Genomic DNA, 57,671 nt, shown 5'->3' with positions numbered 1-57,671 from the left:
AATCTTGGAATTAACATCCCTGGAGAAATAGTCTGACATTGCCCCTCTTCACATAACTGTGTTATTAATTTGTCATAATTGGTAGTTACGACTCTAAATGACTGCTCTTTAAAAAATTTTTCTATATTTTCATATTGACCAGAAAGTTTTAAAGGTTCTATGATTTTTTTTATTTCCTCATAAATATCCAAACCTTTTTCACTTAACTTTAAAGCTACTATTTCTGCTATTTCATCTAAAGGCAACGAAGGACGTTTAACAGAAAACTCGTATTCTTCCTTGCATTCTGGACACTTCCCCTTGGAAACACTATGAAATAACTTGTGTTCAAGCTCTTCATGATCATTGCATTTTTTACATAATTCTTTTAATAAATCTTCCCAAGTTGGAGCTTTTTGATCAGTAATCGCTTTTGTAAAGCCTGCTCCTGTAATAAAACACAATCTATTATTAACCGCAGCAAATGCAATATCAAAATAATGACTCATTTTTTTCTCAAATAAAAAACCCCACATAAATGTAGGGTCTTTTTACAATAATCTCAAATACTTTCAGTTTAATTCATTAAACCAAATTCCCTTCCAAAAAGTCCTGCGCAAAGCGTTGCAACACCCCACCCGCTTCATAAACAGAAACCTCTTCTTCGGTATCCAAACGACACGTTACAGGCACTTCAATCGTTTGATTTTTACCATCCGCCGTTGAGCGCTCAATAACTAAAGTCAAAGTCGAACGAGGTGCAATATTCCCAATCACGCTATACAGCTCTGTACCATCCAAACCTAAAGTTTTACGGTCAGTCCCTGCTTTAAACTCAAGCGGTAACACGCCCATACCGACTAAGTTGGTACGGTGAATACGCTCGAAACCTTCAGCTACAATGGCTTCAACACCTGCAAGGCGTACACCTTTCGCAGCCCAGTCACGGCTTGAACCTTGTCCGTAATCTTTCCCTGCAATAATAATTAAAGGCTGTTTACGGTTCATGTAGGTTTCAATGGCTTCCCACATACGCATCACTTCGCCTTCAGGCTCTACACGCGCTTTTGAACCTTGCTTAATCGTACCGTCCGAACGTACCACCATTTCGTTATACAATTTCGGATTGGCAAAGGTCGCACGTTGTGCCGTTAAATGGTCACCACGGTGCGTTGCGTATGAGTTAAAGTCTTCCTCAGGCACGCCCATTTTATGTAGATATTCACCTGCTGCCGAATCCATCATAATCGCATTCGATGGTGATAAATGGTCTGTGGTGATGTTATCGCCTAAAATCGCAAGCGGACGCATATTGGCTAAAGTACGTGGTGCTGCAAGTGCGCCTTCCCAATATGGCGGACGGCGGATATAAGTACTTTGCGGACGCCAATCATACAATGGGCTTGCAGCTTGAACTTTCTCACCCAAATCAAACATTGGGATATACACTTTCTTAAATTGCTCAGGTTTTACCGCAACTTTTACCAGTGCATCAATTTCTTCATCAGATGGCCAAATGTCTTTGAGGTAAATTGGGTTACCGTCTTTATCGTACCCTAGCGCATCAGTTTCGATGTCAAACCGAATCGTCCCTGCAATCGCATACGCCACAACTAAAGGTGGAGATGCCAAGAATGCTTGTTTTGCATACGGGTGGATACGACCATCGAAGTTACGGTTACCTGATAAAACAGCCGTTGCGTAGAGGTCACGGTCGATAATTTCTTGTTGGATTTTTGGATCTAACGCACCTGACATCCCGTTACATGTGGTACATGCATACGCCACGATACCAAAACCGAGTTTTTCTAAATCACCGAGTACACCTGCTTCTTCTAAATACAATGCTGCGGCTTTAGAACCCGGTGCAAAAGATGATTTCACCCACGGCTTACGCACTAAGCCGAGTTCATTCGCTTTACGAGCAAGCAAGCCAGCTGCAACCGTATTACGTGGGTTAGAGGTATTGGTACAAGAGGTAATCGCAGCGATGATGATTGCACCATCAGGCATTAAGCCTTCTGCTTCCTGAGCACGTGCTGCATCTAAATTACCCGCAATGCCTTTGGCTTTTAAATCACTTGTCGATACACGGGCATGTGGGTTTGATGGCCCTGCAATATTACGAGTCACTGTAGATAGGTCAAAACGAAGTACACGTGGGTACTCAGCTTTGGTCATATCACTTGCCCAAAGACCAATTTCTTTGGCGTAGGTTTCTACAAGCTTCACTTGCTCAGGCTCACGACCTGTCAGCGTTAAATAATCAATGGTGTTTTGGTCGATATAGAACATCGCCGCCGTTGCACCATATTCAGGGGTCATATTCGAGATCGTTGCACGGTCACCAATCGACATGGTGTCCGCACCTTCGCCAAAGAACTCTAAATAAGCACCGACGACTCGCTCTTTACGCAAGAACTCAGTTAAAGCCAATACGATATCAGTTGCGGTAATACCCGGCTTACGCTGACCAATCAGTTCTACGCCGATAATGTCAGGGAGACGCATCCAAGATGCACGGCCAAGCATCACGTTTTCAGCTTCTAAGCCACCGACACCAATTGAAATGACACCTAAAGCATCGGTATGTGGGGTATGTGAATCAGTACCCACACACGTATCAGGGAAAGCTACGCCACCACGGTTTTGAATCACAGGTGACATCTTTTCCAAATTGATTTGGTGCATGATGCCGTTACCCGCAGGGATTACATCTACATTTTCAAATGCTGTTTTTGTCCACTCAATAAAATGGAAACGGTCTTCATTACGGCGATCTTCAATCGCACGGTTTTTCTCAAATGCATCAGGATCAAAACCACCGTACTCGACTGCGAGTGAGTGATCGACAATCAGCTGAGTTGGTACCACTGGATTGACTTTAGATGGGTCTCCACCTTGATCGGCAATCGCATCACGCAAACCTGCAAGGTCCACCAATGCTGTTTGACCTAAAATATCGTGGCAAACCACACGTGCTGGATACCAAGGGAAATCGTGGTCTTGTTTATTAAAGATTAATTCTTTAAGAGACTGCTCTAAAATTGCAGGATCGCAACGGCGTACCAATTGCTCTGCAAGCACTTTAGAAGTATATGGGAGTTTTGCGTATGCGCCTGGCTGAATATCTTCAACGGCTTGACGCACATCATAATATTCGAGCTGGGTACCTTGCAGTGGTTTACGGTAGTTGTTATTCATCGCGTTCCTGCCTTGCCTTGAGCATCTTTTTTCTAAACTTTCTAAACATTTTGTTGTTGATGAGACTTCATCATTTGTGTTGGCATAGTACACTGCTGAAAGTCCATTTCCCAAATCTTATATATTTCATACACTTAGGTATAAAAAACAGGGTTTTTGAAATATTTTGTTTCAAATAACGCAGATAAATAAGCAGTTATGTGCTTTTTTTTGAAAAATAGTGGAAAATTGGGATAATTCTTTAGTATTAGATTCAGATTCGAGCATAGAAAATGAACAATTTATCTTTCTCCTCATTTACGCTTAATGGCGTGGATGCTCAAAAATTTTTACAAGGTCAAGTGACGTTGCATGTTGAACGCCTTGAGGAAAATATCACGCGCTACACAGCAATTTGTGATTTAAAAGGTCGAATTCACTTTGGTTTATGGTTAACAAAGCTGAATCCTGAAAGCTTTGTCATTGTCACCACTCAAGATCAAGCTGAAGAATTTTCCAAACACATTAAAAAATTCGGTGCTTTTTCCAAAATGAAACTTGAAGAAGCTAGTCAGGTCTATCCTACGCTTCAAGGTGACACCACAAAGTTCTCAGCAGAAGTAACAGATATTGCCGCTTGGCAAGTTCAGGCCATTCAACAGGGTCAAGCTTACATTGATCAAGCCATTGAACACGTGTTCCAACCCCAAGAACTTCGTTTACATCAACGTGAAGGCGTTCACTATGACAAGGGTTGTTACTTGGGTCAGGAAGTGATTGCACGTTTATGGTTTAAAGCTAAACCGAAAGCGTGGTTACATTTAATTCAGGGTACAGGTGCTGTACCTGCAGAAGCTGAACAACTCGATAAAAGTGTACAAGTCGTCAATAGTGCGCCATTCGAAAACGGTTATATCGCTTTGGTGGTAGCACGTCCTGAAGCATTAGCAGAGTTAGACGTGACTGTTTTAGATTTGCCTGAGTATTTAAATGGTGATGTGGCTAGACCACAGTAAAATAATCTAAAAAAACCTCCATTTAGGAGGTTTTTTTATTAACTAATAGGCTGAGGATTTGGAACATATTTCCGGTAAATGATCAGGTTTAATATGACCAATACCGCACAACACCAGTACATAAATTCAAAGCTCCATTGTGCAATAACCAATCCCATTACAACTGAACCAACTGCCAGACCAATATCAAAACAAATAAAGAATGTTGATATTGCATGCCCCATCCGATGTTTATCTACGGTTTGAATGGTGAGCGTTTGCAAACAAGGAAATACTGAACCATATCCAATTCCAATAAAAATTGCAGATAACCACAACATCCACTGATTATTGACTAGTGTTACGACCACAAGTCCAATCGCAAAAAATATAAAAGAAGGAACGATAACAGCACGCGGACCTTGACGATCATAAATTTTACCAACCCAAGGTCTTACAATTAACATCGAAACCGCAAACAATATAAAAAATACACTGGTATACGCCAGCAGCTGTTTGCTCTCACTGTAAACCGTAATAAAACTGGTAATACTCGAGTAAGCAAAAGCTGTAAGTAAAGCAACACCACTTACAGCAAAAACTTTAGGCTCAAGAAAATCGTCTAGCTTAAAACCTTTTTTATTCATTTTATTTTGCTGAGGTATCTGATTCGCTGGAATATTTAATAGCCAGCTAAAAATTAGACCTACACTGATGAGCACCGCGAGAGCACCGAATAAAATTTGGAAGCTATAAAATTGAATCATGGTAAGCGCAATTAACGGTCCAAATACCACACCTAGGTTAGTTGACATCACATAATAGCCCATGCCTTCACCTTTACGATGCTCAGGAATAAAGTCATTCGCGACTGGAACAGCCACAGTGGTCAGCACACTAAACCATATCCCATGTAAAAATCGTATAAGCAACAATGACCACATGTTATCAATGAATAAATAAGCAAATGCAAAGACCGCAAAAAACGTGCTCGATCCACGCATAGTGAGTCGCTTACCCATTTTTTGAATGATCATGCCTGAAAATGGTCGTACTGCTATTGATGAGGCGAGAAAAAGCGTTAACGCTAATCCTGCTTCTTCAACTGATCCCGCTAAATCCTTCACAATGTAAATCGGAAGGACAGCCAACATGGCAAAGTAGTAAATAAAAACAAATAAATTATTTAATACACACAAGATAAATGAACGATTCCAAAATCGTTCGGTGGTTACACTCATGAAAATCTACTCTTGTCGCATTAATGTTTAGGCGTGAGGACGTAATGGATCTAAACTCAGTTTGACCAATTGACGGATATAGTGCTCATCAGGCAAATGATTAAAAAAAATAATTTGGTAATGAATAGGACCATACAGTCGATCAAGTACCAAATCATAGTGATCATGTTCAATCAGCTCCTCCGCCTCAATCGCCTGTTGGATCAGTTGATGCAGTTGAACTCGTTTAGGTAATAAATATTGCTTGAAGAATGTTGCAGCCAATTCACGATGATTCGCCATAACCACCAACATCGCTCGTCCCACTGGATGATCTAAAGCCTTAGCCAAACGAAGCAATTGTTGATTAAGATTTTGTTCAAGGTCGAGCTCTGGCTCAAACTCAAAAATTGAGAGTGTGAGCTCTTTAAAGGTGTCCAGAACCAATTCAGATTTATGTGACCACCATCGATAAATAGTCGACTTTCCCACCCCAGCACGTGAAGCAATGTCTTCTACTGTCAGTTGGTGATATTCCACTTCATTCAAAGCCTGTTTGACTGAAGCTAAAATACATGATCGGCGTCGTGCACTTTTGTCTTCGCTTGCCATGAAATCCCCGAAATAAAACGATACGTTTCGTATCGTTTTATAATAAAGAGTTTTTATTGATAAAGATATGAAAATAAGACCAAGGCATTAGATAGAATAGATTTTAACTCTCAATCGATTGAGAGATGACTCATAAAAAAACCTCCTATATCGCTAGGAGGTTTATTCTAAAAGCCATGAAATAGTTTATTCATATCCTTCACCACATAATCTTTAAAATGAAATGCTCTCGCGTGTTTAGCATCAAACTTTACGGTTAAATCACCTTTTTGGAATACATACACTCGATTCTCCTGACTCACCAAATACTGCTCCCCAAGTTTCAATAAGAGCGCATCTATCTTTTGTTCATCTGGGATTGAATCATCTTGAAAAACTTTATCGTAATTACGTTTAATGCCTTTTATAAACATCGTTGACCACCTCATTGCACAATGCGTATTTAAGCAAAAACATCGAAGAACTACTAGTGGATTAAAATTTTGGTTAAATCCATATATTCAAGGCTGAACAACATAAATCCAGTGTCGTTTATATGCTTATACTGCAATACACACACTTTATTCACAAAGCGAAGATAAATTTGAAGGATGTATACATATTCTATATTTACATTCACATAATTCGGACTATGATGAAATGGTATAAAACTCTATTTACATCAAATAAATAGGGTTGCTTTTTAAGATAGGTATAAAACAATTATGAAAAAAATATTATGTGGTGCTTTACTCGCTGTTGCCACCTCATTTAGCTTCGCTGCCGCACCAGTCGATCCTGCATTCAGCAAAGTACAGGAACTGATTCAAGCAAAGAATTACAATGCGGCCTACCAAGAACTTGAACGCTTATCAAAAGCAGGGAATCCTCAAGCGACTTATAACTTGGCATATCTCACTCAAGCTGGTCAAGGAACCAAACAAGACAACAAAAAAGCAGTACAACTCTATGAACAAGCTGGCACTGCAGGCTATCCTTTAGCCAATTATGTATTGGCGCAAAACTATGCCACTGGCGGCTTGGGTCTGACCAAAAATGAAAAAAAATCTCGTGAATACTTAGATAAAGCTGCAGCTCAAGGTTTTGAAGATGCGATTGTTGAATCTGCTGTTCTACTGTTCTCTGAAGGTAAAGAACAATCTGATAAGCTCGCTTTGCAAAAACTTGATCCTTTAATTAAGAAAGGAAGTTATCCAGCCATTCATGCTCGTGCTTTATACGATATTTCATTAGGCTTCAAAACCAAAACTGAAGCGCCTGTGAAAAAAGGTTTAGCGAGCATTCAAGATTTAGGTAAAAAAGGATACATCCCTGCGCTTATGGCCATTGGTAACATGTTCGTAAACGGAAATATCGTTCCGCAAAACCTACCTGAGGCAAAAAAAATATTTAGTGCTTTAGCAGATGAAAATATTCCTCAAGCCAAAGAAAATCTAGCGATCGTGAACAAACTGATTGCTGAGAATGCAAAAAAACCTGCAGCAAATACGAAAGCTAAATCTTAAGCATTAATTTAAATATTAAACCGATGCTCAAATACAAAAACCCTATCGCAAGATAGGGTTTTCTTATATGAAAAGGAGATTTATGATTAAATTCTAAGTTTTATTCAATTACCACCATAAAATAATTAATCCAGCAGTCACAATAAATCCAATGACTGTACTCATCAATAAAGGTGTAATTGCACGATCATTGAGTCCATATGCTTGTCCCAGCATTCCAAATAATGCAGGTGTAGGTAAAGCTGCAATCAATGTCCCTACATACACGATATCCATCGGTGCTTGAGCAATAAATCGTAGAGTCAAATACATGAGTATTGGAAAAATAAAGTTGGATGATAGAACAATATAAAGACTCTGCTGGTTGACATATTTTAAGGTTAAACCTACGACGCTCCCGCCAATCACAAATAACGCCAAAGGAGATGCCGTCTGACCAATCATTAAGAAAACTTGATCTATATAATGCGGCAGTTTAACCTGAAAAACCGCGCACAAAATTCCGATTACCACACCAATAAACAATGGATTTTTACATAAGTTTATAAAGTTATTTTTTAATGTATTGAGTACTGCTTGCTGATTTTGAGCTTGCAACCCCGCAATAAATAAAGCTGCTGGAACAAGAAAAACACTTTCGATAATTACAATTAAAGAAGTAAAAGCAAGCGCAATATGACCAATCAATAGACTTAAAATGGCCGTACCAAGTAGTCCAGTATTAGACATTGACGCTCCAATCGAGAGGATGGCAGCATCACTTAAATTGTTTTTAAAATGCTTTACCAAAATCCCTAAAGCGATTGCAAATACAAAGGCGGTCACCACAATATAACTGTAAAAAAGTTCAGGTTGCCATATTGCACCAAGATCTTTTGATGAAAGCGCTTGTAAAAATAGAGCAGGTAAAGCGACTCGAATGACGAATGTACCAACAATAGAGACTTGTTCCTTGCTAAGTAAATTCAGTTTAACCGAGGCATATCCCGAAAAAAGCAGTAAAAAAATCGGAATAATGACCGATAAAACCATGACTTAGCATCCCTAGCTATTGTATGAGTTAGTCAAATTATCATACAACAGCCGTAATTACCCAGGATGACTTTTTAAGTATACCTTTATGCCTATTTTATCTATCAGCATATGGCTTAAATAATGATTTCACATCATGCGGTTGGCATCGTAAATATTGCGGACTAATTTCAACCTCTGCTTTTAATTGAGCAGCAGCATGCCATGGCCATCTTGGATTAAATAGTATTGCCCTTGCGAGCCCGATTGCATCAGCTTTGCCTTGTTGTAAGACATCTTCCGCCTGTTCAGGTTCAGTGATCAGCCCAACAGCAATCACTGGAATGTCTACGTGTTTCTTGATTGCTTCCGCAAATGGAACTTGGTAATTAGGACCAATCTGAATATTTTGATCGACATGTAATCCACCAGATGATGCATGGATATAAACTGCACCAAGTTTTTCCAATGCCTTTGATAACCCAATTGAGTCATCAATATTCCATCCCTTTTCTTGCTCCATCCAGTCTGTTGCAGACAAACGAACACCGATTGGATAGTTGTCTGGAACAGCATTTTTGATCGCCTGAAAAACCTCTAAAGTTAGACGAATGCGATTCTCAAAACTTCCTCCATATTCATCTGTTCTTCGATTAGATAAAGGGGACATAAATTGATGTAATAGATAACCATGAGCCGCGTGGACTTCGATGAGATCAAAACCTGCATCTACAGATCTGACTGCTGCAGTTGCAAAGTCATCGATAATTTTTTTGATTTCCTCGATACTTAATTCATGAGGAGCCTGATCATCTGGATTAAATGGTAAATCACTTGCAGATACCGTTTGCCAGCCATGTTCATGATTCGATGAGAATTGACCACGTCCCAACCATGGTTTATCAGTTGAAGCTTTACGTCCCGCGTGCGCTAACTGAATGGCGATTGGCGTTGGAGCAATCGATTTTACCTTATCAATCAATGCTTTTAATTGTGCACGTTGTAAATCATTCCATAACCCTAAATCTGCAAAACTGATACGACCTACAGCTTGTACCGCAGTTGCTTCAATAATATATAATCCAGCTCCCGACAATGCATAACTCGCCCATTGTTGTTCATGCCAAAAACTATGCTCCCCTGCTTCATTTGCAGAATACTGACACATGGGAGCAATAATAATTCTATTTTTGAGTGATAAATTTCCGAATTGAATTGGCTCAAATAATTTTGCCACACTGAATCTCCCTGATTTTAAATTGATTTATTTGTAGCAGTGTACAACGCATTTACGTGATAAATCATCTAAGTTCATTTCATCATTGAATGCTTTAAAAAACATTTTAAAACTTAACCATGAAGGCACTAGATGGATTGTGTATCATATTCTGTTCAAGCGTAATATCTTGTAGTTCACTCGATGCTGCTTGCAATATCCTCATTTAACCCAATATTTTTCTACTCGCCCATTTAACAGAGTTTCCATGCCTGAATTACCTGAAGTTGAAACCACGAAAACCAGCTTGCTCCCTTTGCTGAATCAAAAAGTACTTTCTGTTCAAGTCAATAATTCAAGTCTGAGATGGCCTATACCAAATGATGTAAATCAATTGGTCGGTCAACGACTGATAGGGCTAACACGTCGATCCAAATATATTTTGGCACAATTTGAAAATGTGACCATGTTATGGCACTTGGGAATGTCTGGAAGCTTTCGTTTGAGTGATTCACGTGATGCGTTGAGAAAGCATGATCATTTCATCATTCAATTCGATGATATCCAATTACGCTACCACGATCCTCGTCGTTTTGGTTGCATTTTATGGCTGGATGATCATGCTCAATCCAAACTTTTAGATACGCTTGGACCTGAACCTTTAAGTGAATCTTTCAATGCTGACTATCTAGAGCAGAAATTTAAAAATAAGAGTGTTGCAGTCAAAGTTGCAATTATGGATAACCACATTGTTGTGGGTGTTGGAAATATTTACGCAACTGAAAGTCTGTTTAATTTGGGCATTCATCCTGCACAACCCGCCTCTAGTCTTACACGGCCACAAATTGAAAAATTTGTCATTGAAATAAAACGAATCCTTAAACAAGCAATTGATTTAGGCGGATCTACTTTACGTGATTACACCAATGCCATGGGCGAAAATGGCTACTTTCAACAAACGCTATTGGCTTATGGGCGCGCTGGTGAAATGTGCATCAACTGTGAAACAACTTTAGAAAATATTAAACTCGGGCAACGTGCTTCTGTTTTTTGCCCTGAGTGTCAACCGCTTAAGCGACCTCAAGCCTCAAAGAATCCTGTATCAAAGGTAAAATCCAAATGAAATCAGCAATTGTTCGGCATATTTTAGTCAAAGATAAAGACCTGTGTATCCAACTTAAACAAAAGCTTAAAGACGGTGCTGATTTTGCTAAAATTGCTAAACAACATTCAACTTGCCCCTCAGGAAAAAAAGGAGGGGAATTAGGTGAGGTGAAGAAAGGACAATTGGTTGGTCCTATCGATAAGGCAGTTTTTAGTTTGGCTGAACGTGAATTACATGGACCAATTAAGAGTCAATTCGGCTGGCATTTACTCGAAATTAAATTTCGTATGGATCTTTAAACTTCCTGGATTTCCCTCTCCTTTTAGGAGATGAGAATCATCGCTTCGCAAGAAAGAGCTAAGAATCAATCCCTCCCAGCTTCCCTTTGACAAAGGGGGATTTCGGGCGATTTAAAAAAATGATGAGATATAAAAAACGGCGCATTTAGCGCCGTTTTCATTGTAAAAGCATTAACCTTTACGTTTTAATTCGTCACGAATTTCACGAAGTAATTCGATATCTTCTGGAGTAGCTTCAGGTGCTGGAGCTTCCTCCTCTTGCTTACGACGCATTTTATTCATCAATTTCACTAACCAGAATACCACCCATGCAAGCAGGATAAAGTTGATGAGAATCGTCAAGAAATTACCGTAAGCCAAAACATTTAAACCCGCTTCTTGAGCGGCAGCAAGCGTTGTAAGGTTATTTGGATTATCGCCTAATACAACAAACCAGTTTGAATAATCAACATCACCGCCTAAGATCCAACTGATAATTGGCATGATGACATCTTTCACCATTGAATCGATGATTTTACCAAACGCCCCACCAATGATCACACCGACCGCCAGATCCATTACATTGCCTTTCACGGCAAATTCTTTAAACTCTTTAATAATGCTCATTTTTTCTCCAAAATTTTTCTATGCATTAATGTGACATAATATACATTATTCTTAATGATATTTCCGTCTATACTCGTTGGTTTTCCACCAAAATCATAAGTATCTCTGTTTAAATAAACAAGATCTTGTCCAAATCAACTACAACAATTCAACAACTTTTATTTCATATTTTAAATGATGTAGTCAAAATATAAAAAAACCGCTCTTTTGAGCGGTTTTTTTATTTAAATCAATTAAGATTTATTACGTTTACGTTCGTTTTCAGTCAACCAACGCTTACGAATACGAATTGATTTAGGTGTAACTTCAACAAGCTCATCATCTTGAATAAATTCAAGTGCTTGTTCTAACGTATATTCAATCGCAGGAACAAGTGTTAATGCATCATCAGTACCTGATGCACGAACGTTTGTTAATTGTTTCGCTTTAGTTGGGTTTACAACCATATCGTCAGAACGAGAGTTAATACCAATAATCATACCTTCGTAAACTTCTAACTGAGGTTTAGCAAATAGACGACCACGGTCTTGTAAACTGAACAATGCATAGCCCAAGCATGTACCTTGAACCATAGAAATCAACACACCGTTTTGACGTTTTGCAACAGAACCTTGTTTCATTGGTCCATAGTGCGAGAAACTTGAGGTCATGATCCCAGTACCTGAAGTCATGGTCATGAATTCTGAACGGAAACCAATCAAGCCACGTGAAGGTACAGTTGCTTCAATACGAATACGACCTTTACCGTCGACTTCCATATTGGTCATTTCACCTTTACGGTTACCCATTTGTTCCATCACAGCACCTTGATGCTGTTCTTCTACGTCAAATGTTACGTTTTCGTATGGCTCTTGCATTTCGCCGTCAATCTCTTTCAAGATTACTTGCGGACGAGATACACCCATCTCGAAGCCTTCACGACGCATGTTTTCGATCAATACCGAAAGGTGAAGTTCACCACGGCCCGACACTTTAAAACGGTCAGGACTGTCAGTATCTTCTACACGAAGTGCTACGTTGTGAATTAATTCGCGGTCAAGACGTTCACGGATGTTACGTGAGGTCACAAACTTACCTTCTTTACCGGCGAATGGTGAGTTGTTAACTTGGAATGTCATCGATACTGTAGGCTCATCTACAGAAAGCGGTGGCAATGCTTCAACATGTTTAGGATCACAAATCGTGTCAGAGATATGAAGTTCGTCCATACCTGTTACACATACGATGTCACCTGCAGAAGCAGATTCAACGTCGATACGCTCTAAACCATGGTAACCCATAATTTTTAAGATACGACCGTTACGTGTTTTACCATCTTTATCGATTACCGTTACAGGTGTGTTCAATTTTACTGAACCACGTTGGATACGACCAACACCGATAACACCAACGAAGCTGTTATAGTCAAGTGAAGACACTTGCATTTGGAATGGACCATCAACATCCACTGCTGGCGGCTCAACGATGTCTACGATTGTTTGGAACAACGGAGTCATGTCTTCAGCCAATTCTTCTGGTGAAGGACCTGCTACACCACGAAGACCAGAAGCATAAACCACAGGGAAGTCTAACTGTTCGTCAGTACCACCAAGGTTATCAAATAAATCGAATACTTGATCGATTACCCAGTCAGGACGCGCATTAGGCTTGTCAACTTTGTTGATAATTACGATTGGTTTCAAACCACGTGCGAACGCTTTTTGCGTTACGAAACGAGTTTGTGGCATTGGACCTTCTTGTGAGTCTACCAAAAGAAGTACACAGTCAACCATCGACATTACACGTTCAACTTCACCACCGAAGTCGGCGTGTCCCGGGGTATCCACGATGTTGATACGGTATTCAGTATCAGTACGTTTATCTAACCATTTGATTGCAGTATTTTTTGCAAGAATGGTAATACCACGTTCACTTTCAATAGCGCCTGAATCCATGACACGCTCGATCTCACCCGCGCGTTCACCCAAAGCACCTGATTGTTGTAAAAGTTTGTCGACAAGAGTCGTTTTACCATGGTCGACGTGTGCGATGATGGCAATATTACGGAGAGTTTTAATATCTGACATGTAAATTCGATACGCTTTAAATTTGAGGGCAAATTATACAGAAAAATCCTAAACTTTTATAGTGACTGTTTCTTTACAATTTCATTTTTTTTGACGAATGGTTATGTTTCGGTTTTGTAAACCCATGTAACTCGATTAGAATGTCGGCACTTTCGCTTAATCTAGATGGTATAGACCATGTCTGCTCCCGACCAATCTCAAGAACCGAAACTCGATCTTGTTTATGGTTTAGACGATAAACCAAAACCGTTCATCGCTTTTCTCGCTGCCATTCAGCATTTACTTGCCATTATTGTTCCGATTGTTACTCCTGGTCTATTGATCTGTTTGGCTTTAGGTGTGTCTAAAGAAGATACAAACATGATCCTCTCCATGTCATTGGTGATTTCAGGTATTGCGACATTCTTACAAAGTAAAAAGGTTGGTCCTTTCGGCGCAGGTTTACTAATTGTTCAAGGTACAAGTTTTAACTTTATCGGTCCTATTATTGGGATTGGCTCAGCAATGGTTGCCGCGGGAACTCCAGTTGAAACTGTTATGGGTTCAATTTTTGGTGTCGTGATTGCAGGCTCATTCATTGAAATGGGAGTTTCACGCATATTACCATGGGTAAAAAAACTCATTACTCCACTTGTGACTGGTATTGTTGTACTTCTCATTGGCTTAACCTTGATTAAAGAAGGTTTAATCTCAATGGGTGGTGGTTACCAAGCGATGGGGAATAATACTTTTGCCAATACAGACAATCTCATTATGTCTTGTACTGTTTTGGCATTAATCATTCTCTTAAACCGCTTAAATGTTACATGGGTCAAGAGTAGTGCGATATTAATTGCGCTGATCGTAGGTTATGCGTTAGCAGGCTTCATGGGGCATTTAGATTTTTCTGGCTTAGAAAATGCACCTTTGGTTCAAATCCCTACACCAATGCACTTTGGCTTAGACTTCTCTTGGAGTTTATTTATACCAATGGCATTTATTTATCTGGTTACTTCATTAGAAGCGATTGGTGATATCACCGCGACCTCTAAGTTGTCTAATCAGCCTGTTGATGGTCCGAAGTGGATGGAGCGCATTAAAGGTGGTGTACTTGTCAACGGTGCAAATTCCTTACTCGCAGGCTTATTTAATACTTTCCCGAGTTCTGTTTTTGCTCAAAACAACGGAGTAATCCAATTAACTGGTGTCGCTAGTCGCCATGTGGGTATATGGATCGCCGCGCTATTAGTTATTTTGGGTTTACTACCAGCAGTGGCTGCCATCATCCAAGCTGTTCCTCAAGCTGTACTGGGGGGCGCTGTCATGGTGATGTTTGGGGCTGTTGCAGCATCAGGGATTAATATCCTTTCTGGTATTCAGCTTGACCGCCGTGCATTGCTTATTATTGCAATTTCACTTGCTCTTGGATTAGGTGTTGCTCAAGTTCCACAGATTCTTGAACATATGCCTGAACTCATTCGTAATATATTTAGCTCTGGTGTAGCAACTGGCGGCATTGCAGCCTTGATCTTGAACTTCGTTCTACCTGAAGCAAAGAAATAATTTAGATTGAATCAAAGACTGCCCAGCATTGTCTGGGCTCTTTTATTCTGTGGAGAAATATATGGTTCCTCAAAGTGAAGTTGTTATTCGTCAACATAACTTTCTGAAAGGTCGAATATTATTAGTCAATGCGCCAACTGATGACTTAAGCACTCAGCTCGATAAAAATATTCAGGCTTCAGTATGGACATGGAATTATAACGACTTTCTATTTTTCCAAAATCAAAATATTCCTGTTCATTTTGGGACGGATATCCCTGAAGCAGAATATGATCAAGTCATTGTTTTTGTGCCTAAAGCCAAAGAGCTTTTGAATTACTTACTACACAGTGTGGTATTAAAACTCGGTCTTGGTGGATCAATTTTTCTTGTGGGTGAAAAGAAAGGTGGCGTTGAACGAGCAGCAAAACAACTCGTTCCATTTGGAAAATGTGTCAAACTAGATAGCGCTCGTCATTGTCAAATGTGGCAATTAATTATCGATCAGACTCCTACGCCTCGAGCTTTAGAAAATTGGGCTCAACAATATACAATTCAAACACCGAATGGCGAATTACAGATTTATGCTTTACCTGGTGTATTTAGTCAAAATAAACTTGATATTGGTACAGCTGTATTTCTCCCCTACCTCAATCGAGTGAGTTCAGGTAAAATCGCTGACTTCGGTTGTGGTGCTGGCATTATCAGTGCATATTTAGCCAAATTGAATCCCAAAAATCGTATTTTTGCGCTTGATGTGGATGCTTTTGCGCTCGCCTCCACCCGCCTAACATTTGAAAAAAATAATTTGTCACCAGAACAGCTCGAAATCAAAGCTGTGACTGGCATTGAAGATGCGCCACTATTTTTACATGCCATCGTCAGTAACCCTCCTTTCCATCAGGGTATATACACTGATTACAATGCGAGTGAGAATCTTTGTAAGACATCACGTCGCCATCTAAAATCTGGTGGTGAACTTTGGATCGTGGCAAATCGTTTTTTAAACTACCCAACTCTCATTGAGCAAAATTTTGGTCAATGTGAAACTTTGACTGATCAACAAGGCTTTAAAGTACTGTTTGCAAGTACTCAAAAGAAATCATAAGGAACTTTCGATGAGCGAAACCGGTCAACTTAAGCGAAAGCTTGGAGCACGCCATCTTAATATGATCGCCATTGGTGGTTCTATCGGTACAGGACTATTCCTAGCTTCGGGTGCAACAATTGCCAATGCTGGCCCTGGTGGTGCATTACTTGCCTATTGTTTAATTGGCGTAATGATTTACTTCCTCATGACCAGCTTAGGCGAACTCGCAACACACAATCCAACATCAGGTGCTTTCTTCACTTATGGCACCAAATATGTCGAAGGTGGATTTGGATTCGCGCTAGGCTGGAATTATTGGTACAACTGGGCGATAACCGTCGCATTTGAACTCGTTGCAGTTCAATTCATCATGAAATTTTGGTTTCCTGATATCCCAGGTTTCTATTGGAGTGCCATTTTTCTTGCTATCGTTTTTGGTATTAATGCCTTAACAGTCAAAGGTTTTGGTGAGTCTGAGTTCTTTTTCTCACTTATTAAAGTTCTTGCCATAATTGCATTTATCATCATTGGTATTTTCATGATTGCCAAAATCATGATGACACCCAATGTTGCAACTTTCTCAAATTGGTCGAAGGGTGAAGCGCCATTTGTAGGTGGTTTGTCAGCCTTAATTGGTGTTGCGATGATCGCAGGATTCTCATTTCAAGGTACTGAAATGGTTGGTGTTGCCGCTGGTGAATCAAAAGATCCGAAGAAAACCATTCCTATTGCGATTAAACAGATCTTCTGGCGGATTCTCTTATTCTATATCGTATGTATCTTTATTATCGGTACATTGATTGCATATGATGATCCTCGTCTAATGCAAGCTGCTTCAGATGAGAATATTGCATTATCACCTTTTACTTTACTCTATGAACAAGCAGGCTTCGCTTTCGCTGCAAGTGTCATGAATGCGGTCATTCTTACCGCTATCCTTTCTGCCGGAAATTCAGGAATGTACTCTTCCACACGAATGCTGTTTGATATGGCAAAAAATGGAAGTGCACCCAAAGTTTTCTCTAAACTTGATGGTCGCGGTGTACCAATGAACGCACTTTATGCTACGACAGCAATCGCAGCACTATGCTTCTTGACGACATTTATTGGTGAAGAGGAAGTATTTAATTGGCTTCTGAATATGTCTGGTATGTGTGGCTTTATCGTATGGCTTGGTATCGCAATCTCTCATTACCGATTCAGGAAAGGTTATTTGGCTCAAGGATATAAGTTGGAAGATTTAGCATATCGTGCAAAATTCTTCCCTTTTGCACCGTGGTTCGCTTTTATTTTGTGTGCAATCGTGGTGTTAGGTCAAAATTATCAAGCTATACTTGATGGTGAATGGATTGCTGTCATCTCCACTTATATTGGGATCTTCTTATTCTTAGCAATATGGCTAGTGTATAAGTTCAAGTACAAAACCAAATTGATTCGATATCAAGATATGGATGTAAAACCAATTCAAGTCGAACAAGATTAATAAAAAACAGCTCAATTTGAGCTGTTTTTTTATTATTAGATTCTGATCTTATTGTATTTTTAAGGTTAAATTCACTCGACGATTCAATGCTCGACCCTCTTCTGTCGTGTTATCAGCGATTGGCTGATTTGGGCCATAACCTTGAGTCGAAATTTGTTTAGGATCAACATTATATTGCATCACCAATTCATTACGGACAGCATTTGCTCGCTCAAGAGATACTTTTTGATTCGCTGATACTGACCCTCGATTATCTGTATGTCCATCCACTTGAAGTATAAAACTTTTATTCTGCGCCAAAACTTTTGAAGCTACTGTTAAATAAGGTTGATACCGAACATCAATTTGACGGGAATTGTGATTAAAGTAGAGCGGTAAACCTTGTTTTAATTCATTTAATATTTTTTGATCCAAGTCTTGTACACCAGTAGTTGATTGCATCTTTGTCGTTGTACAAGCCGTCAAAGTTAAAGCAATGCATAAGCTTGCTATTAAACTATATTTCATCTTTATTCTCATTGTGTTGTTGATTATATTTTGTGAAATATATCACATTTATAAAAAATGGGTAAAAAAAACAGCTCCGAAGAGCTGTCTTTTATAATCTAGTAAAGATTATTGAGCTGCTGCTTCAGGTTGAGCAACTACTGTACGGCTACCAGAAATCGTAGCGAATACACGACGGTTCATCGCACGACCTTCTTTAGTTGCGTTGTCAGCAATTGGTTGATCCCAAGCGAAACCTTGAGTCGCTAAACGAGAAGCGTCAATGTTGTATTCGCTTACAAGAGCAGATTTCACAGAGTTAGCACGAGCTAAAGATAAACGTTCGTTCAACGCACGCGGACCAGTATTATCAGTGTGACCTTCAATACGAGCAGTTGCATTTGGATATTCGTTTAATTTTTCAGCTACTTTAGCAATTTCAGGCTTGTACTGATCTTTGATGTTAGACTTGTTCGTATCGAAGAATACGCGAAGTTCCATGTTAAGATCTTCAGTCAACTCTTGTGGAGCTGGTTGAACTGGAGCTGGAGCTGGTTGAACTGGAGCAACTTCTACTACTTCAGCAGCTGGCTTCAAGTGACCGCCTAAAACTACGTTAAGACCAGCAAGTGCTGTGTAGTTCCAGAAATCTTCGTCGATGTTATAAGTTGCACGAGCTTCTGTACGAACAGATAGAGCATCGTTCAAGCGCCAGAAAGCACCCACACCCGCATTACCTAAAGTACCTTCATCATCTTTAAGATTTACACCATCGTATTCATATTTGTAGTGACCAGCACCTAAAAGAACGTACGGCTTAACTTTGCTGTCATAGTTCTTAGTGATTAAATCAGAAGTAACATAGAAGTTACCATTGATTTGAGTTTGCTTGTACTCGCCACGATCAGCACCAGTAATTGTGCCTTCGATATCACCTTTTACTTGGTTATATTCAGCTTCAAAACCTAACCATGGAGTAAGCTCAATACCTAACGCAGCACCAACGAATAAATCGTCTTGTAATTCGATATTGCTGTCAGATAAATGATCAGCAGCACCGTTATTATGTTGAGTGTCTTGGAATGTGTAACCCACTAATAGTGGAGTAACAGTTACACCAGCATTAGCAGCAGCGAATGGAGCAGCAACAAGCATAGCAAGTGCGATACGACTCAATTTCATGGATATCCTCCAGAGATAACAATTGTTTTTCAAGCTCAGCCTAAAATAATTATGGCTTCCTGAGATAGGCTTTTTTATACCCCAGTATTTTTTTTAAGCTACTCATGTTGAATCATACAAACACTTAAAGTGAATTCCAAGTGTTTGATTACTTTAATCAAGTAAATTATTGACAAAATTACTTACAATTTCCGTTGTAATTCGGTAATTTTTTACTCAATTTATCAGCATGAATAACTTATCTTTTCATTTTTGGTATATTAACAGCATTCAAAGGTGATAGTAATCATTTTTTAGCACTTCAGCTTATAATATAACTTCACCAAGATTATCTATAAATTCAAATAATTAACAAATACTAGAAGCTTTAAAATGTATTCCTATTGTAAATCTCTTGCTTTTACCCTTTTAGAACTCATTTTCACGATCGTTATCATTAGTATTCTTGTGATGATAGCACTCCCTCATTATCATGAATTTCGTGAAAATCAAGAAAGGGCTCAAATTCTTAGTACGGTACGGCAGGCCATCAGCCAAGCTAAAGCCAATGCTGTAAGTTACCGAAGCCCTGTGATGATCTGTGCTTCTCAAGATTTAAAATCCTGTAGCAACAGTCAATGGCATAAAGGGTTTATCATCTTTCTAGATCAGAATCACAATCAACAATTCGATCCTCACGAAAAGCTTATTCAAGTAACTTCGACAGATTATCAATATGGTGATTTCAGTTGGAAAGGTGGAGTTACCAGCAAGAATACGATCACCTTCCAACCAGACTCTGGTTTACCACGTGGATCAATGGGACATTTCAAATACTGTGCACATTCAAATAAATCAAATCTAATCGTTAGACTTTCAATGATGGGACAGACTCGTCTTGAAGAAACTAAAACATGTGAATGACAACTTATCAGTCACATTTTACACACTATAGCCAATATTAATTGGCCTGATATTACATATACTCAAGCTGTAAAACAAAGCTAAATAAATTGGAGAGAATAATGACTGATATCGTCATCCTTAATGGTGCACGTACAGCAATGGGCGGCTTTCAGGGAAGTTTATCAAGTGTCACTGCGCCAGAACTGGGTGCAGTGACCATTAAAGAGGCTATCGCACGCTCAGGCTTGCAACCAGCAGACATCGAAGAAGTCATTATGGGTTGTGTTTTACCTGCAGGTTTAAAACAAGGCCCTGCTCGCCAAGCTATGCGTAAAGCGGGACTACCTGACTCGACAGGTGCAGTGACAATCAATAAATTATGTGGCTCAGGCATGAAAGCCGTGATGCAAGCAGCTGATATGATTAAAGCTGGTTCTGCAAATTTTGTGGTTGCAGGTGGTATGGAGTCTATGACCAACGCTCCTTACATTCTACCTAAAGCACGTGGTGGTTACCGTATGGGTCATGGCGAAATCAAAGATCATATGTTCTTCGATGGTTTAGAAGATGCTGAAACTGGTCGTTTGATGGGCTCATTTGCTCAAGATATGGCTAATACCAAAGGTTACACCCGTGAGCAAATGGATGACTTCGCAATACGTTCATTAAAACGCGCTCAAACTGCGATTACTGAAGGCTACTTCAACGATGAAATCGTCCCTGTTACTGTGTCAACACGTAAAGGTGATGTCATTGTAGATAAAGATGAGCAACCTTTTAACGCAAACATCGATAAAATCCCAACACTTCGCCCAGCTTTTGCTAAAGATGGTACGATCACTGCTGCCAATGCCAGCTCGATCTCTGATGGTGCTTCAGCCTTGGTTATCAGCTCATCTGAGCAAGCGCATGCAAAGGGTTTAAATCCTTTAGCAAAAATAGTGGCATATGCTTCTAATTCACAACATCCCTCTGAATTTACGATTGCACCCGTCGGAGCAATCCAAAAGGTTCTCGATAAAACAGGTTGGAATGTTGCAGAGGTCGACCTTTGGGAAATAAACGAAGCTTTTGCAATGGTCACAATGTGTCCTATTGATGAGTTCAAACTCGATTCTGAAAAAGTAAATATCAACGGCGGAGCATGTGCTTTAGGACATCCAGTAGGATCTACAGGTTCACGGATTATTTTAACGTTAATCCATGCACTTAAACGCACAGGTGGTAAACGTGGTATAGCAGCACTGTGTATTGGTGGTGGTGAAGCAACTGCTGTGGCGATTGAGTTAATCTAAAGCTTCTAAAGCACCTCTTTTTCAAAGAGGGGGTTAGGGAGATTTAAATCATCAATCCTCCTCACCCCCCTCCTCTACAAAAGGAAGGGAAATAAAAAAGCCTCTAGCCAAGTAGAGGCTTTTTATAATCTCAATTCAAAGCATAACTTTGAATTATTAGACTTAAAGAATTTCTTTTCGTAGTTGCTCTGGAGATTTCATTGACAATAAGCCTGGTGCAACGTCAAATGCAGTTTTCGCGCCATATTGACCCATTTGATTCATGCGGTAGCATGCACGTGCATAAGCCACAAGTACACTTGCAGTAAACTCAGGATTGCTATCTAATTTCAACGAAAACTCCATTACTTGAGTCTGCTCTGCACTACTATTACCACTGCGAATGACAAATCCACCATGGGGCATACGATTATGCTCGTTACGAAGCGTTTCTTCATCAATGAAGTTCACAGTCGTGTTGTACTCTGCAAAATAGTCTGGCATGGTCACAATCGCCTGCTTTACGGCTTCAGCGTCAGCACCATTTTCAAGCACAACATAACATTCACGAGTATGCTTTTCTTTAGTGGTTAATACAGGACGTGAACCACTACGAACTTTATCAATCGCATCTTGTGATGGAATTGTATATTGGACACCTGCTTTAACACCCGCCACACGGCGAATCGCATCTGAGTGACCTTGGCTCAAACCTTTACCCCAGAAAGTATAGGTTTCACCATCTGGTAGTAATGCCTCACCAAATAAACGATTAATTGAGAACATGCCTGGATCCCAACCAATCGAAATCATTGCCGTTTTTTTGTTAGTAAGTGCAGGCTCATTCACTGCTTCAAAAAACTCAGGAATACGTGCATGCGTATCAAAACTATCTACTGTGTTGAATTTACTTGCCAATTCAGGTGTTTGTTTTGGAAGATCATCTTTAGATCCACCACATAAGATCAACACATCAATTTTGTCCTGAAGGTCATTTAAGTCATCCATATGAAAAACTTTCGTGTCACTAAAGCAAGGAGACACTGATTCAGGTGCACGGCGTGTAAAAATTCCCACAAGCTCTAAATCTGGGTTCTTTTGAATTGACGTTTCAACGCCACGACCGAGGTTGCCATAACCGACAATACCAATACGAATCAAATTTTGCATAACAACTGCTTCACTATTTAAATGATGGCAAGATCACTAGACTGAGTACTAAACATATACCGCAAAACAGTCTGATTGAATGTAGAAAAACCCGCACCAAAAATGATCAAATGAATACTAACATACTACAATAAACTGCACTTTTTTGGAGCAAATTTATCATTTAAATCAGTGTTAATCGATCAATTGAATCATATAAAAAACCGCTGCACTAAAGGCTTTGTCGCTATATATTTCTGAATGAATTAAAAAATTCTGCTCTAAATAGACATATGATTAAACTTTGACCTTCTATGTGTCATTTTGAATAGCGCTTAGGCTGAACTATGAATACCTAAATCTTGTTTCCATTAAATAAAAAAAGCTGAACCTAAGTTCAGCTTTTTTATCACTTAATAAAATTAAGCACCCGTTTGATAATTTGGTTTTGGTACAGCAGTCGACGCTTGATAAGGTTGAGTAAAGTCGTTTAAACCTGCCGCTGCTTCTGCAATGTCTTTACCTTCTTTAATCACGAAAGTATCGAAACCTGCACGCTTCATGTAGTTCAACACGTCTTTGAATACATCACCTGTTGCACGAAGTTCGCCTTGGAAGCCTTGGCGACGTAACAATGCGGCAAATGAATACCCACGACCATCATTAAAACCTGCAAACTCAATAAAAATTGCATCAAGCTGATCAAGTGGGAATTCATTGTTTTCAGGTGAGGCATCTACGGTTAGGTAAAGTGCTTTTTTACCTGAAACATTGGCAAGCTGGTCTAACTGCTCCACCGTTAAAACCACATCACCTTGTGGCAATACGCCATCTTCACCAATCAGTTGATAAGTATTGTCTGCAATCGTGCCATCCTTAGAGAGCACTTGTAGTGCGGTATTAAGCATATGCACGCTCCTTAAATGGTTGAATTCCTACACGACGGTAAGTATCAATGAACTCTTCACCTTCTTGACGTAAATCAAGATAAGTGTTCAAAATTTCTTCCACCACATCTGGTACTTTTTCAGCAGCAAATGATGGTCCTAAGATGTCACCGATTGAGGCATCATGGTCTGCATTACCACCCAATGTAATTTGGTAGAATTCTGCGCCTTTCTTGTCGACACCTAAAATACCAATATTACCCACATGGTGATGACCACAGGCATTCATACAACCTGAGATGTTCAAGTCCAATTTACCTAAGTTGTAAATTGTATCTAGATCATCAAAACGGCGTGAAATAGCTTCAGAAATCGGAATAGATTTCGCATTTGCCAACGAACAGAAGTCACCACCTGGACAGCAGATAATGTCAGTTAAGAAACCAATGTGCGCGCGAGCCAAGTTATTCTTTTCAAGAATCGTCCAAAGCTCAAATAAGTCTTTTTGTGGTACATCAACAAGGGCAATATTTTGCTCATGCGTGGTACGCAATTCACCAAAAGTGTACTTATCTGCAAGATCAGCAATCAAGTTCATTTCTTCAGTGGTCACGTCACCCGGTGCAACGCCTGCACGTTTCAATGAAATTGTTACGATGCGGTAACCTTTCACTTTGTGTGCATTGGTATTGATGTTAAACCATTGTTTGAATTTCGGATGTTTAGCAAACAGTTCTGAGAAGTCTTCATCTGCATAATCTTGGTACGCAAATGGTGTAAAGTTCTGGTCCATTTTCGCCAGAGTATCTACATCAACTTTTAAAGTTTTAATTGTATGCGCAAATTCAGCTTCAACTTTTTCAGCAAAAACTTCAGGTGTTAAAGCTTTTACCAAGATTTTGATACGAGCTTTATATTTGTTATCACGACGACCATGTAAGTTATACACACGAAGTACTGCTTCTAAGTAAGCAATAAGGTCTTCACGTGGTAACCACTCTTTGATCACAGCACCAATGATCGGTGTACGACCTAAACCACCGCCAACCATGATTTTATAGCCCATTTCACCCGCTTCATTGCGAACGATATACACTCCGATATCATGAAATGCTGTTGCAGCACGGTCGATTTCAGCAAGTGCAGAAACTGCGATCTTGAACTTACGTGGCAAGAATGCAAATTCTGGATGGAAAGTTGACCACTGACGAATCAACTCACATGTCGGTCTTGGATCTTCAATTTCACCAGCAACAACACCTGCATATTGGTCTGTCGTTGTATTACGAATACAGTTACCAGATGTTTGAATCGCATGCATTTGGACTGATGCCAACTCTTGCAACATGTCTGGCACATTTTCTAATGCTGGCCAGTTAAATTGAAAGTTTTGACGAGTAGAAACGTGTGCATAACCACGGTCATACGCTTTAGCGAGTTCAGCAATTTTACGAAGCTGTTTAGAGTTCATCAAACCATAAGGTACAGCGACGCGAAGCATCGGCGCATAACGCTGAACATATAATCCATTTTGTAAACGTAATGGACGATACTCATCTTCAGTAAGCTTTCCAGCTAAATAACGTTCCGTTTGATCACGGAATTGTGCAACACGTTCATTGATCAGTTGCTGATCGAAATCAGTATATAAATACATGGCGTACAGCTAGTAGTTTAATTTTAACGAAGCACAGCATAGCTTTTATTCATCTATCAATAAAATGCGTTTTTTACATATTTAATAGCGGTTTTATTGATATGTAATCACTCGAATCACTGATATATAGACAAGCTCTGGATTCCAGCACTTATTCCACATAAAGATTTTATTTAGCTATTCTTAGCACATAAATTCATATAGATAGTAAATTTGTTCTTTATTAAAAATTATCCGATCGTGATGTATGTATTTTCCCAGTAACCTTCTTTAAATTGACCCTCAATCAATTGCACATAACGACCATGCACATGATCAATGGCAATACAGTCATCCACATCTAGCACGCGGTCCGTATGTTGTTTATGCCAATCTTTTCCAAAGAATGATTTTCCACGCTCTTTAGCCGATGCAGTATTTAAAGCTGGTACTAATACATAACGATGTAACTCTCCGAACTCATTAACGTGGTACCCACCTAAATTAATCAACCAGAGTTTCATTTCGTTTTCATTAGGAGCTGCATCTGTAAAATGGATTTGGAATTGCTGCTCATTATATTCCACTCCATTTACCTTCGCCCAAGCATCAATATGTAAGCCTTTCTGCTCACCAAACCAAGCATTTTTGAGTTGAGGATAGACTTCTTCCAGTGATTCCCCAACAGCCAAGACCACATCATGCACTTCAGTATTGGCATGTGCATGACGACCACCGAGCATTACAAGAAATAGGCTTGGCATGGTTGATTTCCTTTGGCTTTGACAAGACCATTAATCATACCTGAATTTGGATTTGCCACTACTGAAAAGAATGGATTGGCTGTGTTACTGATTTTTATACAGGGTTTAAAGATTAACCTGACTAATTCAACGATATTGGATACGTGGTGGCGACATGGATGCCCCCCGTTGAGCAGTATTACAAGAATGTAATATCTGCTCAACAGAAAGCCTTCGGTTACTTTGGGCTTTTCCAAAGTAACGTAAAAGTAAGTCCACGAAATACGTCTTCAAACCTGAATCTCAAATAGATTCACCCTCCAAAATGCCTTACTTTTTTCGGTAAAAGTAACAAAACCATTTTGTATTTCTGATGATACTTCCCTGTATCACAGAAATACAGGCTACATCCATGTCGCCGATCCAAAAATCAAATTTTAGGAAAATGTTTTAGCTTTTCTAGAGCGCATAAAAAAAATCGCATCCAATGGCTTAAATGCGATTTTCTAAATAGCACCTCTCCCCTTACGAAGCAGTGCTTCTCATTCCAAAGGGAGAGACTTAAAGGGTGAATTACATTTCTACCATTTCCACGCCATCAATGCGTGCAACTGTCATTAAGTCTTTATCACCACGACCTGAAACCGTCGCAATAATAATTTGATCTTTAGACATCGTTGGAGCCAACTTAGTCACATATGCCATCGCATGCGAACTTTCAAGTGCAGGAATAATACCTTCAATCTTAGTTAAGTCACGGAAGCCTTGTAATGCTTCATTGTCATTAATTGGAACATACTCAACACGCTTCATATCTTTTAAGAAGCTATGCTCTGGGCCTACGCCAGGATAGTCCAAACCTGCTGAAATTGAGTGTGTTTCAATAATCTGACCTTGTGCATCCGACATCAGATAAGTACGGTTACCATGCAGCACACCAACATGACCAGCATTTAATGGAGCAGAGTGTTTACCAGTTTCAATACCGTAACCAGCTGCTTCAACACCGTACATTTTCACATCTTGATCATTCAGGAATGGATAGAACAAGCCCATCGCATTTGAACCACCACCGACACACGCCACGAGGGCATCAGGTAAGCGACCGGCTTGTTCCTGAATTTGACGACGTGCTTCACGACCAATGATCGATTGGAAATCACGTACCAATTGAGGATATGGATGTGGACCTGCAACTGTACCAATCACGTAATAAGTAGAATCGACATTTGTTACCCAATCACGCATGGCTTCGTTCATGGCATCTTTTAATGTTTTAGAGCCACTTTCGACAGGAACAACAGTCGCGCCCAATAAACGCATGCGATATACATTCATCGCTTGGCGTTTCACATCATCTGCACCCATGTATACGACACATTCAAGCCCTAATCGCGCTGCGATGGTCGCTGTTGCCACACCATGTTGACCTGCACCAGTCTCAGCAATGATACGTTTTTTGCCTGATAACTTCGCCAGCAAAGCCTGACCAATCGTGTTATTTACTTTATGGGAGCCAGTATGGTTCAAGTCTTCTCGTTTTAAATAGATTTGTGCACCACCCAACTCCTTTGACCATCGCTCAGCATAATAAAGCGGACTTGGACGACCTACATAAAAAGCGAGGTCACGGTCGAATTCTGCCAAAAACTGTTCGTCATTTTTCATTCGGAAATACAGTTGCTCTAGATCTTCTAGTGCAGCCATTAGAGTTTCTGACACAAAACGTCCGCCATGGATACCGAAATGCCCTTTTGCATCAGGGTATTGGGTATAGTCAATCACTTGATCTTGTTGATTAACGGTTTGCTGATCCACGATGGACTCCTTGCATAAAGCGTTCTACGAGTTGTTGGTCTTTTATACCTTTTGCGGACTCTACACCGCCGCTCACATCCACAGCATATGCTTGTGTTGTAAGAATTGCTTGCTCGATATTGTCAGGGTTTAGTCCTCCTGCCAAGATCAATGGAATATTTAATTTTGGAAATGTTGTCCAATCAAAGCTGTGGCCTGTTCCGCCCTTTAAATCTGGATGCCATGCATCCAACAACACAGCACTCGCACCAAACTTTTGATATTTATTGATTTCCTCAACGATATCTAGTTCTGGTTTTACTTGAATTGCTTTATACCAGCGGCGACCCACTGCTTGAGCAATTTGTTTACACTGTTCTGGACTTTCATCGCCATGAAACTGCAAAATATCTAAAGGGACTTTTTTAAGTATGTTTTGGATCTCTTCGGCTGAACTATTAACAAATAATCCAACTGATTGAATATAAGCAGGAATCGCTTGAACCAACAGTGCTGCTTGCTCAACATCTACGTGTCTTGGACTTGGTGGAAAAAACACAAGTCCTATGGCATCCGCACCAGCTTGCACAACAGCTTGGACATCTTCTAATCGGGTAATCCCACATATTTTTGCACGAGTTCGCATCTATTCTAGCTCTAATCGACCCTCATCATAGCCGATCTATCATTTTTGGGCGCTTCATTGTAAAGCAATTTTTTCATCTTGCGTAAAGTTCACTCAAGAATATTCGGTGTGAAGATTGTTTAAATGAGAAGCGCTCTTTATACTGCGCTCAAATTGCAACAAGTCAAAGCAATCGCTTTAGGGAAGTTGGTGAAAATCCAACACTGCCCCCGCAACGGTAAAAAATGAAAAGCATTTCTCAATAGATTTCTGATTTTTAGAGATTTACACCACTGCATGTCATATGTGGGAAGGTGGAAATGTAAGTAATCCAGTTACTACATTTGAGTCCGGATACCTGCTTGTTGTGTTCTTCCACTCAATCATTCACGGGGAAGTGAATGTATGGAGCACGTTATGTCTATTCAATGTCAACCAACAGCTTTGGTTGGTGCAATCGCTATTGCGATGGGTTTTTCAACGTCTGTAACAGCAACGACTGAAGCTCAAACTTCTGCAAAATCTTCTTTAAGCACGATTGTGGTTACAGCTTCTCGTAGTGAACAAAATATTGAAAATGTGCCTGCGCGGATTTCAATTATTGAGCCTAAAGTTTTAGATCAATCCCCTATTGTATCTTTACCTCACTTATTAATTAATGATGCATCAATCAATATGGTTCAGACTGGCGGATATGGACAGCAAGCTTCTATTTTTTTACGTGGAACTGAGTCTGACCATACTTTAGTCATGCGTGATGGTGTTCGTTTAAATACACCCTCTCAGGGTTCAGCATCAATTCAATTTATTGACACAACAGACCTGAAGCAAATTGAAGTTCTTAAAGGACCGGCATCTGTACTTTATGGTACTGATGCTATTGGTGGTGTCATACAACTTGTATCTAAAACACCGGTAAAAACAGGTGCATTTGTTACAGGCGAAATTGGTGAAAACAAAACTTATAAATCAATTGTAGGTGCCGACTTTGCTGAAAATGGTTTGTATACACAAATTCGCGGTCAACGTTTAGAATCTGATGGCACTGAAGTATTAAGCAACAGTAATCAAAAATATGCATATGATCAAAAAGGATACAGCGCAAAATTTGGTGTCGACAAAGAAGCTTTTTCTGCATCTTTAGATTACAGCCAAAATGAAGGAAATGGTGCTTACAACTTAAACGGCAATTTAGTTTCACAAGATTTTCAAAATGAAATTGTGAACTTAAAGGGTAAGGTTAAAATCACATCAGATCTTGAATTAAATGCCCGTTTATCACAGTTTAAAGATGATTTAGACCAAATGGACAAGCCTGACTTTGTTCACAATACCTCTAAAGAAACTGAAGTTTATGGAAAATGGCAATTCACACCTTCTCAAAATATTCTAATGGGGGTAACTCATAAAAATATTGAAGCAGATATTTTATCTAAAAGTGATTGGGATCCTATGTATGATGTTGAATATAGTCGTAAAAACAACAGCACAGGCTATTTTGCTCAACATCAATACCAAGCAAATAATATCGATGCGCAATTTGGCATTCGCTTAGAAGATGATGAACGTTTCGGCTCACATACCGTTGGTCAAGGGGCTGTAAGATATCACTTTAGCCCATCTACAAGTATCTATACCAATATTGGTAGCTCATTTAGAGCACCAAGTATGAATGATTTATATGCAAAAAATTGGGGTGGCAACCCAAACCTAAAACCTGAAGAAGGCTTTTCATATGAAGTTGGTTTAGATCAGAAAGTTACAGAAAACTCTTTAATTTCTTTATCTGTATATCGTAATGAAGTAGACAATCTGATTACTTCAAAAAATAGCACCCTCATAAATGTAAATAAGTCTAAATTTACAGGTGGTGAAGTTTCTTATAAATGGAATACAGATGATTTATTCTTAAATGCTTCTTACGCTTATGTGCAAGCAAAAAACTTAGAAACAGATGAAGATTTGCAAAAGCGCCCTCGTCAAAAAGCAACACTATCAGCAGGCTTACAAAATGAGGTTTACGGAATTAGCACTTCTATAGTTGGTAGCTCTAAGTCTAAAAGTTACAGCACTCAATACAATAATCCTGGTTATGCAACCATCGATGTAAATGCTTACTGGAATATAAACCCCAATATTAAACTATTCACTAATATTGAAAATATTGGTGATGTTCAATATGAAACTGAATACTCTAGTGGGAATGGTATTTATTACATCAATGGTGGTCGCCAAGCTTCCGTTGGTGTTACGTTCAAGTACTAATTTCATCAACCTATAGCTGAATACTTTTTGAGGATAATGTCACAGCTGTGGCATTATCCTTTTTAAATTGCGATATCTAAATATTAAGGAAATAACATGGGACACCGTTTAAGTAAAATTTACACACGCACAGGTGACTGCGGAACGACTGGACTAGGAGATGGTTCACGTGTACCTAAAGATGATTTACGTATCGATGCGTTAGGTGATGTCGATGAACTCAATGCGACCATTGGTGTATTACGTTCGCACATTGTTTTAAGCAGCATTGAAAACAAAACTCAATGGGATAAATCACTCAGTCTGATACAACACTGGTTATTCGATTTAGGCGGTGAAGTATGTATCCCGGGCTTTAACTTGGTTCAACCAGTATCAATTGAGTTCTTAGAAAAAGATATTGATCGTATGAACGAAGAATTACCCATGCTAAAAGACTTTATTTTGCCAGCTGGTACATTAGTCTGTAGCTATGCACATCAAGCACGTGCTGTCTGCCGTAGAGCTGAACGCAGCGTGATGTCTGTCCATCAACGTGATCAAAATATCCAAGCTACATCATTGCAACTTTTGAACCGCTTATCTGATTGGTTATTCGTCGCATCTCGTACCCTACAACGTGCTGAAGGTGGTTCAGAAGTGCTTTGGCAAAAGAATATCAATGAGACGATTGAGCCCTGACCTTAAAAGTGTAAAAAGTTCTTCATGTTGATTGCCCCATCCACTTAAAATGCTTTTTTGATCAAAATTTTGATTTAAAATCGTCATATTTCATTCATGATTTAGCACTAAAATCACCCTGAAATTTCAGGGTGTTTTATGAAAATAATTGGTCATCGTGGTGCGCGTGGGGAAGCACCTGAAAACACCCTCGGTGGCTTTCAATATATTCAAGATATTGGTATAAGCGCTGTAGAATTTGACGTCCGTCAACTCAAAGATAATGCGCTGATCGTGATGCATGATGATGACTTTATTCGTACTACGGGCCAAGCTAAACATTTATACGAATGTAATGAGCAAGATTTAGCGCAGTATAATCATGCCGTAACGTGGTCTGAATGGAATAAAGTCGAAACTACACCGCTACTCGACCAAACCCTCAAAATTATTCATAATTTTAATCATATTGAAGTTGAGGTCAAAGCTGTTGAATCGATGAAGGCCGCAGAAAAAATTGTCGATGCCTTAGATCAACAATTAATTGGCTTTGAAGATTCAGCCATTATCACCAGTTTCGATCCTAAAATTCATCAAGCCCTTCAAAAGCAAAAATCAAGGTTTAAGCGTGGATTACTGGTTGAAACCGATATAAAGCATGCAGCCATTGATCAAGCTTTGAAATTTGAATGTTGTCAAATTGGTTGGATGAACGAACTTGCTACAAATGAGATCATTGCATCCACACTTTCCGCAAATTTAAATATTAGTATTTGGACAGTCAATCATATAGATCGTGCGAAACAGCTTAAGGATTTAGGAGTCCAAGGCTTAATTACTGATTATCCCAAGTTAATGATGTCTCACCTATAATATATTTAAATTCATAGCTTTAAGTGATTATTTTTCTCTAATTTATTTTTTGAAATTCGTCCAAAGTCGAATTTATACAATTATGTATTCTGTTACGGTTTAAACAATACAACTGTACAATAATGCTAGTGAACACATGTTCGCCCATGTTAGTATTAACGAGTCTAACCTCACAAATTTGTGAGTGGATTTAGTTTTAACCTATTAAAGGTTCTAGGAGTGCTGTTGGAGATGAATGCTCCCCTACCCAAAGCCCCAATCAACTGGATTGCAGTATTTGCATTGGTGTTTTTACCTATTGTCGCCGTTATTGCGATTCCACTTTATTCTTATCATCATGATTTCTCGCTTGCTGCGTGGATCAGTATGTTTGCGCTGTTGGGTCTGAGTAGTCTTGGCATTACCGCAGGTTATCACCGCTTATGGGCACATCGTGCTTATGAAGCGACTGTACCACTCAAAATCATTTTAATGATTATGGGAACCTTTGCTGTACAAAACAGCATTTTGTATTGGGCCTCAGGTCACCGTACCCATCATCGTCATGTTGATGATGTAGAAAAAGATCCCTACTCAATTAACAATGGCTTCTGGTACGCGCACATCGGTTGGATGCTACGCAACTATCCAGCAGCTGAAGCAAATTACAAAAACGCCCCTGATTTATTGGCTGACAAAATTGTCATGTTCCAGGATAAATATTACATCCCTCTCGTGATTGTCGTTCATGCCGCTATTCTTCTTCCTATTGGATGGGCAGTTGGTGATGTCTGGGGAGTGTTATTGTTGGGTGGTTTAATGCGCTTAATTTTAAGCCATCATGTGACTTTCTTTATCAACTCGCTATGCCATATGTGGGGCAAACGTCCTTACACAGATGAAAATACTGCACGTGACAACTTCGTTCTTGCTATTGCGACTTGGGGTGAGGGTTATCATAACTACCATCATATCTTCCAATACGACTATCGCAATGGCGTAAAATGGTGGCAATACGACCCAACTAAATGGTTGATCTGGACGTGTTCAAAACTAGGGTTAGCAAAAAACTTACGACGTATTCCAAGCTTTAATATTAAAAAAGCTGAGCTTGCAATGAAGTTTAAATATGCGCAACAAGATCTCGCTGTCTACGGCCATAACGTGAATGATGATATCGTGACAGTTAAAACAAAAATTGCTCAAGAATATGAAGCATTTACGCAAACTCTAAATGATTGGGCGAAGCTTAAAGAGCAAGAAATTAATGCCAAAAAAGCAGCTGTTGCTGAAAAAATTCACCTAATGGATAGTAAACTGAAAGTTGAATTCCAATTGGTTGAACAACGTTTATCTCATCATAGAGAGACATTGAACTTATTGGTTCGTAATTTAAAGAAATCACCAGTATCTGAATAACTCATTCAAGAGACTCTTCAGTTACTCCAAAGCTCCGTTGATCGGGGCTTTTTTTATTTTTTCGATACCATTTCCAATGTAGCAGTCACAGTTTTATGTATCGAATTTTGCTATAGTCAAAGTTGTTCATCACATTTTGAAAAATTATATGCAGTTCAATTCTCGCTATAACACACTACCCGCTCGACTGTATCATCATCAACAACCTCTTCCTCTAAAAGGGGCTAAACCTGGTCATTTTAATGAAGCACTTGCAGATGAGTTACTGTGGACTCAAGAAGATAAGATGAACTGGGTAGAAATCTGTAGCGGGCAAAAAACTTTTGCTGAGTTTGAACCTTTGGCGATGGTATACGCGGGTCACCAATTTGGACAATGGGCTGGACAGCTTGGTGACGGTCGCGGTTTACTCATTGCTCAAATCCTAGACCAAAATAACAACACGGTCGATTTACACCTTAAAGGTGCTGGCTCTACCCCCTATTCTCGGAGAGGCGATGGTCGTGCAGTGTTACGTTCCGTTATTCGTGAATATTTGGCTGGACACGCCCTCAATGCCCTAGGTGTTCAATCCAGTAATGCGATTGGTTTTGTATCATCAGATCAAGGTGTACAACGAGAAAAACTTGAACGTGGCGCGATGATGTTGCGTACGTGCGAGACACATATTCGCTTGGGTCACTTTGAATGGATTAATCAATTTCAGCCAGATCTACTGCAAGAATTTACGCAAAAGTGCATTGAATGGCACTACCCTGAATGTTTGGAGACAGAACAACCTGTTCTTTCTTTTGCAACTCAAGTCATTCAACGTACTGCGATCATGATCGCCAAGTGGCAACTGATTGGTTTTGCGCACGGGGTCATGAATACTGACAACCTGAATATTACCGGCTCAACTTTAGATTTCGGACCTTATGGTTTTATGGAGCGTTTCCGTCCTAATTGGATCAACAATCATTCTGATTACCAAGGACGCTATACGTATCAGAACCAACCGAGTATCGGGCACTGGAATTTATGGACTTGGTTAAATAGTCTCATTTATCTTTGTCCAGAAAATTATGATCGAGAGCAATGGAAACAAGACTTGTCTTACTGTTTAGAACACTATGAACCAACGTTCCTGGAACACTATAAACTTGGTTTAAGTCAAAAAATGGGATTACCAAGTTTTCATAAAGATAGCTTTGATTGTGGTATGGCTTTTCTACATATTTTACAAACAGAACAACTTGATTACACCCAAAGTTTTATTCGTTTACAGAATAAAGCGTATGAACAAATCAAAGATGATTGCCTTGATCGTATCGCATTTGAGCGGTTTCTTCACCAATATCTCTCAATACGAGAAAATCAAGACACTGACGATCTCGATCAAGCGATGTTAACAGCCAATCCACACTACGTTCTACGAAACCATATGGCACAGAAAGCAATTGAACTTGCTGAACGTGATGATTTCTCTGAAGTTGATCGCTTGTTCAAACTTCTTCAAACACCATACACCAAACAAGAACGTCTTGAACAACCAGAAGACTTAGGCCCTTTAGCTAGTGATGTCCCTGAAATTCAAGTCAGTTGTTCATCATAAGTTATTCACAAACCTCTCTCATTCTGTGGATAATTTAATCATTATCCACAATAACCATTCGTTTTGACTATGCATTTACATCAATTGGCAGCATCACAAGCTTTAAAACTTCCTGAAGTCACTGTCAGTCAACCGTTTGGTGAGGGATGTGATGTTTATAAAATTATGGATAAAGTCTTTTTGCTCGCATTTCATTTACAAGGCAAAGCTGCGATTAATTTAAAAGTCGAACCAGATCATGGACATATGTTAAAAGATATTTATCCTTATATTCGATCTGGATGGCACATGAATAAACGACACTGGGTTTCAATCTATGATGAATCTGAATTGGATGAAGAGCTTATCAAAGATTTGATCTCCAATTCCTATAATCTTGTGGTATCGAAGCTTAAAAAAGCCGAACAAAAGTATATCGCTTTACTCAGAGTCATTTGAATAAAGTTAAAAATTGCTTTTCTATAACAATAATTACGCTAAATTAATAAATAGTAGTAATACGAAAAACTTATTCTATATTTGGGTTATATCATTACAACTCTATGAGTACGATATTTATTATGGATATATAACAACTTTTTGGATTATCAACTCAGATGATCTTAGAGCTAAAACAAGAAATTATTAATAGTGACATTATCGATTGTGGGCCGCGTTTGGACTTAGTTAAACAATGTATTTACATCTCATTTGAGCATGGGCTTGGAGTAAGTGGTTTATTATCTTCAAATCTACCAACACAAGCTATGATTCTACTTAGATGACAATTTGAAGCTGTAGTCAGAGCATATTGGTTATTATTTCTTGCAAGTAATCATCAAATATCAAAATTGCAATTTAGTTACACATTTGAAGAGCAATTTGAATCCGACACATGTCCAATGATTTCTGAAATGCTTGATAAGCTTGGTGCTGCAAACTTACCTGCTCAGCCAATAATTTTGGTGGCTATTCACCCTTTGTGATTTCAAAAAATATCATTTGAAGCAACTTAACTCCATAGTACATACCGGAAAACAGTCATTTACTAGAGATGTTATGGGATATGAAGATGAGATGCTGATCACCTTGATGCGCCAATCAAATAACTTAATAACCGTAGCTGCACAGATAATCTTAAAGCACACAGTTCCTGATAAACAAAAATATATTAGTGTTTTGATCGAAAAATATAGATATTGTTTTTATATGGTTGATGATGTTGATCCTATAGTAAAAGCTAGAGTCGAAGCTTACTTTAAATAAAAATGCGATAGCCACCTCTAATAAGCTCATATCCTAACAAAGTTACATGAAAGTTGCATATGAAATGGCCAATTGTAGAGACCCTAACCAAAACCAACGCACCAAAAAAAAGCGAACTTCTAGATTCGCTTTTTTTTTATCACAAAGAATCAATCTTCAGGATATTCGAAACGATATCCCACCCCATAAACAGCTTGAACCCATTCATGGCGATTACCTGTTTCCGCGGCATCCGAGATTTTACGGCGCAAGTTTTTGATATGGCTATCAATCACACGATCTGCCACTTCAAAACTGTCTGGGTTGATATGATCCAATAATTGCGCACGAGAGTACACCTGACCTACGTGTTCTAAAAATAATTCAAGAAGTCGAAATTCTGTAGGTGTCAAATTTAAAGATTTGTTTTGATACCAAATTCGTTGTTGACCTTTGTCCATACGGAATAAATTATTTTCTTCAGGTTCTGCTTTACGATCTAAACGTCGCAACACTGCTTGAACACGAGCAACTAACTCTTTAGGGCTAAATGGTTTACACACATAATCATCCGCCCCCATATTCAAACCAAGTACACGATCAATCTCTTCCGTTCGTGCTGTCACCATGATAATAGGCAAATCAGACTGCTCACGGACTTTACGGGTGATCGTGAGACCATCCATACGAGGTACCATCAAATCTAAAACCATTAGACTTGGTTTACGTTGTAAAAAGCTATCATAAGCCTCTTGACCATCGTGAAACATACTGACTTCAAAGCCAGCTGCTTCAAGATAATCTCGCACCAATTGAGCAAGTTCTACTTCATCTTCAACCAGCATCACATGTTTCATATGTCACCCTTCTTCAATTTAAAACGATTTCTTTGGAAATGTGAGGATGCAGCGCAATCCACCCAATGGTGAGTGGTCAAACTTCAAGGAGCCCTTCATGCCTTGTGCAATTTTGCACGATAATGCTAGACCTAATCCAGTTCCGCCAGTACTACGTGTTCTAGAATCATCCGCTCGATAGAAACGCTCACCTAAATGAGCCAATTGCTCATCAGTAAGACCTAATGGGCTATCGTCAACAATCACCGACCAAGTCTTATCGTTTTCGATCGTATGCACATGAATTCTTCCACCGGCTTCCGTATAGCGAATGGTATTGCCGAGTAAGTTGACCATAATTTGTTTAAAACGATCTACATCTAATTGTAATTTCGTTCCATGTCCCTCTGCGCTAATCGTGAGATCGGCTTGTTCAAATTTAGGTTTGAAATTTTCTATCTCATTTAACACGACACTCCAAGGGTCAATTTCATTGAAATCGAAATTGAGTTGTTGAGCTTCAGCTTGTGCTAACGCAGCCAAATCTTGTGTTAATTTTTTCAGACTCGAAACTTGTGCCAACATTGAAGCAAAATGTTCAGGCGTTGGTTTACGTATTCCATCTTGCATTGCTTCAATTTGTGCTTGCAAAACAGCCAGCGGCGTTTTTAACTCATGCGAAGTGTCTGCAACCCACTGCTTTCTAGAATTTTCATGCTGATCTAGAATCACAGCTAACTGATTAATTTCAGTCGAAAGATCGCCAAGCTCATCGTTACGATTTACTTTCACCTGATGCTGAAAATTCCCTTTGGTTAATTCTCGTGTTGCATTTAATAAGCGTTGAATTGGCTTTCTAAAATAAGTTGCTAATAATAAGGCAGCAACCAAACTCGAAATAAATGTCAGAATATATATTAAAAATAAATAACGCTTTTGATTGCTAAAGAAATTAATACTTAAAGCATCATCTTGATCTAAAACAGGTCTTAGCCCGAGATACCCCACAATATTGCCATCAACTGTGATCGGTCGATACGACACCATATTCTCTGACGGCTCACCCAAGATAAACTGTTGTTTTGCATCGTATAAGGAAAGTCTAGAGCTTAGACCTAAGTGATCAGACATAGATATAAATAGTTTTTTTCCCTGCTGGTATTCAGAGGTTCTCAAACTTGAAAGCTTATTTTCATGTGATTTATCAGAACTGTTCGTGGTTCTTGTCTGATTCTGATTTGAACTCAATGGAAAACGCAATCCTTCAAATGGCTGAAATGCAGAAGGTAAATTTTCTTCTAAGACTTTCAACTCTTCAGGACTAATGGTTTGCGTTCTTTGCGACTCAATTTCGCTAATTAATGTATGCTCTTTGAAATAACGCTGTTGCAATGCAATATCATATTGGCGACGTAACCACCAACGTGATAGTCGATCATAATCATCGGGTGCAGCTTCACCTTCAATTTGTAAAATCTGAGCTTGAACGGCATTACCCCAATCCTGATAAACAGAGAATACGCCCGCTAAATTATCGATCAGATGATCAAGCTTTTGCATTTCTACATCAGCTACATATTTGGTGAAGTTTTTTTGCATCGTCCAATGCAGCACACTTAAGCTAACCGTCGTAATGAGCAATGTCGTTAACAGTACTGTAAAAAATAAGCGTAGTGCGATTGGTACGCGACGTATATTCAAATTAAACTCACATTATTTCTTCGTTTTTCAGTATTGTATCTAACACTGATTCAAAAAACTCTCCATTGTTTCTTCATCTTTATTATTTAATCTTTACCTATACCGAATCCAAACAACTTTGGGGATAAACATAATGAAAGCGATGAACAAAATTGTATTGGTGACCACTGGTTTAATCAGTATGGGCGCACTTACTGCATGTCAAACAACAACTCAAGCACCTCAAGAAGTTAAAAAGGGTCACTATGATAAAAAACATCATCATAAAGAACGTTTAACACCTGAACAACGCGAGCAATTCAAACAAGCGCGTGCTGACCGTAAAGCGATGATGCAGCAAATTCGTCAAGCATGCGACGGCAAAGCTGTCGGTCAAACTGTTCAAATCAAAACTGATAAACAAAATATTGATGGTACTTGTCATATCCGTTTCGTAGCGGATCGTGCTGATATGAAAAAAATGCATGAGCAAGCACGTGCCCAATTTAAAGCTGAAAAGCCCACTTCGGTTCCAGCCAACCGTTCACAAATGGGTGAACCGCTCACAGATGCCAAACGTGCTGAGCTTGTTCAAAAATTTGATCAACGTTTGATGCAACAGCAAGTTAGTCAAAATGCAAAACTTCAAGCATGCAATGGGCAAACTGATGGTAAAAAAGTTCAAATCAAAGTGGGTGAACAGACTATCAACGGTGTATGTAAAGTTTATTTCAAACCAAATCAACCACTCGTTAAACCAGACTTAAAAAAATCCGCATAATTCAATTCAACTCACTACTAAGTGATTGAATATAAAAAAGGCGCATGTTGCGCCTTTTTTTATGTTATAACTTATTACGTTTTTGACTATTCTGTTCACATATAATTCACGAAAAAACTTTATACTCTAAATACTTAGCCAAAATTAATATTTTTTCTTTGACTTTACAGTCACACAGAATATGGCTATAAAACTTGTACCAAGCAATAACTTATTGCACGATGTAATAGAACAAAATAGGTGTCGTGGATGACACGACATTTTTTATTAGGATTATAAATCTGGTTTAACCAGTATTGAGGAACCCGATATGCCACAATACAAAGCGCCCTTACGTGATATGCAATTCGTTTTGCATGAATTATTAAATGCTGAAGAACACTTTTCAAAACTCCCTGCATTCCAAGAAAACGTAAGCCGTGAGTTGGTTGATCAATATTTAGAAGCTGCTGCAGATTTCTGTGAAAACGAATTATCTCCACTCAACCAAGTAGGCGACCGTGAAGGTTGTACTTGGAATGATGGTGTAGTCACTACTCCAACAGGCTTCAAAGAAGCATATAAAAAATACGTAGAATTGGGATTCCCATCTTTAGCTGCTGAAGAACAATATGGTGGTCAAGGCTTACCAAACTCTTTAGGCATTATCATTTCTGAAATGATCGGTTCTTCGAACTGGGCATGGGGTATGTACCCAGGTCTATCTCATGGTGCAGTTCGTACAATTGAACACCATGGTACGGAAGAGCAAAAAAATACTTACTTACCAAAACTGATTTCAGGTGAGTGGACAGGTACCATGTGTTTAACAGAATCTCATGCGGGTTCTGACCTTGGTATTATCCGCACAAAAGCTGAACCTAATGCAGATGGTAGCTTTGCGATTTCAGGTGAGAAAATCTTTATTTCCGCTGGTGAGCATGACATGGCGGACAACATTGTTCACATCGTTCTTGCGCGTTTACCAGGTGCTCCGAAGGGAACGAAAGGGATCTCATTATTCATCGTACCTAAGTTTAACTTAACTGCTGATGGTGAAGTTGGCGAGCGCAACGCTGTTCGTTGTGGTTCGATTGAACATAAAATGGGTATCCATGGTAACGCAACATGTGTGATCAATTTTGATCGTGCAACAGGTTACTTGATTGGCCCTGAAAACCGTGGTCTGAATGCAATGTTCACCTTCATGAACACTGCACGTATTGGTACAGCTGTACAAGGTTTGTCTGCTGCTGAATCATCTTTCCAAGGTGCTTTGGCATATGCGAAAGATCGTTTAGCAATGCGTTCACTTTCTGGTCCTAAGGCACCTGAAAAAGAAGCAGATCCTATTATTGTGCATCCAGCAGTTCGTAACTTAATCTTAACGCAAAAAGCTTTTGCTGAAGGTGGTCGAGCTCTAGTGTATTACCTCGCTCACTATGCTGATATCGTTGAAAAAGGCGCGACTGAAGAAGAACGTAAATTTGCAGATAATATTCTGTCATTATTAACGCCAATTGCTAAAGCATTCTTAACTGAAGTTGGTTATGAAGCTGCAAACAAAGGCGTACAAGTATTTGGTGGTCACGGCTTCATTTCAGAGCATGGTATGGAGCAAATTGTTCGTGATACACGTATTGCTTGCTTATATGAAGGTACCACTGAAATTCAGGCACTTGACTTGTTAGGTCGTAAAGTACTGCAAACCCAAGGTGCGATGTTGAAAGATTTCACCAAAATCATTCATAAATTTGCTGAAGCAAACAAAGATAATGCAGACTTGAAAGAGTTTGTTGAACCTTTGGCTGCGCTCAATAAAGAATGGGGTGATTTAACTATGCAGATCGGTATGCGCGCGATGCAAAACCCTGATGAAGTCGGTGCTGCTGCAGTAGATTACCTATACTTCTCTGGTTATGTAACGCTAGCATTCTTATGGGCTCGCATGGCTCAGGTTGCTCAACAACAACTTGCAGCAGGTTCAACTGAAGTTGACTTCTACAATGCGAAAATCACGACAGCTCGCTTCTACTTCAAGAAGATCCTTCCACGCGTTCGCTCACATGTTGACGTAATTGCAGGTGGATTAGAGCCATTAATGACTTTAGATGCTGAACACTTTGCATTCTAATGATCCACATTAAATATGTGTAAAAAGAAAAAGGACAGTCATAGATTTGGCCGTCCTTTTTCTTTATAAATAATTCGAGATATTAACCTTTAGTCGTCTAACAAGTCCTAATATGCTTCGATAGACTGCTAAGAACTAAAGATATTTAAACAAAAAAAGGTGAACGAAAATGCCAATCTATAATGCGCCTCTTACAGATATGAAGTTCATTTTGAATGATGTATTTCAAGCTGAACAATTTTGGCAATCAAATGAGAATTTAGCTCATGTTGATGCTGCGACAGCTGAAGCTATTTTAGAAGAGATGGCTAAATTCGCTCAAAACGTAACCCTTCCCCTAAATCGCACAGGTGATGAAGAAGGCGCAACTTATAATAATGGATCTGTTACCACACCAGCGGGCTTTAAAGAAGCGTTCCAACAGTATGCAGAAGGTGGTTGGATTGGCTTAGGTGCTGACGAAGAATGGGGCGGTCAAGGCATGCCAAAAATGCTGACTGTGCTTACAGATGAAATGCTTTTTGCAACCAACCCATCATTTATGCTTTACCCACTTCTTTCTGTGGGTGCGGGTATGGCATTAAATAGCTATGCTTCTCAAGAACAAAAAGAAACTTATCTTCCTAAAATCTATTCAGGTGAATGGTCAGGTACGATGTGTCTCACAGAGCCTCACGCAGGTACTGATTTAGGCATTATTAAAACTAAGGCTGAACGTAATGAAGATGGTACTTACAACATCACGGGTACGAAAATTTTTATTACCGGTGGTGACCATGATTTAGCTGAAAATATTATTCACCTTGTATTAGCAAAAACGCCTGATGCTCCTGCTGGTTCACGCGGTATTTCTCTGTTCATTGTACCTAAATTCTTAGTGAATGAAGATGGTACCTTGGGTGATCGTAACCCTGTAGGCCCTGGTTCTATTGAACACAAAATGGGGATCAAAGCCTCTGCAACATGTGTGATGAACTTTGACGGTGCAAAAGGCTATTTAGTCGGTAAAGAAAACGAAGGTCTTGCTGCAATGTTCGTGATGATGAACTATGAACGTTTGTCCATGGGTATCCAAGGTTTAGGCGCTTCTGAATTTGCTTATCAAAATGCTGCTCAATATGCCACTGATCGTTTACAAGGTCGTAGTGCAACAGGTGTGAAATCTCCGAATAAACCTGCTGATAGTATTCTTGTACACGGTGATGTACGTCGTATGCTCTTAAATGCTCGTGCGAACAATGAAGCTTCACGTGCATTTGCAGTATACGTAGGTCAACAACTGGATATTACAAAGTTCTCGACGGATCCAGAAGCAGTTGCAAAAGCAAATAATCGTGTTGCTTTGCTCACACCAATCGCAAAAGCATATTTAACAGACACTGCTTTCAATGCGACACTAGATGCCCAAATGGTCTTTGGTGGTCACGGCTATATTCGTGAATGGGGTATGGAACAATGTATCCGTGATCTTCGTATCTCACAAATTTACGAAGGCACGAACGGCGTTCAATCACAAGATTTAATTGGTCGTAAAACGATTAAATGTAATGGTCAATTCATCGCAGAATATATCGAAGAAATTCGTGACTTTGCAAATGCATTAGATGCGGACTTAAATTACATCAAAGATGCCACTCTTGATGCTGCAACTGAACTTGAATTGATTACTCAAGTTGTTCTTGAACGTGCTGCGGAAAATCCTGATTATGCGAATGCTGCTGCGGTTGATTATTTACATGCGGTAGGCTTACTCAGCTTTACCTATATGTTTGCTAAAATTGCTAAAGCTGCGAGTGAAAAATCAGGTGAGTTCTATGAGAACAAATTATCTTTAGTGAACTACTACATCCAACGCGTTTTACCTGAATTAAATACACGTTTAGCTCGCATCAAAGCTAGCTCTGAAATCGTGATGGGATTTAGCGAAGATTACTTCATAAATCAATCATAAGTTTTATCTTAAAAAAGCCTGATTCTTCAGGCTTTTTTTTATCTGAAATTTGCTTATTTTCAAAGCAACTCATAATAGTCTTCCCTGCTTAGACATAAGATGAGCATGAATTTTGCATCACTCCAATGAAACCATCAGGTTTTTTCAAAGGAGGAGATGTCATGAGTAAAAAAGATATTAGCGTAGAAAAAATCGAATCCTTATTAGATCGTTTTGGAAATCTAGCAGTTGAGAGCTTCCACTATATTGCGCTCTTTATTATTGGCTGCATGGTAATTTGGTCTGCAGGACATACCGTGATTGATATTCTTACGGTAAAACAATATGCAACGATTGATGACATTCTGTTGTTATTTATCTATTTAGAGCTAGGTGCGATGGTAGGTATTTATTTTAAGACCAATCATATGCCCGTCAGATTTCTAATCTATATCGCCATCACTGCCCTGACACGTCTGTTAATTTCAGATATTCAACATGACCATAAAGCTGATATTGATTTAGTCATTATTACAGGATCAATTTTAATCCTAGCATTCGCTATATTGGTCGTGCGTTTTGCTTCTTGGAATTTTCCATCAGTGATCCGAGATAAACACCAAGATAAACCTTTACCACTTGGAAAAACACCACGCCCTGAAGATGATGAGTTGGCTTAGATAAAGATGGCTTAGACAAATTGGATTAAGCATCTAACGATCATTTGGCATCTGGATATATCGACCATTTTGGTATATCCAATGCATTCCAACTTGTGGTGCAGGAAGACCATAACGACGCCAATCTGAAATCAGCATATACTGACTCATTTCAATAGTACCACCCTGCCCATTTACGAAACTTGACTGCTTGCTAGAATATGTCGTCGTGGTCGGTAAAGACTGTTGATAGATCACTGTAATCCCATTCTGCTGCGGATACGCTGGATAAGGAGGATATGGTCGCTGTAATTGAGGTCTATTCTGAGCAAAACGTGGTTGTTGCAATGGGACTGGCTTACTTAGACGATCTGCATTACCAGTATATATTGGAGTCTGTGTTGGTTTTACAGGTCGAACCTTAGAACCTTGGTAATTAGCCCAACTATCTGCAAAAGTATGACTCGTTATTAAAAGAATCACTGAACCCAATAGAGTCTTAACCAATAATGTATTGTTCATCTCTATTACCTCATTCCAAATTTAAGATTACTTTTATTTTCAAAATTCATTCTAAAGCTTAAATATAGATCAATCATGTAGAAATCTTGAACATTATTTAAAATTTTAAATTTAATACTTTAGACCTTTTATTTATCTGCATGAGTCTGTTTGTAAATCTGCTAGACTAACCATTTTTAACTTTGCGAGATTATCCACCGTGCCTGAAATGAGTTTTGATCGCCTGCACCAATTTTTTTGTAAAGTTCCGAGTGTCCAAGAAAACTATATCGATTCTTATGGCACTGATGGTGAACATGCATGGTGGTTTAAATTTCAAATCAATATCGACCATGCCTTAGCTTGGCAAACGGTTCAAGAACTTGGTCATGTATTGAATTACATTTCTAAAAATGAACGCCTACCCACTCAGTTTTTACCTGTGTCTCCTCCACCCTATATGAATGGTGAGGCGAAACAATTCTTATCTTGGGTGATTCAGTGTAATCATCCTGATTTTACGCCAGATGTGGTTTGTGATTGGTTAGAAGCACGTTTACCTCAACCTGTTGAGGATGAGTCTAAGTGGAAAATTAAAACCGATATTAAAGAGCTCGATCAGATTGATGATAAGGAACTCGATAAATTAGTTCCACCGAATCCATAAATGAAAAAATCCCTCTTTCGAGGGATTTTTTTAGAAGGTTGAGAGACCACTCCATTCCATGAATCGATAAATGGCATATTTCATTTTTGAATCTTCTGCATATTCTGAGTAATCAACACTCATTTGCTTACCCTCTAAATTCATCCAAGCAGTATCAAAATACTGTACTGCATCTTTAAAAACTTGCTGATTTGAAGAGCCAATAACACGTAAATCAGTTTCTAAATTATAATTTTTCAAATTACGAGCAGTAAAATTAGCCGACCCCAAAATCAGTTCAACCTGATTTGAACTACGCTTAGTAATCATTTTTGAATGGCACTGCTCACCTTGTGTATTACACCAGCGTACGTCTATTCCAGCTTTATAGAGCTCTGTCGCGACAGGACGATTTGGAATACCATTTTTAGTACGTCCAAATGCATCTTTGTTCGGGTCTAGTAATACACGAACTTTAACACCGCGTTGGTGAGCTTTAATTAAGGCTTCAATAATTTCTCGCTCTGATAAATAGAACATTGCCAAATCTATTTTTGCATCAGCACCTTGAGCAGATTCAATCAGTTTCAGCACTTCATCATATATTGCTTTTTCTGTCAGTACTTGCACTTGTGGCAACTGTTTATCTTCTGGTACATCTCCCACAATAACCATTGGAATATTTGCTTTAGAAAATAAAGCCACTGATTGTTCAGTTTTTAAAATATCGACAGCTGTATGCCCTTCGACCACAAGTGCTACATTAGAATGGCTTGAGCTTCCATCATGCGGATTCATCGAAGTCACTAGTGTTTTCCATCCCTCGGATGTATCCACTATGATGGTTTTACGATGGTTCGCTTTAAAATTAAAAAGATTTAAATAACTTCGAATGGTAATTTTTTCTTCGCCGAAAGGATTACTTAACCAACCTTTCTCAGCATTATTTCCTAAATTCTGACAACAAAAATACCAAATGCCCGACCACAGTGGATTCGATGCGCGTAATGGTGATAAATCTGTTTCTATGACATCAATTCCTGCTTGTCTGAGTGGTCGATAGTGCTCTGGGATTATTCCACCATAAACTGAATTTATAGGATCAGTGATTAATTTAATTTCAATATTCGGTGTTAGACGCTTTTTTTGAATGAGTGCTTGGGTCAGTTCTTGTGTTAATGAGCGATGTTGATTTTGAGACTGACCAGTTTCAGGATTGAACAGAAACATATCTAACACAATTGTAGTTTGCGCTTGCTCAATAAGATTGAGAATTTCATCAAAAATCTGATGCTGCTGTCGCTGACCCACCGTATCTATATAAGTTTGGTCTGCTAGGAATTTCACATTTGCATGCCGTAATTTACCGGAATAATTAAGCCCTTCTGGCAATGGTTTATAAATATGATAAAGCGCTGAGGCTAAATAGCCGATGGTCAGCATACCTAGAATCAGACCAACATAACGTCGGTTTGACCAATTTAATTTTTGGTGAATTCGTTTAAATAGACGCATAACAAAAAACCTAGTCCGATACTTTCAGACTAGGTTTTAATTTACGTTTTTTCAAGCATTAAACTGTTTTTAACACGTTGAATTAAATTAGAACCCGTATTCAACGCCGACGGTAAAATTACGTCCAATTTGTGGAATATTCGACAAAAATGAATTGTGCGAATAAACCTGATCATCCAATAAGTTGTGTGCTTTTAAATAAACGCGATAATCGTTGCGATTGTTTAACTGCCCAGCATAAGACACACCAACATTGACCATGTTATAACCTTGGGTTTCTTTTTCAAAGTCAGCAAATTTATCTTGCGTGAATACATGATAATACTCAGCTAAACCAGACCAACCATCAGCAAAATTGGTTTCCACCTTTGTACCAAGTCGTCCAGCAGGAACACGTGGAGCATTTTCCCCCTCTATCTTGCCTCTTACATAATCACCAAACACACTCACCTTGTAAGTATCATTAATTTGATAGCCTAGCTGAGCCTCAGTTCCATAAAAACGTGCCTTATCCTGCGTATATTTAAGTCCACGTAAATTGCCTTGTTGAGCTACAGTTGCACCATAAATATAGTCATCAAACCAATTGTGATAAACATGAACATGATAATCGAGCTGATCACCTTCATAATGGAGACCTAACTCTAGATTATTTGATGTTTCCTTATCAATATCTGGATTACCTAGCTCATATGTGTTTGTTGCAAAATGAAGACCATCTGCATATAACTCTTGAGCTAGCGGTAAACGTTGTTGATGAGACCCCACTAGAGACAACTTATAATTTGGCGCGAACTCCCAATTAGCTGCAGCTGATCCTGAAACAGCAGTCCCTGAGTAGTTCTTTTGATTGGAATCGACATCAATTTTTTGATGGTCTACACGAGCACCCAATTCGACATGCACAGGACCAAGCTGTTTATGTTCTAGTGCAAATAAACTGTACTTATTGGTTTTTGTATCCGCCATCAGAACATCATGACTATGACCATAATGTTCATGATCGTGATCACTATGATCATGGTCACCATGATCAACTTCATCATGGTCATGTCCCTCAGGCGCATTAAGTTTTATTTTTTGCTGAGATGCTTGTACACCTACAACACCCTCCCAACCTAACAACGGTATATGAACCAACTCTAAACGACCATCATAACCCTTACTTTTAAAGTTACTAATAACTTCATTTTCTTCTAGTTCATCATGCTCGTAATCTGTAAAACTTAAATGAGCTCGCAGCTTTTCAAATCCTTTTAATGGATCATTTAATTCAGTTCGCAAATCATAGCGTTCAGATTTTAAGTCAACCCATGGACCTGCAGCATTTTCGTGTTCATGGTCGTGCGCTGAATTAGGTGGTGGACAATGGAAATGATCTCCATGCAATTCACATCCATGATATTCATGACTATGACCTGGTAATCCATATTTATCTTGTCGATTACTATATGACAGCCCCACAAAACCTCGATCATGGATCCATGAGCCGCCGACATTAACTGTTTGACCTTCTGAGAAAGTATTTTCTACACGTTTAGCACTTTCACGATGAGGCTCTGTCTCACCCTCATGATGATGTTCAGTGAAGTAACCTTTGAAAGGGATATAATCATTGGCTTTATGCTTCGTGCCTTCAACACGAAGTGCAAAATTTTCACCTATAGCTGCTGTTACACCTGCACTCGAAAGTTTTTCATCACTCCCAGAGTTGTAGCGGACGCCCACTTGCCCCTCTAGACCATTAGCTGGCATTTGTGTCGGTATTTTTTGATCAGTCACGTTGACTAAACCACCCACAGTTCCAGCTGCGTACAGTAATGTTGAAGGTCCTCGGATAACTTCCACTTGCTTCGCCAAAATAGGATCAACCGTTACGGCATGGTCAGGAGAAAGTGTTGATACATCAGCAGTTTCAGAAGCATGCTGTAAAACTTTTACACGCGGTCCATCTTGGCCACGAATCACAGGACGACTTGCACCTGTTCCATACTGATTAGAATAAACACCCAACTCATCGGCTAACGCATCACCTATGGTTGTTGGTCTTTCAGATAATTTTTTTTGATCAATCACATGATCTGCTACAGCGAAGTCAGCAGCTGTTTGAACCAATGGATGTGCGGTAGAAGAAATTGTATCTAATTGAACATTTTTTTGTTTTTGATCAGCATGTGCTGCGGATGCTATCACTGCTAAGACGGAGGCAGTGATGATATTTTTATGAAAGTTCATACGACAAGCTCAAAATTCGAGAATTTACAATTGTTGTTATAATATAACATTTCAACCAAACTTCAATCATATTTCATTCATTTACTCCAAATTAATTACCTTCATATAATTAAACCAATGGGTTACATATCAATGTTAATCTATAAAATTCGGATAGCATTTTTTTGATATATTTCAGCAATGCCCTTTACAATTTCACATGCTGTACTCGCACCAATTTTGCATAAAGCATCGAAAGGAACACTTCCTATTTCTGCTCTAGCAATTGGTTGCATGGTCCCTGACTTATTTCGTCTTTTTACAGACGAACATATCCTAATCTCACATCAATGGAGCGCATTGCTATATCCCAATTTATTGGTGGGAATGGCATTCTGTCTATTGTGGTATGCACTATTAAGACCTACTTTTTTTAGATGGATTGGTATTTACAACCCCTTAAAACTCTCGAACTTTAGATCTGTCTTTCAGTTCTTGGTGCTGATCAATATTTCATTAATCTTGGGTATCAGCAGTCATATCCTTTGGGATGGTTTAACTCATGTTGATTACAGAACCTTTGCTTTTCATGACCTATTAGCTAAGCAAATCAATCTTTTCGGGCAACACTATCCCCTCCATCGAATTTTACAGGTCGGTACCTCTATTATCGTTTTGCCCTTTATTTTATGGTTTGCAAAACAGTATTTTTGTACTTACCGTCAACCATTCAGAGTAACTCGTTCTATCACTATTTTTGCTGTGGTATCCGTGCTAATTTCAATATTAGGTGGATTATTTGGATTTATTCATTTCCACTCTAATTACAATATAGCCATTTTAAATGACCTATATGGTTACATTGGCTTCTCAATTAATTATTTCTTTAGAGGCTTTCTATTGACGTTTGCGATTTGTGCGCTTGTTTTTCAAATCCTAGATCAATTGGAATTATTCGAAGGATCGTCTTAATTTTAAATTTGCATTAAATAATAGGGCTTTCATAATCTTCTCCTTGTGACTGTAGTCTCAAAGAGGCATAATTCACCCTTTGTATAAAGGCGTTACGCTGTTTACGTATACGCTTTCATTAACCCATATAGTTGGATTTTTAACGCTATGATGCGAACTCATTACTGCGGTTCATTAACCGAAGCTCAAATTGATCAAACCGTTACACTTTGCGGATGGGTACACCGTCGCCGTGACCACGGTGGTGTAATTTTCCTTGATATGCGTGACCGTGATGGTCTAGTTCAAGTGGTTATTGATCCTGATACACCAGAAGCTTTCGAAACAGCTGATAAAGCTCGTTCTGAATTTGTATTAAAAATAACTGGTCGCGTTCGCCGTCGTTATGCTGGTACTGAAAATGCCAACATGGTGAGTGGTCAAATCGAAGTATTAGGTAAAGAAATTGAAGTTCTAGCAGCGTCTGAAACTCCACCATTCCCATTAAATGATGATAATACTAATATTTCAGAAGAAATTCGTTTGAAATATCGTTTCTTGGACATTCGTCGTCCAGAAATGTTAGAGCGTTTACGTTTCCGTTCTAAATTAACAAACCTTATTCGTAACTATTTCGAAGAAAACGGATTCTTAGACGTTGAAACACCTATTTTGACACGTGCGACTCCTGAGGGTGCGCGTGACTATTTAGTACCAAGCCGTGTATCAAATGGTAGTTTCTACGCTCTTCCTCAATCACCACAGTTATTTAAACAATTGTTAATGGTGGGTGGTATTGATCGTTATTACCAAATTGCTAAATGTTTCCGTGACGAAGACTTACGTGCTGACCGTCAGCCTGAATTCACACAAATCGACGTTGAAACATCGTTCATGAGTGACGATGACATTATGGATTTAATGGAACGTTTAACAGTTAAGATGTTTAAAGAACTTCTTAATGTTCAATTTGATAAGTTCCCACGTATGACCTATGCAGATGCAATGCGCGACTATGCGTCTGACAAGCCTGACTTACGTATTCCACTTAAACTCGTTGACGTTGCAGATTTAATGCAAGATGTAGAGTTCAAAGTATTCGCAGGTCCTGCTAAAGATCCTAAAGGTCGTATTGTTGCGCTTCGCGTACCGGGTGCAGGCTCTCTTCCACGTAGCCAAATCGACGAGTACACTAAGTTTGTAGGTATCTACGGTGCAAAAGGTTTAGCTTATATTAAAGTCAATGAACTGGAAAAAGGTATCGAAGGCTTACAATCTCCTATCGTGAAATTCATCGAGCCAATCGTGCTTGATCTATTAAAACGTGTGGGTGCTGAAAATGGCGATATCGTATTCTTCGGTGCAGATAAAGCGAAAGTTGTAAACGATGCAATGGGTGCTTTACGTATCAAAGTCGGTCATGACATGAAGATGGCAACTTGCGAGTGGGCACCACTTTGGGTTGTTGATTTCCCAATGTTTGAAGAAACTGATGATGGCAAATGGACGTCTGTTCACCACCCATTCACGCTGCCTAAATCTAGCGTAGAAGAAGTGAAGAACAATCCTGGTGCGGCATTGTCTGTTGCTTACGATATGGTGCTTAACGGTACTGAAATCGGTGGTGGTTCACTTCGTATTCACAACCTAGAAATGCAAAAAGCAATTTTTGAAGCTTTAGGTATTGGTGAAGAAGAAGCAGAAGAGAAATTCAGCTTCTTATTGAACGCTTTACGTTATGGTGCACCTCCACACGGTGGTTTAGCATTCGGTTTAGACCGTCTTGTGATGTTAATGACAGGTGGTTCTTCTATTCGTGATGTGATTGCATTCCCGAAAACGAAAACTGCGGAATGTCCTTTAACACAAGCACCTGCACCAGTTGAATCAACTCAACTTCGTGATCTTGGTATTCGCTTACGTGAAAAACCAAAAGCTGAATCACAAGAATAACGTTTTGTTGATCTAAATAAAAACCCTGCAAATGCAGGGTTTTTATTTCATTGAGATAAATACTTAAAAATGGCATAATCGCAGAAAATATTTAAGAGTTCATTCATATGGCTATGCGTCCTGATGTTCGTCGTCATACAATCATTATTATTGTATTTTGCATCGTGCAATGGGCATTTATGCGTTATATCTTGAATGAACAACTATTTAACCTCACTACTTATCAGCGTATCGTGTTCTTTAGTACGAGTAGTTTTATTGCCGCGTTTGGTTCAATCGCTGCATTGATTTATATGGTGATTAAAGGAAATGCGGATAATAAATAATAGAACACTGTAAATACCCTATTATATTTATTTATGTTTTCTAAGTCCTAGCCAATTTTTGTATAGGTAAAAAAATTTAGGGGTTTTCAACATCCACCTTACTTTCCAATGCAACTCATTTGAATTATTTTTAATATAATTCAAATCTTTAAACTTAATTGAGTTGATAAAGCAACAATATTTTTTAAAATTCATTTTTATATAATTATTAAATAATCCTAATATTAAATGAATATACACTTGTTTAAAGTGACACTTATCACGATTGTCTCTAAATAAATCCACCCCATAAAATAAACTCTCTAAGTGTTTTTCATTAACACTACAATTACTTATACTAGATGGTCTATACCTATAAAAAATTAATGTTTTATTTAATTCATAAATTTTTATATTTTCATTATATAAAAACGGCACAGCAAGCATATCTTCAAAATAATAACCTTTAGGAAATCTAATGTTTTTTAATAAGTCTTTTTTATAAACCCTCAACCATGCATACCACTTGTTTTTTTTAAAAATTCTCTTTAAGTACTCTTCATTTACATTATTAATTAACTCTATTTGATCAGCTAATACAAGTGGTTTTTGAGTTAAAAATTTGTTTTCCTCGATCGCATTAAAATGTATAAGATCAACATTCTTGTTATGATCAATCACATTAATAATTTCTTCTATATAATCATTTAGTACATAATCATCAGAATCAATAAAAGATACATAATCACCTTCAGCTAAATCAACACCATTATTACGTGCCATACTTAGCCCTTGATTATCCTGATCAATAATCCTAATATTTTTTTTAAAGGATTGTTTATTTAAAAAATTCTTTAAAATATCAATAGATCTATCTTTTGAACCATCATTAATAAAAATACATTCCACCTCCTTAGTTAATTGACTATAAAGTGATGATATACAGTCTTCAATATAGTCTTCTACACCATAAACAGGAATAATGACAGATAACTTGATTTTTTCTTCAACTTTGTACACTACAATCACCAAGGCTTAAATATTCATCAACAGCCGTTTGAACTTTAAATTTTCGAGATAAAGTAGGATTATAGATTTTATCGCATGATGAAATTTCAGACATCTTACTAGCTAACTTATCAATATTACCAACTGGAACTAAAAAATTTTTATCTAAAATTTCACTAGGACCAGATGGACAATCCGTACTTAAAACCGGCGTATTTAAAGCTAATGCTTCTAAAATTGCAATACTAAATCCCTCAAAGTCTGAGGACACGACCATCGCTTGTGCACGTTGAATAAACGGATACGGATTATTTTGAAAGCCGATAAAGTGAACTTTGTCCGATACCCCTAGTTCTTGACATAAACGCTGATTGTCAGCCATCAGCTCGCCTGTACCCACCAAGACCAAAGGCAGATCCAGCTGTGCTTGTGCATACGCACGAATCAACACATCATGACGTTTTTGCTGCTTAAATTTACCAACATTGACCAAATAAGGCTGAGGTAGATCAGGAATAAATTCTGATGCAGCGTGACGAACAGCATCGACATCAATTGGATTGTAGATTGTCTGAACCCTGCTATCAGCACCAAAAATATCTTTAAAATCAGCTTCTACCCCTTTGCTAACCGCTACACAAGGCTTGGCTAAATACACTTTGGCCAACTGCTTTTTAAAGGCCTTAGTCAGACGTTGTCCATACTCCAAACTAGTGGTGTTATGAATCACCAAATGTACATTAGGCAACTGACTACGACTTAAAATAAAATCGACTGGATATAAGTTGGACAGTACCAAATTTGGCTCACCAATCTGTTGACGCACAAAGCGATCAAAGGCTTTGGCAGCGATACTTTGGCGCATAAATTTAGGTATGGCACGAAATTTTTGATAATTAAAGAAGTGTGTCTTCACTCCCTCAGGAATAGGTAAATCTATAATATTTTTGAAATAAACAATATGTGCTTCATGTCCTGCATTATTTATGCCTTTAGCTAAAGTTAATGCGAAACGTTCAGCACCATTACCTTGTAAAGTAAAAATAGCAAGTACAACCTTTTTTTTCTTCATAATTCGATATTCAATATTGTTAAAAATGTGCCTTATCAAGACGAATAAATCGCTTTTGCGCTTTAAACATGACTTGCATATAGCGACATCCCATAGCCAACTGACCGATGATCCGTCTCTTTCTAAATACTCTTTTTTCCATAGCAGAAGAATAAATTGGCTTGTGATGTTCTGAACGTCCGATCACTGATTCAAACTGCTCAGCAGGTACAAGACCATAAGCTACCATTTGATCTTCTTGAATAATTGCGGCTGGCTCAGCTTGTAAACTCTTCAATCCATAATGGCTAAAAATAAAACCATCAGCAATTGCAGGTGAGGTTTCTGCTAAACGCTGTAATAACTTCTTTGCGCCGGATGGATAGAGTAAATATCCTGCTGCACCTGTTCGGTCTTGATATAGATTATATAGCGCAGTTTGTCCAGCGATTAATTGATATTCTGGCTTTTTAGAAATAATTTTTTTACGACTACGTACTTCAAAATTAATTAAATCTATATCTTTAAAATTATAATTTTGTATTTCTTCAAGTAACTGAGGAATATGACATGATAAGACTGCATCATCCTCTAATATCAATGCCGGTTCATTAGTTTTAATAACAGTTTCCCAAGCTTTCTGATGACTCAAAAAACATGCTACCTCAACCTTACGCAAAGGTCTTTGCCAACCAAACCCTAATGATTGATATTGAGAGTCATCAATATCATCAACTGATACTGCAGCTAAACGCTGAAAAGATAAACCCAATTCATTAAACTGTTGAGTCTGAAAAGCCAAACGCTCTTTTGAACGCTCAAGATTTATAATCAAGATCTGCATGGATTACCACCAACGTGTTTTTTCACGCGTATGTCTTTTTTTAAAACGCACATAGACAGTATCATTAACGTCTTGATTAATCCGCTCAAAAATTTCAATAACCAATTGACCTAATGGATGATCAGTACATATCTGGTCTAAACGCCAACGCATATTTCTCAATGTATCATCTGTACCCACTGCAAAAGCAGATGTACCATCAAATAGAGCATAACGTTGTGACTGTAAATGATTTAGACACTCTAGATTTTCTTCCATCTGATGATCACATAAATAGCGTTCCGTTTCCTGAAGCTTTAAAGTATTAATAAGAACCACAGCATTCATCAAAATTGCTTTCAGAAGAGAATCTTCATCATGATCAATGAAAGTATCACATGCTGAAATTAACCATCGTATATTTAAAGATTTCAGTAAAAAATCTCGCTCTTTAAGCCATAAAGATTTAAATTTTAGAAAGTTATCTGTCGTATCAACATCTCGGCGCATCAATACAATTAGACTAGCATGATAATGATTCAACGCAGGTTGACCTACGAACTCATCTTTAAGCTGCTCTATATGCTGCTTCAAATCTTTAGCTGATCCATGGGTATAGCGTGTTTCATCACCTTCAATCAAGTTTTCTTTCAACGCATTAATATCTATACCGTCAAATTGCGCATAGACCTCATCTGCACCAAAACGACGTTGATGCCGACTAAAGGAGAACCATTGTTCGAATTTACTTTTTTTTCTAACAGGCATTATAAACCACCATTAAAAGGCAACTATTATTGCCAAGCGTCCTTAATCCATTGACTTGGCAACACATAGCGGTACCATTTACCACCGCCACCATTCACAGCATCAGGTGGATTAATCTCACCATGGAAAATAATAATTTTGGCACCTTCAGGTTTTACTGGTGGCTTAAAAAATGCCATTGGGATTTTTTGTAAACAGTGATATTTATAACTCTTACACCAGCTATCTGGCCAATAAGTTTGCTTCGCATGTTTATCTACATACCATGACAAATAGGCTTGCTCATTACGGAATTTTTTTCGAATTTCATCAAAGTTTTCACGAAAATATGGTAATAATCCAGGGAAAGCGCCCAATTTAAAACGATATACTGAGCTATTACCTGTGATTCGCCATGGTCGTTTCCAGTCGTGAATAATTAAAAAATCACCTGGATAAGTGAAAAACTCATCCATGTTATCAACGATAACAACATCCAAATCTAAAAATAGCGCGTTACCCTTTAAGCCATATAAGTCAGGCTCAAAAGTTGAAAGTTTGTTCCAACCACGCTCAGGCGCACCTTCAGGCAATGCTAACGGTGGAATAGGAAAGCATTTAACATTTGGATCAATTCCTTCTGTACGGTCAGTGAGACAAACCATCTGGAAATCAACAGTCGTGTGTCGTTTCACCATATTGTAAAGCCGATTCACATACTCAGAACCATATTTGGTTCCCCACTTCATACACAAAACAATGTTCTGTTCTTGTGCAATCTCTTCTTCTAATAAGACATTGTTTACATGTATTGACATGCCGTTTTATTCCACCGAATCAATAGCTGCATCATACCACAGAGTTAAAATATTCTTGAACGATAAGAATTCAAACTCGTCCAAATTGAAATCAAATCTTCATTAAATTGTCACGTCTTAGAAACCCTATTTTGTCAAATTAAATTTAATCTGGCTTGAACTAAAATAATGAAAATTACTATTGTCGGCACTGGGTACGTCGGTCTCTCAAATGCGATGATTTTAGCGCAACATCATGAAGTCACCGCCTTAGACATTGATCAAAACAAAGTAAATTTATTGAACAAGAAAATCTCACCTATACAAGACAGAGAAATCTCTGACTTTCTAAGTAATAAACCATTAAACTTTAAAGCAACAACTAATGCTGTGGATGCGTATTTTCAGGCAGACTATATTCTTATTGCGACGCCAACTGATTATGACCCTACAACCAATTATTTTGACACTTCAAGTGTTGAATCTGTGATCACTGAGATTTTAAGTATCAATCCATTAGCGACGATCATTATCAAATCGACAGTTCCTGTAGGTTACACCCAACAACTAAAAAGTAAATTTGAAACACAGA

General features: G+C 38.7%; 53 protein-coding genes and 1 riboswitch (2 of these 54 cut by a window edge). Of the genes, 26 read left to right on the top strand and 27 right to left on the bottom strand.

Annotated elements, in window-relative coordinates:
- Both AC1M87_RS09445 and acnD read right to left on the bottom strand, forming a co-directional pair.
- A protein-coding gene (locus tag AC1M87_RS09445) for an SIR2 family NAD-dependent protein deacylase (protein WP_481593562.1) crosses the window boundary here: on the bottom strand, positions 1 to 488 show its 5' portion. 586 nt of this gene lie to the left of the window's left edge; 488 of the gene's 1,074 nt are visible here — the first part of the coding sequence; it begins with the start codon at positions 486 to 488; the stop codon falls past the left edge of the window.
- A 76-nt stretch (positions 489 to 564) separates the two neighbouring features.
- Positions 565 to 3,183, bottom strand: a complete 2,619-nt coding sequence (acnD, locus tag AC1M87_RS09440; RefSeq protein ID WP_481593561.1) for a Fe/S-dependent 2-methylisocitrate dehydratase AcnD — start codon at positions 3,181 to 3,183, stop codon at positions 565 to 567.
- Between the two features lie 272 nt (positions 3,184 to 3,455).
- On the opposite strand from acnD, the gene ygfZ reads away from it, so the two are divergent.
- Entirely contained in the window at positions 3,456 to 4,178 is a 723-nt protein-coding gene (gene ygfZ / locus AC1M87_RS09435) for a CAF17-like 4Fe-4S cluster assembly/insertion protein YgfZ (RefSeq protein ID WP_481593560.1), read from the top strand.
- 38 nt (positions 4,179 to 4,216) lie between these two features.
- On the opposite strand, the gene AC1M87_RS09430 is transcribed toward ygfZ, so the two are convergent.
- From AC1M87_RS09430 to AC1M87_RS09420, 3 genes are all read right to left on the bottom strand, one after another.
- The gene (locus AC1M87_RS09430; protein ID WP_481593559.1) at positions 4,217 to 5,398 is read right to left on the bottom strand and encodes an MFS transporter; all 1,182 of its coding nucleotides are present in this window, start codon (positions 5,396 to 5,398) and stop codon (positions 4,217 to 4,219) included.
- 27 nt (positions 5,399 to 5,425) lie between these two features.
- Positions 5,426 to 5,989 carry a TetR/AcrR family transcriptional regulator gene (locus AC1M87_RS09425; RefSeq protein WP_481593558.1) on the bottom strand — a complete coding sequence of 188 codons (564 nt, stop codon included), beginning with the start codon at positions 5,987 to 5,989 and terminating at the stop codon, positions 5,426 to 5,428.
- Positions 5,990 to 6,156: 167 nt separating this feature from the next.
- On the bottom strand, positions 6,157 to 6,402 hold the full coding sequence (locus AC1M87_RS09420; protein WP_092767507.1) for a hypothetical protein: 246 nt from the start codon (positions 6,400 to 6,402) through the stop codon (positions 6,157 to 6,159).
- A gap of 291 nt (positions 6,403 to 6,693) precedes the next feature.
- On the opposite strand from AC1M87_RS09420, the gene AC1M87_RS09415 reads away from it, so the two are divergent.
- On the top strand, positions 6,694 to 7,494 hold the full coding sequence (locus tag AC1M87_RS09415) for a tetratricopeptide repeat protein (RefSeq protein ID WP_092767509.1): 801 nt from the start codon (positions 6,694 to 6,696) through the stop codon (positions 7,492 to 7,494).
- Between the two features lie 108 nt (positions 7,495 to 7,602).
- Here the strand turns inward: AC1M87_RS09415 and AC1M87_RS09410 are convergent, their stop codons facing one another.
- Entirely contained in the window at positions 7,603 to 8,526 is a 924-nt protein-coding gene (locus AC1M87_RS09410) for an AEC family transporter (RefSeq protein ID WP_481593557.1), read from the bottom strand.
- Positions 8,527 to 8,623: 97 nt separating this feature from the next.
- The gene (locus AC1M87_RS09405) at positions 8,624 to 9,742 is read right to left on the bottom strand and encodes an NADH:flavin oxidoreductase/NADH oxidase (protein ID WP_481593556.1); all 1,119 of its coding nucleotides are present in this window, start codon (positions 9,740 to 9,742) and stop codon (positions 8,624 to 8,626) included.
- 247 nt (positions 9,743 to 9,989) lie between these two features.
- Between AC1M87_RS09405 and mutM the strand changes: the two genes are divergently transcribed.
- Both mutM and AC1M87_RS09395 read left to right on the top strand, forming a co-directional pair.
- Positions 9,990 to 10,844, top strand: coding sequence for a bifunctional DNA-formamidopyrimidine glycosylase/DNA-(apurinic or apyrimidinic site) lyase (mutM, locus tag AC1M87_RS09400; RefSeq protein WP_481590539.1), 855 nt, complete (start codon positions 9,990 to 9,992; stop codon positions 10,842 to 10,844).
- Positions 10,841 to 11,125 (top strand): peptidylprolyl isomerase, encoded by a 285-nt coding sequence (locus AC1M87_RS09395; RefSeq protein ID WP_035270696.1) that lies wholly within the window; start codon positions 10,841 to 10,843, stop codon positions 11,123 to 11,125. The genes mutM and AC1M87_RS09395 overlap by 4 nt, the downstream gene beginning before the upstream one ends.
- Before the next feature lie 171 nt (positions 11,126 to 11,296).
- Here the strand turns inward: AC1M87_RS09395 and mscL are convergent, their stop codons facing one another.
- Together mscL and typA are read right to left on the bottom strand one after the other, a co-directional pair.
- Positions 11,297 to 11,731: a large conductance mechanosensitive channel protein MscL gene (mscL, locus tag AC1M87_RS09390; protein ID WP_035270698.1), complete on the bottom strand. Its 435-nt coding sequence runs from the start codon at positions 11,729 to 11,731 to the stop codon at positions 11,297 to 11,299.
- 233 nt (positions 11,732 to 11,964) lie between these two features.
- On the bottom strand, positions 11,965 to 13,797 hold the full coding sequence (gene typA / locus AC1M87_RS09385; RefSeq protein ID WP_035270590.1) for a translational GTPase TypA: 1,833 nt from the start codon (positions 13,795 to 13,797) through the stop codon (positions 11,965 to 11,967).
- Between the two features lie 177 nt (positions 13,798 to 13,974).
- Here typA and AC1M87_RS09380 point away from each other — a divergent pair, with 177 nt between their 5' ends.
- The 3 genes from AC1M87_RS09380 (at position 13,975) to AC1M87_RS09370 (ending at position 17,891) form a co-directional block, all read left to right on the top strand.
- Positions 13,975 to 15,339, top strand: a complete 1,365-nt coding sequence (locus tag AC1M87_RS09380) for a uracil-xanthine permease family protein (RefSeq protein ID WP_035270592.1) — start codon at positions 13,975 to 13,977, stop codon at positions 15,337 to 15,339.
- Positions 15,340 to 15,400: 61 nt separating this feature from the next.
- On the top strand, positions 15,401 to 16,426 hold the full coding sequence (locus tag AC1M87_RS09375; RefSeq protein WP_035270594.1) for a class I SAM-dependent methyltransferase: 1,026 nt from the start codon (positions 15,401 to 15,403) through the stop codon (positions 16,424 to 16,426).
- A 10-nt stretch (positions 16,427 to 16,436) separates the two neighbouring features.
- Positions 16,437 to 17,891: an amino acid permease gene (locus AC1M87_RS09370; protein WP_481593555.1), complete on the top strand. Its 1,455-nt coding sequence runs from the start codon at positions 16,437 to 16,439 to the stop codon at positions 17,889 to 17,891.
- A 48-nt stretch (positions 17,892 to 17,939) separates the two neighbouring features.
- Here AC1M87_RS09370 and AC1M87_RS09365 read toward each other — a convergent pair whose 3' ends face one another.
- Positions 17,940 to 18,398 (bottom strand): OmpA family protein, encoded by a 459-nt coding sequence (locus AC1M87_RS09365; RefSeq protein WP_481593554.1) that lies wholly within the window; start codon positions 18,396 to 18,398, stop codon positions 17,940 to 17,942.
- Between the two features lie 108 nt (positions 18,399 to 18,506).
- Positions 18,507 to 19,559 carry an outer membrane protein Omp38 gene (gene omp38 / locus AC1M87_RS09360; protein WP_481593553.1) on the bottom strand — a complete coding sequence of 351 codons (1,053 nt, stop codon included), beginning with the start codon at positions 19,557 to 19,559 and terminating at the stop codon, positions 18,507 to 18,509.
- Positions 19,560 to 19,931: 372 nt separating this feature from the next.
- Here omp38 and AC1M87_RS09355 point away from each other — a divergent pair, with 372 nt between their 5' ends.
- Both AC1M87_RS09355 and AC1M87_RS09350 read left to right on the top strand, forming a co-directional pair.
- Positions 19,932 to 20,462, top strand: a complete 531-nt coding sequence (locus AC1M87_RS09355) for a GspH/FimT family pseudopilin (protein WP_481593552.1) — start codon at positions 19,932 to 19,934, stop codon at positions 20,460 to 20,462.
- Positions 20,463 to 20,563: 101 nt separating this feature from the next.
- A complete protein-coding gene (locus tag AC1M87_RS09350; RefSeq protein ID WP_481593551.1) occupies positions 20,564 to 21,739 on the top strand; it encodes a thiolase family protein in 1,176 nt (391 codons plus the stop codon).
- A 162-nt stretch (positions 21,740 to 21,901) separates the two neighbouring features.
- Here AC1M87_RS09350 and AC1M87_RS09345 read toward each other — a convergent pair whose 3' ends face one another.
- The 6 genes from AC1M87_RS09345 to AC1M87_RS09320 form a co-directional block, all read right to left on the bottom strand.
- Positions 21,902 to 22,888 carry a diaminopimelate dehydrogenase gene (locus AC1M87_RS09345; RefSeq protein ID WP_481593550.1) on the bottom strand — a complete coding sequence of 329 codons (987 nt, stop codon included), beginning with the start codon at positions 22,886 to 22,888 and terminating at the stop codon, positions 21,902 to 21,904.
- Between the two features lie 401 nt (positions 22,889 to 23,289).
- Positions 23,290 to 23,775 carry a DUF934 domain-containing protein gene (locus AC1M87_RS09340; protein ID WP_481587188.1) on the bottom strand — a complete coding sequence of 162 codons (486 nt, stop codon included), beginning with the start codon at positions 23,773 to 23,775 and terminating at the stop codon, positions 23,290 to 23,292.
- Entirely contained in the window at positions 23,768 to 25,411 is a 1,644-nt protein-coding gene (locus tag AC1M87_RS09335) for a nitrite/sulfite reductase (protein ID WP_481593549.1), read from the bottom strand. The genes AC1M87_RS09340 and AC1M87_RS09335 overlap by 8 nt, the downstream gene beginning before the upstream one ends.
- Positions 25,412 to 25,641: 230 nt before the next feature.
- Entirely contained in the window at positions 25,642 to 26,154 is a 513-nt protein-coding gene (locus AC1M87_RS09330; RefSeq protein ID WP_481593548.1) for a DUF1543 domain-containing protein, read from the bottom strand.
- A 552-nt stretch (positions 26,155 to 26,706) separates the two neighbouring features.
- Entirely contained in the window at positions 26,707 to 27,951 is a 1,245-nt protein-coding gene (trpB, locus tag AC1M87_RS09325) for a tryptophan synthase subunit beta (RefSeq protein WP_035265544.1), read from the bottom strand.
- Positions 27,932 to 28,576, bottom strand: coding sequence for a phosphoribosylanthranilate isomerase (locus AC1M87_RS09320; protein WP_092767547.1), 645 nt, complete (start codon positions 28,574 to 28,576; stop codon positions 27,932 to 27,934). The genes trpB and AC1M87_RS09320 overlap by 20 nt, the downstream gene beginning before the upstream one ends.
- A 143-nt stretch (positions 28,577 to 28,719) precedes the next feature.
- Positions 28,720 to 28,935: riboswitch (cobalamin riboswitch) on the top strand.
- A 37-nt stretch (positions 28,936 to 28,972) separates the two neighbouring features.
- Here AC1M87_RS09320 and AC1M87_RS09315 point away from each other — a divergent pair.
- The 8 genes from AC1M87_RS09315 (at position 28,973) to AC1M87_RS09280 (ending at position 36,590) form a co-directional block, all read left to right on the top strand.
- Complete coding sequence (locus AC1M87_RS09315) at positions 28,973 to 30,820, top strand: TonB-dependent receptor plug domain-containing protein (protein WP_481593547.1); 1,848 nt, start codon at positions 28,973 to 28,975, stop codon at positions 30,818 to 30,820.
- A 96-nt stretch (positions 30,821 to 30,916) separates the two neighbouring features.
- Positions 30,917 to 31,501 carry a cob(I)yrinic acid a,c-diamide adenosyltransferase gene (locus AC1M87_RS09310; protein WP_481593546.1) on the top strand — a complete coding sequence of 195 codons (585 nt, stop codon included), beginning with the start codon at positions 30,917 to 30,919 and terminating at the stop codon, positions 31,499 to 31,501.
- Positions 31,502 to 31,639: 138 nt separating this feature from the next.
- Complete coding sequence (locus AC1M87_RS09305; RefSeq protein ID WP_481593545.1) at positions 31,640 to 32,353, top strand: glycerophosphodiester phosphodiesterase; 714 nt, start codon at positions 31,640 to 31,642, stop codon at positions 32,351 to 32,353.
- 231 nt (positions 32,354 to 32,584) lie between these two features.
- Complete coding sequence (locus AC1M87_RS09300) at positions 32,585 to 33,751, top strand: acyl-CoA desaturase (RefSeq protein WP_481593544.1); 1,167 nt, start codon at positions 32,585 to 32,587, stop codon at positions 33,749 to 33,751.
- A gap of 148 nt (positions 33,752 to 33,899) precedes the next feature.
- Positions 33,900 to 35,345: a protein adenylyltransferase SelO gene (locus tag AC1M87_RS09295; protein WP_481593543.1), complete on the top strand. Its 1,446-nt coding sequence runs from the start codon at positions 33,900 to 33,902 to the stop codon at positions 35,343 to 35,345.
- Between the two features lie 69 nt (positions 35,346 to 35,414).
- Positions 35,415 to 35,783 (top strand): MmcQ/YjbR family DNA-binding protein, encoded by a 369-nt coding sequence (locus tag AC1M87_RS09290; protein ID WP_481593542.1) that lies wholly within the window; start codon positions 35,415 to 35,417, stop codon positions 35,781 to 35,783.
- 383 nt (positions 35,784 to 36,166) lie between these two features.
- Entirely contained in the window at positions 36,167 to 36,310 is a 144-nt protein-coding gene (locus AC1M87_RS09285; protein ID WP_481593575.1) for a hypothetical protein, read from the top strand.
- Between the two features lie 16 nt (positions 36,311 to 36,326).
- On the top strand, positions 36,327 to 36,590 hold the full coding sequence (locus tag AC1M87_RS09280) for a DUF6988 family protein (RefSeq protein WP_481593541.1): 264 nt from the start codon (positions 36,327 to 36,329) through the stop codon (positions 36,588 to 36,590).
- 149 nt (positions 36,591 to 36,739) lie between these two features.
- On the opposite strand, the gene AC1M87_RS09275 is transcribed toward AC1M87_RS09280, so the two are convergent.
- Positions 36,740 to 37,426 (bottom strand): response regulator, encoded by a 687-nt coding sequence (locus AC1M87_RS09275; RefSeq protein WP_092767563.1) that lies wholly within the window; start codon positions 37,424 to 37,426, stop codon positions 36,740 to 36,742.
- An 18-nt stretch (positions 37,427 to 37,444) separates the two neighbouring features.
- Positions 37,445 to 39,106, bottom strand: a complete 1,662-nt coding sequence (gene baeS, locus AC1M87_RS09270; RefSeq protein ID WP_035265564.1) for a sensor histidine kinase efflux regulator BaeS — start codon at positions 39,104 to 39,106, stop codon at positions 37,445 to 37,447.
- A gap of 133 nt (positions 39,107 to 39,239) precedes the next feature.
- Between baeS and AC1M87_RS09265 the strand changes: the two genes are divergently transcribed.
- The 4 genes from AC1M87_RS09265 to AC1M87_RS09250 all read left to right on the top strand — a co-directional run bounded on the left by AC1M87_RS09265 (position 39,240) and on the right by AC1M87_RS09250 (position 44,589).
- Entirely contained in the window at positions 39,240 to 39,866 is a 627-nt protein-coding gene (locus AC1M87_RS09265) for a hypothetical protein (protein WP_481593540.1), read from the top strand.
- A gap of 310 nt (positions 39,867 to 40,176) precedes the next feature.
- Positions 40,177 to 41,979, top strand: a complete 1,803-nt coding sequence (locus AC1M87_RS09260) for an acyl-CoA dehydrogenase C-terminal domain-containing protein (protein WP_180028280.1) — start codon at positions 40,177 to 40,179, stop codon at positions 41,977 to 41,979.
- Positions 41,980 to 42,148: 169 nt separating this feature from the next.
- Positions 42,149 to 43,930: an acyl-CoA dehydrogenase C-terminal domain-containing protein gene (locus AC1M87_RS09255; protein WP_481593539.1), complete on the top strand. Its 1,782-nt coding sequence runs from the start codon at positions 42,149 to 42,151 to the stop codon at positions 43,928 to 43,930.
- A gap of 161 nt (positions 43,931 to 44,091) precedes the next feature.
- A complete protein-coding gene (locus tag AC1M87_RS09250) occupies positions 44,092 to 44,589 on the top strand; it encodes a phosphate-starvation-inducible protein PsiE (protein WP_035265636.1) in 498 nt (165 codons plus the stop codon).
- A 33-nt stretch (positions 44,590 to 44,622) separates the two neighbouring features.
- Here the strand turns inward: AC1M87_RS09250 and AC1M87_RS09245 are convergent, their stop codons facing one another.
- On the bottom strand, positions 44,623 to 45,090 hold the full coding sequence (locus tag AC1M87_RS09245) for an RcnB family protein (protein WP_481593538.1): 468 nt from the start codon (positions 45,088 to 45,090) through the stop codon (positions 44,623 to 44,625).
- 199 nt (positions 45,091 to 45,289) lie between these two features.
- Here AC1M87_RS09245 and AC1M87_RS09240 point away from each other — a divergent pair, with 199 nt between their 5' ends.
- Complete coding sequence (locus AC1M87_RS09240) at positions 45,290 to 45,736, top strand: hypothetical protein (RefSeq protein ID WP_092767573.1); 447 nt, start codon at positions 45,290 to 45,292, stop codon at positions 45,734 to 45,736.
- A gap of 30 nt (positions 45,737 to 45,766) precedes the next feature.
- Here the strand turns inward: AC1M87_RS09240 and AC1M87_RS09235 are convergent, their stop codons facing one another.
- Both AC1M87_RS09235 and znuD read right to left on the bottom strand, forming a co-directional pair.
- The gene (locus tag AC1M87_RS09235) at positions 45,767 to 47,230 is read right to left on the bottom strand and encodes a phospholipase D family protein (protein ID WP_481593537.1); all 1,464 of its coding nucleotides are present in this window, start codon (positions 47,228 to 47,230) and stop codon (positions 45,767 to 45,769) included.
- A gap of 87 nt (positions 47,231 to 47,317) precedes the next feature.
- A complete protein-coding gene (znuD, locus tag AC1M87_RS09230) occupies positions 47,318 to 49,465 on the bottom strand; it encodes a zinc piracy TonB-dependent receptor ZnuD (protein WP_481593536.1) in 2,148 nt (715 codons plus the stop codon).
- Positions 49,466 to 49,645: 180 nt separating this feature from the next.
- On the opposite strand from znuD, the gene AC1M87_RS09225 reads away from it, so the two are divergent.
- The 3 genes from AC1M87_RS09225 (at position 49,646) to AC1M87_RS09215 (ending at position 52,674) form a co-directional block, all read left to right on the top strand.
- On the top strand, positions 49,646 to 50,416 hold the full coding sequence (locus AC1M87_RS09225) for a DUF4184 family protein (protein ID WP_481593535.1): 771 nt from the start codon (positions 49,646 to 49,648) through the stop codon (positions 50,414 to 50,416).
- 147 nt (positions 50,417 to 50,563) lie between these two features.
- Positions 50,564 to 52,348 carry an aspartate--tRNA ligase gene (gene aspS, locus AC1M87_RS09220; RefSeq protein ID WP_035265578.1) on the top strand — a complete coding sequence of 595 codons (1,785 nt, stop codon included), beginning with the start codon at positions 50,564 to 50,566 and terminating at the stop codon, positions 52,346 to 52,348.
- Positions 52,349 to 52,455: 107 nt separating this feature from the next.
- Positions 52,456 to 52,674, top strand: a complete 219-nt coding sequence (locus tag AC1M87_RS09215; RefSeq protein ID WP_481593534.1) for a hypothetical protein — start codon at positions 52,456 to 52,458, stop codon at positions 52,672 to 52,674.
- A 27-nt stretch (positions 52,675 to 52,701) separates the two neighbouring features.
- Here the strand turns inward: AC1M87_RS09215 and AC1M87_RS09210 are convergent, their stop codons facing one another.
- Genes AC1M87_RS09210 through AC1M87_RS09190 form a run of 5 tightly spaced genes read right to left on the bottom strand, consistent with a single transcriptional unit; the run spans position 52,702 to position 57,100 of the window.
- The gene (locus AC1M87_RS09210; RefSeq protein ID WP_481593533.1) at positions 52,702 to 53,673 is read right to left on the bottom strand and encodes a glycosyltransferase family 2 protein; all 972 of its coding nucleotides are present in this window, start codon (positions 53,671 to 53,673) and stop codon (positions 52,702 to 52,704) included.
- Positions 53,660 to 54,733 (bottom strand): glycosyltransferase, encoded by a 1,074-nt coding sequence (locus tag AC1M87_RS09205; protein WP_481593532.1) that lies wholly within the window; start codon positions 54,731 to 54,733, stop codon positions 53,660 to 53,662. Before AC1M87_RS09205 ends, AC1M87_RS09210 begins: the two co-directional genes overlap by 14 nt.
- A 19-nt stretch (positions 54,734 to 54,752) precedes the next feature.
- Complete coding sequence (locus tag AC1M87_RS09200; protein WP_481593531.1) at positions 54,753 to 55,556, bottom strand: glycosyltransferase family 25 protein; 804 nt, start codon at positions 55,554 to 55,556, stop codon at positions 54,753 to 54,755.
- 3 nt (positions 55,557 to 55,559) lie between these two features.
- Positions 55,560 to 56,303 (bottom strand): hypothetical protein, encoded by a 744-nt coding sequence (locus tag AC1M87_RS09195; RefSeq protein WP_481593530.1) that lies wholly within the window; start codon positions 56,301 to 56,303, stop codon positions 55,560 to 55,562.
- A 26-nt stretch (positions 56,304 to 56,329) separates the two neighbouring features.
- A complete protein-coding gene (locus AC1M87_RS09190; RefSeq protein WP_481593529.1) occupies positions 56,330 to 57,100 on the bottom strand; it encodes a glycosyltransferase in 771 nt (256 codons plus the stop codon).
- Positions 57,101 to 57,268: 168 nt separating this feature from the next.
- On the opposite strand from AC1M87_RS09190, the gene AC1M87_RS09185 reads away from it, so the two are divergent.
- On the top strand, positions 57,269 to 57,671 hold the beginning of the coding sequence (locus AC1M87_RS09185) for a nucleotide sugar dehydrogenase (RefSeq protein WP_481593528.1). 767 nt of this gene lie beyond the right edge of the window; the window shows 403 of its 1,170 coding nt (coding positions 1-403); it begins with the start codon at positions 57,269 to 57,271; its stop codon lies off the right edge, out of view.

Source organism: Acinetobacter sp. 24-47-62 (assembly GCF_056779765.1).
This window is presented reverse-complemented; position numbering and strand designations above follow the sequence as displayed.

Bases quoted from the DNA above. Each gene is read 5' to 3' on its own strand.
- acnD (WP_481593561.1), bottom strand. From the start codon at position 3,183: ATGAATAACAACTACCGTAAACCACTGCAAGGTACCCAGCTCGAATAT.
- ygfZ (WP_481593560.1), top strand. From the start codon at position 3,456: ATGAACAATTTATCTTTCTCCTCATTTACGCTTAATGGCGTGGATGCT.
- AC1M87_RS09430 (WP_481593559.1), bottom strand. From the start codon at position 5,398: ATGAGTGTAACCACCGAACGATTTTGGAATCGTTCATTTATCTTGTGT.
- AC1M87_RS09425 (WP_481593558.1), bottom strand. From the start codon at position 5,989: ATGGCAAGCGAAGACAAAAGTGCACGACGCCGATCATGTATTTTAGCT.
- AC1M87_RS09420 (WP_092767507.1), bottom strand. From the start codon at position 6,402: ATGTTTATAAAAGGCATTAAACGTAATTACGATAAAGTTTTTCAAGAT.
- AC1M87_RS09415 (WP_092767509.1), top strand. From the start codon at position 6,694: ATGAAAAAAATATTATGTGGTGCTTTACTCGCTGTTGCCACCTCATTT.
- AC1M87_RS09410 (WP_481593557.1), bottom strand. From the start codon at position 8,526: ATGGTTTTATCGGTCATTATTCCGATTTTTTTACTGCTTTTTTCGGGA.
- mutM (WP_481590539.1), top strand. From the start codon at position 9,990: ATGCCTGAATTACCTGAAGTTGAAACCACGAAAACCAGCTTGCTCCCT.
- AC1M87_RS09395 (WP_035270696.1), top strand. From the start codon at position 10,841: ATGAAATCAGCAATTGTTCGGCATATTTTAGTCAAAGATAAAGACCTG.
- mscL (WP_035270698.1), bottom strand. From the start codon at position 11,731: ATGAGCATTATTAAAGAGTTTAAAGAATTTGCCGTGAAAGGCAATGTA.
- typA (WP_035270590.1), bottom strand. From the start codon at position 13,797: ATGTCAGATATTAAAACTCTCCGTAATATTGCCATCATCGCACACGTC.
- AC1M87_RS09380 (WP_035270592.1), top strand. From the start codon at position 13,975: ATGTCTGCTCCCGACCAATCTCAAGAACCGAAACTCGATCTTGTTTAT.
- AC1M87_RS09375 (WP_035270594.1), top strand. From the start codon at position 15,401: ATGGTTCCTCAAAGTGAAGTTGTTATTCGTCAACATAACTTTCTGAAA.
- AC1M87_RS09370 (WP_481593555.1), top strand. From the start codon at position 16,437: ATGAGCGAAACCGGTCAACTTAAGCGAAAGCTTGGAGCACGCCATCTT.
- AC1M87_RS09365 (WP_481593554.1), bottom strand. From the start codon at position 18,398: ATGAAATATAGTTTAATAGCAAGCTTATGCATTGCTTTAACTTTGACG.
- omp38 (WP_481593553.1), bottom strand. From the start codon at position 19,559: ATGAAATTGAGTCGTATCGCACTTGCTATGCTTGTTGCTGCTCCATTC.
- AC1M87_RS09355 (WP_481593552.1), top strand. From the start codon at position 19,932: ATGTATTCCTATTGTAAATCTCTTGCTTTTACCCTTTTAGAACTCATT.
- AC1M87_RS09350 (WP_481593551.1), top strand. From the start codon at position 20,564: ATGACTGATATCGTCATCCTTAATGGTGCACGTACAGCAATGGGCGGC.
- AC1M87_RS09345 (WP_481593550.1), bottom strand. From the start codon at position 22,888: ATGCAAAATTTGATTCGTATTGGTATTGTCGGTTATGGCAACCTCGGT.
- AC1M87_RS09340 (WP_481587188.1), bottom strand. From the start codon at position 23,775: ATGCTTAATACCGCACTACAAGTGCTCTCTAAGGATGGCACGATTGCA.
- AC1M87_RS09335 (WP_481593549.1), bottom strand. From the start codon at position 25,411: ATGTATTTATATACTGATTTCGATCAGCAACTGATCAATGAACGTGTT.
- AC1M87_RS09330 (WP_481593548.1), bottom strand. From the start codon at position 26,154: ATGCCAAGCCTATTTCTTGTAATGCTCGGTGGTCGTCATGCACATGCC.
- AC1M87_RS09320 (WP_092767547.1), bottom strand. From the start codon at position 28,576: ATGCGAACTCGTGCAAAAATATGTGGGATTACCCGATTAGAAGATGTC.
- AC1M87_RS09315 (WP_481593547.1), top strand. From the start codon at position 28,973: ATGTCTATTCAATGTCAACCAACAGCTTTGGTTGGTGCAATCGCTATT.
- AC1M87_RS09310 (WP_481593546.1), top strand. From the start codon at position 30,917: ATGGGACACCGTTTAAGTAAAATTTACACACGCACAGGTGACTGCGGA.
- AC1M87_RS09305 (WP_481593545.1), top strand. From the start codon at position 31,640: ATGAAAATAATTGGTCATCGTGGTGCGCGTGGGGAAGCACCTGAAAAC.
- AC1M87_RS09300 (WP_481593544.1), top strand. From the start codon at position 32,585: ATGAATGCTCCCCTACCCAAAGCCCCAATCAACTGGATTGCAGTATTT.
- AC1M87_RS09295 (WP_481593543.1), top strand. From the start codon at position 33,900: ATGCAGTTCAATTCTCGCTATAACACACTACCCGCTCGACTGTATCAT.
- AC1M87_RS09290 (WP_481593542.1), top strand. From the start codon at position 35,415: ATGCATTTACATCAATTGGCAGCATCACAAGCTTTAAAACTTCCTGAA.
- AC1M87_RS09275 (WP_092767563.1), bottom strand. From the start codon at position 37,426: ATGAAACATGTGATGCTGGTTGAAGATGAAGTAGAACTTGCTCAATTG.
- AC1M87_RS09265 (WP_481593540.1), top strand. From the start codon at position 39,240: ATGAAAGCGATGAACAAAATTGTATTGGTGACCACTGGTTTAATCAGT.
- AC1M87_RS09260 (WP_180028280.1), top strand. From the start codon at position 40,177: ATGCCACAATACAAAGCGCCCTTACGTGATATGCAATTCGTTTTGCAT.
- AC1M87_RS09255 (WP_481593539.1), top strand. From the start codon at position 42,149: ATGCCAATCTATAATGCGCCTCTTACAGATATGAAGTTCATTTTGAAT.
- AC1M87_RS09250 (WP_035265636.1), top strand. From the start codon at position 44,092: ATGAGTAAAAAAGATATTAGCGTAGAAAAAATCGAATCCTTATTAGAT.
- AC1M87_RS09245 (WP_481593538.1), bottom strand. From the start codon at position 45,090: ATGAACAATACATTATTGGTTAAGACTCTATTGGGTTCAGTGATTCTT.
- AC1M87_RS09235 (WP_481593537.1), bottom strand. From the start codon at position 47,230: ATGCGTCTATTTAAACGAATTCACCAAAAATTAAATTGGTCAAACCGA.
- znuD (WP_481593536.1), bottom strand. From the start codon at position 49,465: ATGAACTTTCATAAAAATATCATCACTGCCTCCGTCTTAGCAGTGATA.
- AC1M87_RS09225 (WP_481593535.1), top strand. From the start codon at position 49,646: ATGCCCTTTACAATTTCACATGCTGTACTCGCACCAATTTTGCATAAA.
- aspS (WP_035265578.1), top strand. From the start codon at position 50,564: ATGATGCGAACTCATTACTGCGGTTCATTAACCGAAGCTCAAATTGAT.
- AC1M87_RS09215 (WP_481593534.1), top strand. From the start codon at position 52,456: ATGGCTATGCGTCCTGATGTTCGTCGTCATACAATCATTATTATTGTA.
- AC1M87_RS09205 (WP_481593532.1), bottom strand. From the start codon at position 54,733: ATGAAGAAAAAAAAGGTTGTACTTGCTATTTTTACTTTACAAGGTAAT.
- AC1M87_RS09200 (WP_481593531.1), bottom strand. From the start codon at position 55,556: ATGCAGATCTTGATTATAAATCTTGAGCGTTCAAAAGAGCGTTTGGCT.
- AC1M87_RS09195 (WP_481593530.1), bottom strand. From the start codon at position 56,303: ATGCCTGTTAGAAAAAAAAGTAAATTCGAACAATGGTTCTCCTTTAGT.
- AC1M87_RS09190 (WP_481593529.1), bottom strand. From the start codon at position 57,100: ATGTCAATACATGTAAACAATGTCTTATTAGAAGAAGAGATTGCACAA.